This window comes from Olivibacter sp. EAT-5, from assembly GCF_044784325.1.
GTDB lineage: Bacteria > Bacteroidota > Bacteroidia > Sphingobacteriales > Sphingobacteriaceae > Olivibacter > Olivibacter oleidegradans.
The window spans coordinates 1,557,130-1,614,800 of record NZ_CP173028.1 but is presented as its reverse complement, the minus strand read 5'-3'; the positions used below and the strand labels follow the sequence as shown (position 1 = coordinate 1,614,800).

The following is a 57,671-nucleotide window of genomic DNA, read 5'->3' as shown; positions in this document are numbered from 1 at the left end:
TGAGAACCGAGTCGTTTTCGGTAGAGATTACTGCACCAAGGGAAATAAAATCACCTTCTTTGATTTTAGTTTTTCCCTCTTCTTTTACAATTTTATATTGCATGCCACCTGCACCGTCTTTGAAACTTTGGCATGACGTAGCTCCCAATCCTGTTAAAGCTGCCAAACCTAAAATAAGGGATGTTCTTTTCATTATTTGCTTTCTTTTACTGTTTTAAATTTTCTGTATAGTTCTGTACATATTGTTAATTATCCATAAGTTGTTCCTTATAAGCGGGAAGAACTGCTTTAAATTTTTCAACCACCCGCTCTAAAGGATGATCATCATGACCGCCGGCCGCATTGCGATGCCCTCCACCGTTGAAATATTTAGCACAAATTTCGTTTGCAGGAAAGGTCCCAACAGAACGTAGGGATAATTTGATTTGATAGGTACGATCAATGATAAGGGCGGCGAGCTTTATGCCACTAATGGACAGGGCGTAATTGACCAAACCCTCTGTATCGCCTGTGACGATATTAAAACGGGTTAAATCCTCTTTTGTTATGGCGAAATAGGCGGTATTGTATTCATGGAGTACCACCAAGCGATTGAGTAAACAAAAGCCTAAAAACTTCAATCTATTTTCTGAAGAGCTATTGTATACCCGCTCATGTATTTCGGCGTTCTTTGCGCCCAAAGAAATCAGGTCGGCTATCGCCAAGTGCACTTCTACGGTAGTAGATTGGAAACGAAAGGAACCTGTATCAGTCATAATACCGGTATACAAGCAAGTTGCAATTTCCGGTGTGATCGACGATCGGTCATCCAGCAGATTAACAATAAAATCATATACTAGGTAAGCCGTTGCGGCTGATTCGGGGTTCCAATGTCTGAATTGGTCAAAGCCTTCCGGATCCAAATGATGATCAATCATCACTTTTGTGGCCTGGCTTGTACTTAAAATAGGCTGCATGTCATGTGTACGCGCAAGACCGTTAAAATCCAAGCAAAAAATTAAATCAGACGCTGCGATCAGCTTATCTGCGAGTGCTTTGTTTTCTGTATAAATGATTGCCTCTTCCTGGTGGGGCATCCATGCTAAGAAGGATGGATAATCTGATGGTACAATTAGGCGCGCTTGATGTCCATGGGCTTTTAGCCACAACAACATAGCCAAAGACGATCCTAAAGCGTCTCCATCAGGCTTATAGTGAGTTGTTATAACTATACTTTTGGGTTCGGCTAATATTTGTTTCAGCGTGGTAATCGTTAACATGCAGTGTTTTAAAGATTGCAAAGCTATTAATTTTTTTCTTAGATATTCAAAAGAAAAATTCGTACTTACATATATATGGACAATATTTGAAATAAGGAAACAAAGTGGACATAAAAGCTTATTTTTGCAAAAATTAGAATTTAAATAGATGGCTACTAATAGAACTTTTACCATGATCAAACCCGATGCAGTTAACAATGGCTATATCGGGGCAATTTTAAACGACATTGTCGAAGCAGGGTTCAAGATTGTTGCAATGAAGTATACGCACTTAACAGGTGGAACTGCAGGCGCTTTTTATGCCGTACATAAAGAACGCCCTTTTTACAAAGATTTGGTGGCTTTTATGAGTTCCGGGCCCATCGTAGCAGCTATTTTGGAGAAAGAGAATGCCGTGGAAGATTTTCGGAAATTGATTGGTGCAACTGATCCAAGTAAAGCGGAGGCCGGAACCATTCGAAATAAATATGCTAAATCCATCGAGGCAAATGCGGTACATGGATCTGATTCAGATGAAAATGCAGCTATTGAGGGAAGTTTCTTTTTCTCTGCCTTGGAACAATACTAAGAAAGGTGGTAAGGTATAAGGCTTTACGGCGTAGGGTATTTCCTTAAACCTTCTGCCTTATACCTTTCTAGCTCAATTGGGCTCTATAGCGCTTAATGGTTTCTTCCAAACCTAGATAGAGCGCATCTGCTATAAGAGCATGTCCGATGCTTACTTCCAAGAGGTGCGGAATTTGGCTGCGAAAGTATTGCAGATTATGCAAATCGAGGTCATGCCCGGCATTTAGTCCTAAACCCAATTCATGTGCGAGCTTCGCTGCCTCCGCATAAGGTTGAACGGCCTCCGCGGGATTTTTGTAATAATTGGTAGCGTAAGCTTCTGTATATAATTCAATACGGTCTGTACCGGTACTCGCTGCTGCTTCTACCATTTTGGGATCCGGATCTACAAAGATCGAAACCCGTATCCCAGCGTCTTTAAAGAGTGCTGACATCTCTTTCAGGTAAGATTGATTGGCTATAGTATCCCATCCGTGATTAGAGGTTATTTGTCCCTGTTCGTCAGGAACGAGTGTTACCTGGGTTGGCTTATTGGCAAGTACCAAGTCAACAAATTTTTTCTCCCTACAATTTCCTTCAATATTAAACTCTGTTGTAATAGCGGCCTTTAGATCATAAACATCCTGATAGCGTATATGCCTTTCGTCGGGGCGAGGATGCACGGTGATTCCCTGTGCACCAAATTTTTCGCAATCCAGCGCTACTTGTAGTACATTGGGATTGTTGCCCCCACGGCTGTTCCGCAAGGTAGCTACTTTATTTATATTAACTGAAAGCTTTGTCATGATATAATAGACTATTAGACAAACATAGAGAATGTTGCTTTCAAATACAAGGCTACGAGCTAAAACGCTCTTCTACTTCTACAGCCCGGATTTGTAATCTCAATGTCACAAGCTAATTGTTATTTAGAATGATTAAAAATAAACATATATTTGTGTATTCAAAAGAACGAGAACAGTTTGAATATTTCGAAAAGTCCTGTTTAGCCATGCTTAAGGCATGGCTAAAGCAGGCACAATAAGCCAAATATATGTGTAATACGAGAATATTATGTCAATCAAACAGAGCAACGGTTAGTCAGTGTACCGAATGTGGTATGTTTTTTATTTGGCATAACAACATTCTGTTGAATTTTAAACAGCAGGAGTTTTATTTATTTTTGGCGCACATCAAAAAGTACGTATTTCAACAACGTTCGATCTGTTTCCCTGATGGAGAACATCGGTTACTGATGCACTCTGCCGCAGACGAAATTAGCCTAGCATTTACAGAAGACGAGTGGGAAGATATAAAAGAAGTATTAACGGAATCTGCCTACTTGGCAAATGTTTATGATATACTAAAAGGAGAAAAGTAAAAAAGGAGCTCAGCTCCTTTTTTACTTAATATCTATAATGATCTGGCTTATAGGGACCTTCCACCGATACACCGATATAGGCGGCCTGTTCTTCGTTAAGTTCATCCAACTCTACACCGATTTTAGCTAAATGTAGGCGGGCAACTTTTTCATCCAAATGTTTGGGCAAGGTGTAAACCTTGTTTTCATATTGAGCCGTATTCGCCCACAGTTCAATTTGTGCGAGCGTTTGATTGGTGAATGAGTTACTCATCACAAACGAAGGATGGCCCGTTGCGCAACCTAAGTTAACCAATCTGCCCTCTGCCAAGAGAATAATGTCTTTTCCGTCAATCGTATATTTATCAACCTGTGGCTTTATTTCGATCTTGGTGTGACCATAGTTCTTATTTAACCAAGCAACATCAATTTCGTTATCAAAATGTCCGATATTACATACAACTGCTTTATCCTTCATTAGCGGAAAGTGTTCTGCGCGAACAATATCTTTATTACCGGTGGTAGTAACAATAATATCCGCCTCTTTAACGGCGTTCGCGAATTTTTTTACTTCATAACCTTCCATTGCGGCCTGCAAAGCACAGATTGGATCTATTTCAGTTACAATAACCCGTACACCTGCGCTGCTCAATGATTCTGCAGATCCCTTGCCCACATCACCATAGCCAGCAACAACAGCGACTTTTCCTGCCAACATCAAGTCAGTAGCTCTCCGGATTGCGTCAACTAAAGATTCACGACATCCATATTTATTGTCGAATTTCGATTTGGTCACCGAATCATTCACATTGATAGCCGGTAAATGAAGCGTTCCCTTTTTCATGCGCTCGTATAAGCGATGTACCCCGGTAGTCGTTTCTTCCGATAAACCTCTGATACCTTTGATTAATTCCGGGTATTTATCGAATACCATATTGGTAAGATCCCCACCATCGTCCAATATCATATTGAGCGGTTTTCGCTCTTCACCAAAGAACAACGTTTGCTCAATACACCAATCGAACTCTTCGGCCGTTAAGCCTTTCCATGCATATACTGAAATACCTGCGGCAGCAATAGCGGCGGCGGCATGATCTTGTGTGGAAAAGATATTGCAGGATGACCAACTGACTTCCGCTCCTAAAGCAACTAGCGTTTCGATTAAAACAGCGGTCTGGATCGTCATGTGTAAACAACCGGCGATACGAGCGCCCGCTAAAGGTTTTGATGCTCCGTATTCTTCACGCAGAGCCATTAAACCGGGCATTTCGGCTTCTGCTAATTCGATTTCTTTACGCCCCCATGCTGCTAAGCTAATATCTTTAACCTTATAGGGCACATACGTTGTCTCTACTGATGACATAGTTTATTGATATAAATTGTTAATGATCTGACAAAACTCCTTTATGGAGCATGCATTTCTATGTTTAATATTCTGCAAAGTTACTAACTATTTAGGAGGAATTGTGTTGGCAATAGGTAATATTACATATACGCTTTGTGGCTATCAAAATAAAGGTACGCATCAAGACGACAGGAAAAGTGAGCGCAATCTGTTAAAATATCCTAAATAATTTTGGATATACGAAACTCTTCGTATATTTACCTACGAAATACTTCGTAATGATAAGGTATATATTATAGACAACGATTGCGAGCGAAAACCAGGAGGCTAATGAAAACGATAAAACCAACGGAAAGTGAATTGGAAATCTTAAAGATTCTGTGGGAGCGGGGCGATTGTACCGTTAGGCAGGTGCATGAACAATTTGCTTCCGATAAAGATGTCGGATATACCACTATTTTAAAATTTATGCAAATTATGCATACGAAAGGACTGGTGGCACGCGATGAAAGTAATAAGACTCACGTTTATCGGGCTGCGGTAAGCAGGGATGTTGCGGAACAACAGTTGGTCAATAAATTTATAAAGGATTTATTTGATGGCTCTGCAACACGTTTGGTTATGCAGGCGCTTGGAAACCATCGTGCGAGCAATTCCGAGTTAGCGAAAATACGGCAGTTGTTAAACGATTTGGAAAATAAAAAATAAAGAAAATGAACTTAGCACCCTTAATTTACGCACTTGGTTGGAGTCTGCTGCACTCGTTGTGGCAAGGCGCCTTATTAGCGGGGATGGCCTATGTGTTGGTGTCTGTTTTTTATTTATCAGCAAAGGAAAAAGTAAATCTCTTATTTACCTTTTTAGGTGTATTGCTGTTTGCTTTCATTGGAACCTTCATCAGTTACCTGCCCGGCTCTACAGCAATTGGTAAGACGCAGCTCCCGGTTTCATTAGAAGGAATCGCTGTTTCGGTGGCCAATGGAAATAGCGATAGTTTATTGATATTAGAACGCTACTTTCCGTATATGAGCCTTTTCTATATACTAGGGGTGTGTATACAATTCACGGTTTTAATGGTTGGGTACTTGGGGATTATCCAATTAAGAAGGGCAGAGAAAGGGGGTGTCCCGGAACCTTGGGAAAGGATATTTACCCGCCTCAATGAAACGATGGGTATACGGAAAAAGGTTGGTTTTTACCTTTCCGCAAAGGTAGAGATTCCAACAGTTATTGGATATTTCAAGCCCCTTATTTTATTTCCAATAGCGGCATTATCAGCTCTTGACCTTAAACAAGTAGAAACCATACTCATTCATGAGCTTAGTCATATCCGTAGAAATGATTATGTGCTTAACATGTTAAAATGTTTGGTTGAAGCAATTTTGTTCTTTAATCCTTTTGTACGAATATTATGTAGAATGCTCGAAAAGGAGAGAGAATATACCTGCGATGACGAAGTGCTTAATTACGGAGGAGATGCTATGGTATATGCTTATGCCTTGCTATCTCTTGAAAGTGCTCGCACGAAAAATTCACCGTCTCTAGCTTTAGGGGCCTTTAACAATAAAGAACATCTTCTTCAACGAATTAAAAGAATAACCATTATGAAAACTACAACATTAAATACACGCCATAAATTGAGCGCAATGGCACTTTTAATTGCAGGAGCCTTAGGCTTGGCTTGGGTCAGTCCCGCTAATGACACTGTACCGCATCCGCCTAAACCTCCTGTATTGGCAGAAGCAGATCGTCCTGCACCGCCTTTGCCCATTATTCCTCGTCGTCCTTCTGCGGAAACATTGGAGCCTCTTCCTCCCTTAGCGCCTCTTGCACCGACAGCACCCTTGGCACCCCCATCGAAACCAGATACCTTGGACGAATTAAAAGTAACTGAAAGTGTGGTAAAGTTATTCTCTTCTCCTGAGTGGAAAACCTTGCAGCGAGAGATTGAAGCTAATGGCAAAGAAATAGGGGAAGTAGTAGCGAAGCAATTTGAGACGCCCGAATGGATGACTTTTCAAAAAGAGCTGAGCCAAAATGCAGCGGAACTAGCGCAGCTGAGCACGACCGAGCTTTTTAACTCTCCAGAGTGGAAAGCAGCTATGAAAGATGTACAAGAACAAGCACAAGAGATGGGGCTTCGTGCGATAGGGGGCCACGATTCCACCTATTTTAAATCAAATGAGTGGAAGCAGAAAGAAAAGGAAATGGAAGAGAAGAGCAGGAAACTGGAAGACCTTTCTAAACAAATTGAAGAGAAAATGAATGGCCCCGAAGTAAAGGCAAAAAGAGAAGCCCTCGAAAAGAGGTCGAACGATTTAAGCAAGCGGGCTGAAGTTTTTCAAAAGCAATTTGAAACACCTGAATTTAAAGCAAAGCAGGAAGCGCTTGCAAAAAAAGCAGCTGCATTAGCACGGCGTTCTGAAGCATTCCAGGCAAAAGTAGAAGCAGAATTTAAAGCAAGGTCAGATCAGAAAAAGATAGATTCGGAGAAGTAACTACCTGCTTGTCCCCGAGTATATAATCTGACATTATGTTGAAATAGCTGTATTGCCCATCCGGTTCATATCTAGTATCTTTGCTTTATTATATAAACATAAAAAAGGAAAAGATGTATCCAGAATATTTGGTTGAGCCTATGCGCAAAGAGTTGACTGCTGTAGGCTTTGAGGAACTTAAAACGCCTGAAGAAGTTGATGCGGCGATTAATAGTGAGGGAACTGTTTTTGTTGTCGTAAATTCAGTATGTGGCTGTGCGGCAGCAAATGCTCGTCCGGCAGCTAAGGCTGCTATTCAAAACGAGAAGAAACCTGCGAAGATAGTAACCGTTTTTGCGGGCATGGAGAAAGATGCAGTAGATAAGGCAAGGAACTATATGTTACCTTATCCACCGTCCTCGCCATCAATGGCTTTATTCAAAGATGGTAAATTAGTGCATATGATTGAAAGGCATCACATTGAAGGCAGACCTGCGCAGATGATCGCAGACAACTTGGTAGCTGCTTTCAACGAGTACTGCTAAGAACCAATAATTATCTTATTTGTAGGCTCTCAAAAGAATTTGAGGGCTTTTTTTTGTTAACAGGGCGGGTCTGCGACGAAGCTACACATCCTCATTTAAAAGACGTTCAAGTTCGTCATGCGTAATATTCATATTAACATTTCCTTGTTTGGCATATGAAATCTCGCCCGTTTCTTCAGACACAATAACCGCAACCGCATCACTCATTTCGGTAACGCCAATACCGGCGCGGTGCCGCAGGCCAAATTGGAGCGGAAGGTCTTCGCTATCGGATAAAGGTAGGATACAACTGGCTGTTTTGATTCTAAAATCCACGATTACCAGGGCTCCGTCGTGTAGTGGACTGTTTTTTTGAAAAATGCTTTCTAATAAGCGTTTTGAAATTTCGGCATCTATAAATTCGCCGCTATTCTGATAGTATTCCTCATCAAAAAATTTAGAGAAAACGATCAGCGCACCGGTCCGTGATTTAGACATACTCCTACAAGCATCAATAATAGGTTTTAATCGAGCGGTATTGTCTTTTTCGATCTCTTTCTTTCCCAGGAAAAGTGACCAAAGTTTTTTATTTCGTCTAAAGCTGATGTTCTTTCCGATATGAATTAAAAATCGCCTTATTTCCTGCTGGAACACAACAATTAATGCAATGGAACCGACACTGATAAAGCCACCAAATATTTCGGTAAGCAAGCGCATTTGCGATTGCTTTACCACTAAATAGGCTAAATAGATAATGAACAGTCCGATCAGGATATTTACCGCAATGGTTCCCCTGATGAGGTTATAAATGTAATAGATGATGATAGCTACCAAAAAGATATCAATTACATCCAGTAGGCGGATGTTGAAAAAGCTAAAATCAATATTGCCCATAACATCCGCAATTTATAAATTTTTTTGCTTAGCCTGATAGCATGAGCTGATTTTGCTTGATCCTTGCTTAGCGCTGACCGTTATAGTAGTTCGCAATACGCTGTCTCAGTTGCCATTCATATTGAGCTACCACTAAACTGATATTCGCTTGATCATATTTTGTTTTTTGAAGAAGGAATTCAACTGAATTAATGTCCCCCGCTTCGAAACGAACTTCCGCCACGCGGAAGGACTCTTTGTAAGCTTCTACTTGCTCACGGATTTCCAGGTATTTTTCTTTGGCTGTCTGTAAATTGATCAACACCTGTGCTGTTTGCTGTTGTAAATTATTCTCTGTGTTCTCAAGATCAATCTCCGCGTTTCTTAATTCAAGTTTGGCCCTGGAGACATTAATTCTTCTTCTAAAGCCATCTAGAATAGGGATGCTCAAGGTCAATCCCGCGCCCTTTCCTAAATTGTCCTGAATTTGATCCATGTAGGTCCCTCTGTTTTCGTCAGCGTTTGAGTATCGACTAGTTAGGTTGGCCCCGAGGGATAATGTTGGAAAATATAAAGAACGAGTCGCTTTCAGTTGATATTCAGCGCTCTCTTTCCAGAATTGGGCCGCCTTTAAAGTTCCAAGTGAAGCAGCGGCTCTTTCATAAAGGGCCTCTTGACTTAATGACGCACTGGAAACATCAGGTAGTTGATTAATCGGTTCAAATGAAAGCGCTTGGCTATAAGGGATATTTAATAAGCGTGTCAGCACGATTACATTTGTTCTAAGCGTATTTTCACCAGTTAATACTGTAATTTGATCACCGGAAAACTGTCCCTTTACATCATAATATTCTCCCGGAGCAACTGCTCCGTCCCTATTTAGAATGGCTAAACGTTCCAGTTGTTTTTTGGTGACATCTCGTTGTTGTTTATACTGCTCCAGCGCATCTTTTGCTGTAATGACCTGCAAGTACGCGAGGATCACGTCCATCGTTAGGTTATCTTTTATCCGCTGCTCATCCATTTGGGTAGCTTTATAAGCGAAGGCCTGTTGTCGAATGGTTCTAAGCAAATTGAGGCCGTTGAATAAAACCATGTTTGTATTCAGCCGCTGATTTCCCGATGTTATATTTTCAGAAACAATCGCGTTTGTTATGGGGTCTGTTGAAAAACCTGTGTTAATATTGTGATCGAAGCTTCCACTGAGCGTAGGCAATAAGGCCGCTTTAGCTTGTTTCAAATCTAATGAAGCAGCTTGGCTGCTGTTAGCACTTTTCTGTGCCTCCGCATTGTTTTTGAGCGCCAGTGCGATACATTCTTCTAGATTGTAGTGTGTTTTAACCGAGTCTTGACCATGCGTAATTAACGGGAGTATATATAGAAAAAATAATATCGCTCTTTTAAGTGTGTTCATGCAAAATTTCTTATGCCAAAAGAATACACAGGATAAGCCAAAAACTTATCTGTTTTATTTACAAGCTGTTATTAAAAGCGGGATGATGCTTTACGTTCGGAAACGGGCATTGGGTGTCCGTTTTCGGACAGTGCTAATGGCTGGACACCCTATCGTTGTATCTCTACTGCTTGCTCAAGATCAATTTCTTTTTCCCATTTTGCAATAACGAGCGTTGCCGCCGTGTTGCCTATAATATTGGTTAGCGCTCTGGCTTCGCTCATAAAACGATCGATCCCAAAAACCAGCGCAACGGACTCGACGGGAACATGACCAACCATTGGAAGCGTTGCGGCTAGGATGATAAATCCGCTGCCCGTTACACCGGCGGCCCCTTTTGAAGTGAGTAAAAGAACCAATAAAAGGGTTAATTGTTGATTGAAGTTCATGTGCATATTAAGTGCCTGCGCAATGAAAATTGCTGCCATGGTTAAGTATATTGAGGTACCGTCTAAATTAAAGGAATAGCCTGTTGGAATAACCAAGCCCACAACGGGTTTTGAACAGCCTGCCCGCTCTAATTTCTGCATAATGCCGGGTAGCGCAGACTCAGAAGAGGAGGTCCCCAAAACAATCAATAACTCTTCTTTAATGTATTTTAAGACTTTCCAAACGCTAAAGCCGTTAAAGTAAAGGACTGCTCCGATAATCAGAAAGATAAAAATAAGACAAGTAAGATAAAAGCAGAGCATAAGCATGCCTAGCTGCGTTAAGGAGTTCAAGCCGTATTTACCAATAGTAAAACCCATTGCTCCCAAAGCGCCTATAGGTGCCGCACGCATAATGATCTTAATCACGGCAAATATTCCGTTCAGAAAGGATTGCAAAACGGTCATCACCGGTTCTGCTGCTTTTCCGATTTTCGATAAGCCAAAACCAAGCAAGATTGCGAAAAAGAGCACCTGCAGCAAATCTCCTTGGGCAAGAGCACCAATGACATTATCCGGTATGATATGCAACAAAAAATCCTTAAGACTATCCTGGTGTTTGCTTTCCGTGATATAGCTTTCTACCGAGGAAGTATCCAAGGACGCGGGATCAATGTTCATCCCAGTACCGGGTTGTAAAATGTTTACGATCGCCATCCCCAAAAGCAACGCAATGCTGGTCATTACCTCGAAATAAATAATGGCCGTTAGTCCCACTTTCCCTACCTTCTTCACGTTCTGCATGCCGGCAATGCCCAATACCACCGTACAGAAAATGAGCGGCGCAATAATCATCTTTACGAGCTTGATGAAGCCATCTCCGAGCGGTTTAAGTGATTCGCCTACTTTTGGATAATAATGACCAATTAATACACCAATAATGATCGCTATAATAACCTGAAAATACAGACTTTTCAATAATTTCCTCATAGTGATGGTTGGACCTCGGATGTTTTAGGAATACGTAATTTTTTCCGCAAGATAAACAAAAGCGAATAAAACTTTATAGATTTAGTAGCGTTTCCATAAAGAGAAAACAAGATATGAAGCGATATTTTATTGCCATTTGGCTTCTACTGAACGTACATATTGGACTCCTCCGTGCGCAAAGCTTAAAGCCTGGGTTTGATAAACAAGAGTATCTTACTTTACTAAAGATTTCTTCTTCACAAGGCGATACACTTAAACCGGGGCCCAATTATTTGGAGCCTCCTATGAATTATGAGCGCATTTATCGATCAAAAGAGGCGGGCTTAAAGAATCGATGGGACCTTTGGCTCAGTCGTGATAAACAAATAATGGCAGTTTCTATCCGAGGAACGATTAATGACCCCGTAAGCTGGTTAGAAAATTTTTATTCAGCAATGGTACCCGCGAAAGGCGTATTGCAATTGAATGATAGCACCCAATTTGATTACGTTTTTTCGAAGGATCCGAAGGCGGCAGTTCATGCCGGTTGGACCATCGGAATCGCTTCCATGGCACCTGATATCGTACATCAGATTAAGGAACAATATCAAAAAGGAACGAAACAGCTATTGATTATGGGACATAGTCAAGGTGGGGCGTTGGCCTTTTTGCTCACGTCTTACCTTCGATATCAACGGGAAGAGAAGCAATTACCTGCGGATTTACTTATCAAAACCTATTGCAGTGCGGCTCCTAAACCGGGGAATCTATACTATGCATATGATTATGATTTCATTACAAGGGGTGGTTGGGGATTCACCATCGTAAATGCATTGGATTGGGTTCCTGAAACGCCTTTCTCACTACAAACCTTGGCAGATTTTAATCGGCTAAATCCCTTTCAAAACATTGATCAGGGATTAAAAAAACAGAAGCCTTTCTACGTTCGATGGTATCTTAAGCACGCCTTTAACAAGCTCGATAAATCAAGTAAGAAATCTAGACGGAATTTTGAGAAGTACTTAGGCAAAACACTTTTTAAACAAACTCAGAAAACATTACCACAATTGAAAGAGCCCGCTTATGCGGAAACGATGAATTATATGCGAGCTGGAGTCCCTATTGTTCTCCAGCCCGACTCAACGTATTATAAGGTATATCCGGACACGGGGAAAAATGTTTTTGTGCACCATGCGTTGAAAGCCTATGCAGATTTACTGGAGCGGTATTAGCATTATTTCACAATCTGGCCATCCAAAAGCTCGATAATTCGATTGCCGTACTCGGCGTTTTTCTCTGAGTGTGTAACCTGTATGATCGTTACACCATCTTCTTCGTTCAGCTGCTTAAATAAATCCATAATTTCTTCTCCTTGCTTGGAATTTAGGTTGCCGGTTGGTTCATCGGCCAATAATAATTTAGGGGTAGTAGCGAGTGCACGGGCAATGCCAACGAGTTGCTGTTGTCCGCCTGATAATTGAGAAGGGAAGAGATCTTTCTTGCCGACGATTCCAAATCGGTCTATTAGGTCTGCCACGATTGCTTTGCGCTCGCTACCCTTTAGGTTTTTATAAATGAGCGGTGTTTCGATATTCTCATAAACAGTTAGCTCGTCAATCAAATGGTAGGCTTGAAATACAAAGCCAATATGCTCTTTGTAAAGTGCGGAGCGTTGTTTCTCCTTTAATCGTAGCACTTCTTGTCCAAGGAATTGATAGCTGCCTTCATCCGGTTCATCCAGGAGCCCCAAAACGTGTAATAAGGTAGACTTTCCTGAACCGGAAGGCCCCATAATCGATACAAACTCACCTTCACTGATAGTAAGATTGATATCTTTTAACACAAATGAACGGTTGCCGCCCACATTATACCACTTGAAAATATTGCTCAGTTGAATCATCGTTTTTTTAGATTAAAAAATAAAAATTAAAAGTAAAAAGCCAAGTTCATTGGTACATTAAAATAAACAAAACATTAAAAATCAAAAAACACCGCTGATTCTTAATCTTTATAAGATTCTCCTTTAAGCTCGACAATTTCATTCGTCTTTTAAGGTATCAGCTGGGTTAACAATAGAAACCTTGATCGCCTGATAACTAATCGTAATGGACGCTAAAAGCAGAGTCAATACGGCGCCTACAGCGAAAATATGCCAAGATAAATGAATGCGATAGGCAAAACCATCTAACCATTGACTTGTGCACCACCAAGCAAGAGGTGTAGCTACCAAAATTGCCATACCTATTAACTGAAGGAACGGTTTATTGAGTAAAAGGAAGAGCTGTCGCGTATTGGCGCCTAAAACTCTCCGTATACTTACTTCTTTTTCGCGCAGACTGATTGTAAAGGCCGACATGCTAAATAGGCCTAATAGCGCCACAATCATGACCAAAGTTGAAAACGCCGTAAAAGCTTGGCGGAGTTGTTCTTGTTTAGCGTAGAGTGCAGCATACTGCTGATCCAGAAAGTCGTAAATAAGGTACTTTCCGTCCAGTTTATTGATGGATGGCCATTGTTTTTTCAACGTTTCCATCGTTGAGCGGATGCTATGTCCGTTTACTTTCACTAAAATATCACACTTAAAGGGATGATTCGGATAACCGCACTTCGTTTGTAGCGTGTAAGCTGTTGGCTTGATAAGCTGTTCGAAACCTTGCATTTTGCTATCCTTTACGATGCCTATGATCGTGTAAGTCTGATCACAGATACTGATTTTTTCGCCGTTCGGTTGCTTTATTCCCAAGCGTCGTGCTGCCGACTCATTTACTACGATGGATTGCGTCGTATCCGACAGAAGGGATGAGGAGAAAGTTCTGCCTGATAGCAGATTCATACCCAAAGTTTCGAAATAATCAAAATCAACACCTACATGATCTAATGAATATGTTTTATCGCTGTAAGTAAATGCTTCATTGCTTGGTGCCGGCCCACCGGGGTAGTTTGTTACCACAGTGACTTCCTCGATACCCGGAATGGCTTTCATTTGGTTTCTAATAGAGGCGAATTGAGCAGGTTTGTTGAAAAGGGTAAGATTTTTAATATGTACGACTTGATCGACACTAAACCCTTTATCACTTTTTTCCATATAGTTCATTTGCTTATTAATGACGAGCATCGCACTGATAAAAATAAAAGCGATAATAAATTGAAACATGAGCAAGGCACTTCTTAAGCTAAAAGCCCGTTGTCCATTATGGAATTGACCCTTAATGATGTTAATAGGATGATAACCGGATAAGATGTAGGCAGGATATATACCTGATAGTAGCGTAGCTAGAAGAACGGCCGTGCCCAGTTGACCAATTACGCTCATATTGAAATCGAAAGAAGAAAAATCGTACCTAAAAAAAGTAATCATGGTGTTCCAGCTGATACTGATCAAAAGGCAGGCAATAACAGCAGCTATGAGACATTGTGCAAATACTTCCAACAGAAACTGAAGAGCCAAACGTTTTCGGGTTACACCAAAGACTTTCTTCATACCGATTTCTTTAAATCTTCTCTGTGCTTGTACCAACATTAAATTGGCAAAGTTCATGCAGGCCAATAGTAAGATCACTGAAGAAAGAACACCCAGCGCCCAGACGATCTTGTATCCTGTATCGGAACCGATCCTTGGACGCAGATGCAAATTTTTTAGGGGATCAAGGTAAATGTTGGCTTCAGCGCGTATTGATCCTTTAATTTCTCTTTGTTTAGCTATTGTATTATGGTAGATGGTATTGATTTTAGCGGTGAGCTCCTCTATCCTGGTTCCTGGCCTTACAAGTATATAGGTTTGATAAACATTATTATCACCATCTCCTTTCCCTTGTGCGATGTCCTCTTTAAAAGCAATGTAATCGTATTCAAAATTTGACAAAAGGCGAGGTTTGCTAATGCCATGTATGTTCTCTGTAAAACCGCTCTGCTCGTTCATTAAGGATACGATCTTGGGCGCCTTGAAAGCTGCTTGCTTTTCATTAGGGAAAAGCTTTTTACCTACCTCGGCCGACAATAATCCGATTGATTTTTCCGGAGAATTAGTGATAGATAAACCTTCAAGCTGAATAGCGAAAATATCCGCTATTGTTCGATCGGCGCCCAACCAGTTCTTGATATAAAACATATCATTCTCCGAAATAAAGGGAATTTCAAAAGGAGCTCTAGCGACGCGGCCGGCGCTTTCTATTTCAGGAACTGCAGCTTTCAGTGCAGGCGCAAGTGCTGCAGGTGTAAGATCAGATAGGTTATCTTTGTTGATTAAACCGATAAGATAGATGTTATCGTAGTTGGGGTTCCACCTATCGTAGCTGTTTTCTCGATGGATGTAGGCATAGGCTAAAATGAAGCCGGCGAAGCCAATTGCCAGTCCTAAAATGTTAAGCAAGGTAAACAGCTTGGATTTCCAAGCCGTTCTCCACGCTATTTTTAGGTTATTGGTGTTCATATTTTATTTATCAAGTATGGGATCAAGCCTGCCTGCCGGTAGGCAGGTATCAAGATATTTTAAGAGCCTGCTTATAAATATGAATCTTATGTCTTGATACCCATGTCTTATGTCTTTTTTCTAAAAAGGCTAAGAGTAGGTTACTACCTACCCAGAGCCATCATTTATAACCAATCGTACCAAAATAGGCATAAATAAAACCAAAAACTATAAGTTTCTGATTTTTAGTCTGTTGGTTTGATTCTGATTTTGATAGCTGTTCGATAGTGCACAACCGGTGTTCGGAAACGGACAGTGTTTTTTTGTCGTAATGGTTATTTGTTGTTAGTTATTCGTTATTCGGCCCAATAACAGATAACGAGTAACTAATAACTAAATTTATTCATTCCTCAAACTATCAACCGGATTTTCTAAAGACGTTTTTATTGTTTGAAAAATGATGGTAAATAAAGCAATCAAGAGGATAGCTAAACTTGTATAGACAAAGGTCCACCCGGAAATTGTTATTCTTAACGAAAAGTTTTCCAGCCATTTATTCATCAGCCACCAAGCTATCGGACCCGCTATCAAAGTAGCAATGAGTACCAATTTAACAAATTCAATCGATAATAATTGCAAAAGAGAGCGAATGCTTGCACCGAGCACTTTTCGAATGCCAACTTCCTTTTTTCGTTGTTCAGACATAAAAGCTACCAAACCAAAAATTCCTAAACAGCTAATTAGAAGAGTAAGCAAAGTTAAAACAGAGGCAATTTTACCTACTCGTTCTTCAAAAGAAAACTTTTGTGCAAAGTCGTCCTTTACAAAAGTAAATTCAAAATCCTGATTAGGCATATGTTGATTAAAAACGGCTTTGATTTTTTTTAACGCGTCCTGCGCGTCAATCCCAGGTTTTAATCTAGCTAACAGAAAGTTTGCTGCGGGTTGCATAAAATAGATTGTCTGATGCACGGGGTCATACGGCGACTGTGTCACGAGGTCTTTTACTACCCCAATAATTTTGTAAGTAGCATCATTAAACGTACCGTCTTTCCATCTAACGGTTTTTCCGATGGGATTTTTAATCCCCATATAGCGTACTGCTTTTTCGTTTAACACAATAGAGGAGGAGTCACCTAAAAAATCTTTAGAAAAATCGCGACCCATTATCATTTTCCATCCAATCGTTTTTCCGTATTCGGGCGAGATGGCAACTAGCGAGAAATTATCTTTGAACGTTGGATTTTTACCTTCCCAAAAAAAACCGGAAGCATTCGACCAACTGTCTGTAGCAGGACTGGTAGTTTGCGCCACATCAGACAAAACGCCAGTTTGTAACAACTCATTGCGAAAGGCCTCATTACGACCGTTAAAACGGTTCATTCGAAAACTTATTAAGTCCTGTTGGTTGTATCCAACGTTGCGGTTTTTGCTGTATTGAATTTGCTGAAATATAATAATCGTACCCATGCTTAACACGGTAGCAATCGTAAATTGAATAACAACCAATATACGACGCGGTGTAATCGGATTTTTATTGGTGTTAAAAAGACCTCTCAGGGTCCCTATAGTATTAAACGAAGAAAGTAACAGCGCGGGATAGGTACCCGCCAATAATCCAATGAGTAAAACGAAACCGATACTTATTAACTGAAAATTAAGATCTGTATAGGGGATATATAATGATTTTTGTGCCAAGTCATTAAAGAGAGGTAAGGAGAAGTAAGTAAATAGCAAGGCCAGTACATAAGAAAGAAGTGTTGTTAAGATCGACTCGCAAAAGAATTGAAGCATTAATTGTTTTCGACTCGAGCCAATGGCCTTACGGATTCCCACCTCTTTCGCTCTTTTTTGCGCTTTTGCGGTGCTTAGGTTAATGAAATTAACAACCGCAAGTAATAAGACAAAAACGCCAACGATGGAAAAAAGCCAAACAAATTTTATAAGTCCACCGGCATTTTTACCTTCACTCCAATCGCCGTATAGATGCCATTTTTCCATAGGATGGAGAAATAGGGAAGGTTCATAAGCGAAAAGGGACACGTTATTTTTTAAAATATTTTTTTGAAGATTTTCTATTTTCTTCGACGTGTTAGCCATAGACACTTGAGGATTGAGTTCAACAAAAATTTCAAACCAATTGAACTCCCAACTTTTTTCAAGTTTACTATAGTTTTTGTCAATGGTGGTTAATAACTGCCACGGGATTAAATATTTTACTTCTTTGAAGGTTGAATTGTCTGGCAAGTCCTTATAAACGCCCGTTACTGATACCAGCATATGTTCATCAACCTTCAGTGCTTTTCCAATAGGATCGGTTTTACCAAAAATAGCTTGAGACATTTCTTGTGAAAGCATAATACTATTTGGTTTAATGAGTCCATCTTTTTCACCACTTAGCATTTGTAACGGAAGAATATTAGTACCTTCTTTTTCAATAAATTTACCGGTGGCACGTAACATTTTATCCTGATAGTGTAAGAGGTGATCCCCCGTTTGCCTTGCTAATACAACTGATTTAAATATGTCTCTATAATCGTTTCTTAACACCTCCGCTAGCGGGGCAGCTACTGTTTTAGATGTTTCCAAACTTCCGTTTTGCCGCGTATTGATCATTACTTGTGCAATGTTTTGAAAGTTAGGGTGCTGTCGATCAAAAGTTAACTCATCTTGTACCCAAAGGCTGATTAACAAGCTTACACCTAGGCCGATAGATAACCCAACGATGTTAATTATAGTATGCAGCCTATTTTTTATAAGGTTGCGCCAAGCAATTTTGATGTAGTTCTTCAGCATCATAGTTATTTGTTGTTAGTTGTTTGTTCTTGGTAAGGCATCGCGAATAACCAACAACCAAGAACTAATAACTAAATTTATTCATTCCTCAAACTATCAACTGGATTAGCCCTTGCTGCTTTAATGGCCTGAAAGCTGACAGTCAGTAAGGCAATAAATATTACACCGATGCCTGCTAAAGGAAAGTACCACCATTGGATTTCTATCCGATAGGCAAAATTAGCTAACCACCTGCTCATGGCCCACCAAGCGATAGGAGAAGCTATTACGCAACCCAAAATAACCAATAGGATAGGCTCTTTACTTAACAGTCTGAGTATAGAAGGGACGCTAGCTCCCAATACTTTTCGGACACCGATTTCTTTAATCCGTGCCTGAGCGGTGTGTGTTGAAAGGCCCAATAAACCTAGGCAGGAGATGAAAATGGCAATGGAGGCAAAGGCTTTAAACAGCATGCTTGCACGTATGTCAGTATTATACTTCGCCTCAAACTGTTTGTCTAAAAATCGATAAGAAAAAGGGGAGCCTTCTCCGTATTTCTGATAAAGAGCTTTTACCTTAGCTATTGCTTGACTGGCGTTGCGTGCATTCGTACGGACATATAAAATATTACCGGCAAATTGCCTAGTGAGTATCAATGGAGATATTTTTTCTTTAAGCGATTTAAAATGAAAATCTTTCACTATACCTTGAATATAACCTTTTTTACCATGGTAGACAATACTTTGTCCTGTGTAAGGTGGTTTAAGCCCCATTTCTTTCACAGCGGATTCATTGAGAATATACAGGTTACTGTCTGTAGGTGTGCCCGTAAAATTCCGACCTTCCAATAGTTTTATGCCCATTGTTGGAATAAACTGGTTGTCTATCACGGACTGCCCAATCATCATCTTATTATCCACAGCCTTACCCTGCCATTCAATATCGCTGGTTGCATCATTCATCTCCGAAAGATCGTAGATACCGGATAGCGCGACGTTGAGAATACTTGCTTCCTGCTTTATGTCATTTTTTATGGCATCAATGTGCTCAACAATCCCCCAAGTTAATGGAACGGTAAACACATAACTCTTATCGTACCCTAAATCCTGGCGTTGGATATATTGGATTTGTTTACCAATAACCAAGGTAGCAACAATGAGGATAATCGATGTCGTAAATTGGAAGGTTACTAAGGATTTCCGAAGAAATGCCTTGTTAAACTTTTTAGACAAAGCACCTTTAAGTGATTTGATGGGGTTGAGTGACGATAAGAGTAATGCGGGATAAATAGTAGAAGCGATAAAGGTGCCGCTTGAGGCCAAGATTAAGGTTAGCCAAAGTTGATAATTGTTTAAGGTGAAGGATAAGGGTTTGCCGCTTATATTGTAATAAAAAGATTTAAGCAAGAATAATAGCAGCGTTGCCGTGAGTATTACAATTAAAAATAAGGGAAGAGTTTCGAAGATAAATTGCCAGAAAAGCTGTCTCTTTTCTGCTCCGATTACTTTGCGAACGCTAATTTCTTTAAGGCGATTTAAGACGCGAGCGGTAGCAAGATTAATGTAGTTTACCGCTGCAATCAGTAAGATGAGGATCGCCACAAGCCTAAATATGTCAACCATTTTTGCGGCCGAATCGTTTCCGGCAATAGAGACTAAGTGTATTTTTGCCAATGATTGTAGCTTAAAATCGACTTCCACTTCGCCGTTTCGGGCTTTCGAATAGCTTGAACTAAACATTGCTGCTACTTTTTCTGCATGAGCGCCATTACGAAGCTTTACGAATGTGATATAGTTAAAATTGCCCAGATCGGTCTCAATAGTTTTCCAGTCACCATTACCTCCATCTTGAGTAAACTTCGTTGCTTTGAATTCCATTGGGAATAAAGCATCAAAACGTATGGAGGAATTGACCGGGAAATCGGCTAAAATACCACTAACGGTAAAGAGCTCACCTCTAAAGCGCAGTGGTTTTCCAAGCACGTCGGTCGACCCGAAGAACTTTTTAGCCGTTGATTCCGTTATGATCGCAGATTGAATTTCGGGAAATGGTTTCATGGTATCGCCTGCTAACAAGTGAAAGCTAAAAACCGAGAAAAAAGTGCTGTCTACAAAGGCGGTGGTGTGGCCATCCATGATTTTGCTGCGATCACTTGTTGACAGGATTTGGTCAACATCGGTCGCTATGCGAACAAGGTGTTTTACTTCAGGAATGTTCCGCGCGAATACGGCCAGCGGTGCGGGCACTCCCTCCCAGGAGGACTTTTTTCCATTGACGTCGAAAGTCGAATTTAACCGATAGATCGATTGATAATCTTGATGGAATCTATCATAACTCTTCTCGTCCTGCACCCAGATCAAAAGAAGGATCGCCGTGGCCAAACCTATAGCGAGCCCTCCAATGTTAATGAGACTATAGAATTTGTTTGAAGCTAGATTACGCCAAGCAATTTTGATGTAGTTCTTCAGCATCATAGTTATTTGTTGTTAGTTGTTTGTTCTTGGTAAGGCATCGCGAATAACCAACAACCAAGAACTAATAACTAAATTTATTCATTCCTCAAACTATCAACCGGATTAGCGCTTGCTGCTTTAATGGCCTGTACGCTCATCGTAAAAAATGCCACACAAATGGCTACCAAACCAGCTAATGCAAATATCCACCATTGAATTTCTATCCGATAGGCAAAGCTCTGTAGCCATTTATTCATGGCCCACCAAGCGATGGGTGAAGCAATTAAGATCGATAATACCACTAGTTTTAAGAAGTCTTTCGAAAGTAAAGCGACAATCCCTGCAATAGAAGCACCCAGTACTTTGCGGATACCGATTTCCTTTGTGCGCTGATAGGCCGTTAAAGTGATCAAACCCAACAGACCTAAGCAACTTATTAGAATAGCGACGACTGTTGCTAGGTTGATAATTTTCGACATTTGTCGTTCTTGCGTATATAAGTCTTCAATGCTTTTATCGTAGAAGGTATATTCAAAAGTCTCTTCCGGATAAAACTTTTTCCAGCGTTTTTCTATTTCAGCGATGCTTTCTTGCCAGCTTTCCGGATTACGTTCCCTTAATTTTATATTGTATGTTGCATTTATTTGCTTATCAATGAGCAAAATAATAGGATCAATAGAACTGTAAAATGTCTTATTGTGAAAATCCTTTACGACGCCTACAATAGGAGCTTGTTTGCCATCTTGGGGACCGATGAATTTCCCGATCGCGTCTTTTGGCGATTTAATGCCCAATACCCTTAACATAGTTTCATTAATTAGATACTCATTTACGGTATCAAGCGGCAAGAGATTGCGACCGGTCAATAACTGCATATTGTAAAGTGCAAGATAGGCGGTATCGATATTCTTTAGATAAGGTTGGAATTCCTTTTTTGCACCACCATTATCAGGTATATAATCGTAGTTATTGCTTATTGTATTATTGCTTAGAGGAGGGGCTGCTAAGGAAACGGCTTCTACTCCTTTCAGCTTTTTCAACTCATTTAACAAGGTATATTTGGTGCCTTTGTCGTTACTCACTTTTCGCCAGGGAACATTCACCAATAAGATGGCATCTTTGTTAAATCCTAAATCTTTATGTAGTGTATATCGAAGCTGCTGGCCTACTATAACCGCGCACACAATAAATAACATGGCAATTACAAACTGGAAAATGATAAGCGCTTTTCGGAGTGATAGTCGAACACTTCCAATAGTAATAAGGCTTTGATTCCTAAGAATTTGAATGGGATTGACACGTGTAATCAGCCAGCCAGGATACAGGCCCGCACATAGGGTGGTGAGCAATAAGAATAACCAGAACAGAGCGAAAATCCGGAAGTAGTTAATGTAAGCGTGCATCTGTTCAGGAAATAGTTCTTTGAAGGATAGCAGAAACAAGTAAGTGAGAAAACAAGAAAGGATCGCTGCTAACAGGCAAGTAATAAAAGTCTCGCCTAAAAATTGATAGATTAACCGTCTACCTGAACTACCCATTGTTTTGCGAACAGCGATTTCTTTCCCCCGCTTAGGTAATTGTGCCGTGCTCAGATTAATAAAATTGATAATAGCTAAAATTAACAAAAAGATTGCTACGCCAATGAGGCCTAATAGAACAGGTTTGTTAGCTTTATGGACATTATTTTCTCCGTATTCGGTGGTAAAGTGCATAGTGGCGACAGGAATCAGGCGTTGATCCCGTTTAAATCGCCATTTTTCAAATAAGTCTTTTGTGTTCTTTACAGAAAGCGCATTAATTTGCTGCTGCGTTTTGGCAACAACACTTTTTTCGTCAAGTTGTATATATAATTTATCATTGGAATTGGTGGAGCCCCAATCGCTCTGTGAAAAATAATCCTTAGGTAAGGGAAAAAACTCCTTGCCGTAAAAACTAGTAGCAAATGTTAAATCATCAACAATCCCGCTAACCTGCTTTTGAATTGTATCGTTATAGATTAGTGTTTTGCCAATGATATCGTTAAAACCTATACGAGGGAAATACTTTTCAGCCCGGCTTTTTGTTAAAACAACGGTGTTGGGATTATTGAGTGCCTCATCTTTAGCTCCAGCTAGCCACTCGTAGGGAAGCATGTTAAAGTATTTAGCTACTGTCATTACTTGACGATCTGGCGATTTAAACGTATTCTCTTTACCATCTGCCTGCGGTACGGTTACTTGTTCCATAAACTGTTCTGCAACAGGTACGACGAACTTAATGCCGGGAATCTCCGTTTCTATCGCCCGGCCAAGAGGTTTGGGCACGCCAACATTGTGTCCTTCCTGTCCGTCAAATTCCATGTGGCTTACCACATTGAAAATTTGATTGTGATTTGGAATTGCCTGTTCGAAGCCGAATTCAAAACTGACCAATTGATAAATAATAAAACAAGCACTGATACCGATACTTAAACCTAAAATATTTAAGCTGGTGAACAATTTATTGTGCCACAGCTGACGGAAAATTGTTTTTAACATTGTAGTTATTTGTAGTTAGTTGTTTGTTCTTGGTAAGGCATTGCGAATAACCAAGAACTAGTAACGAAATTTATTCTGTTCTTAAACTTTTAACCGGATTGGCCAATGCCGATTTAATGGCACGAAAGCTAATGGTAAGCATGGCAATTGATATTGCTAGAATACCCGCAACAACAAAAATCCACCATTCAATATCGATCCGATAGGCAAAATCTTCCAGCCATTTATTCATGCCTAACCAGGCAATGGGAACAGCAATTAGGATGGCGATAAGTACAAGCTTCAGAAAATCTTTAGACAGTAGTTGAACTAAGCTCTGAACGCTTGCTCCGAGTACCTTTCTGATACCGATTTCCTTGATCCGCTGCTCCGCGACAAAAGTGGCCAATCCCAAAAGTCCCATGCAGGAAATTAAAATAGCCAGTACGGCAAGGATGCCTACAATTTCGCTGGTTGTTTGATCCGTTTTGTAAAGCTCCGTGAAATGATCATCTAAAAATTGGTATTCAAAATCACTATCGGGACTTATGCGTTTCCATACGGATTGAATATAGGCCAGCGCTTCCGAAGCCCTTTCACCGTTGATCTTAATAGAAAGCTCGTTGTAACCAAAGTCTTTTCGGTTGTAAAGACATAGCGTTTCGATTTTATGATGGAGCGAATTGAAATTAAAATCCTTCGCAATTCCAATGATTGTACTCCCGGAGTCTAAACCATTAAATCCGAAACGCTTGCCAATTAAAGAAGCAAAGGATTGATTAGATTCTTCTTTTAAAAGTTCTTTGGCCAGTGTTTCATTGATAATATAGGTTCGGGCATCGTCACCCGGTCTATCCGGTGAAAAATTACGGCCAGCAAGAAGTGGAATCTGATAGACCGTCAGAAAATCAGGGTCTACCACAATTTGAGACGTTACCAGCTCTTTTGCTCCTCGATCTCCGTGAAATTTAACGCTTGTTTGATGCAAGTTGTTGCCTAACTTTTGTTGATTGGCCGTAACGCCTTTAATCAAACTGCTCGTTAAAAGTTCCTGTTTTAAGCTTTCATACACGCGGTAGGCGTTGTTATCCAATGTCACAGTAACCATTTGGTCTCGCGTAAAACCGACATCTTTTTTTTGCATAAAACGGAGTTGCTTAATGGCCAGTAAGGTTGCTGTAATTAATACAATAGCACAGGTAAATTGTGCGACAACTAGAATATTACGAAAGAATGCCTTGTTTTTACCACCGGTAACCGTGCCTTTTAGTACAACAGTTGGTTTAAATGCCGAGAGGTAAGCAGCAGGATATAGACCTGCTAAAAGTCCTAAACATAATGTGCCTAATAATAAATAGAGGATTAGCGACGGATCATGAAGCAAAGGGAAAGCAATGGCTCGGAGACTTATATGGTTTACATATAGGAGCATTAATTTTACCATCCCACAGGCTAAAATCACTGCGATGAAGCAGAGAAGAACGGATTCACCGATAAATTGAAGATAAAGTTGCCCTCTTTTAGCGCCGGTACTCTTTCTTACGCCGATTTCCTTCGCCCGTGCTGTTGAGCGGGCAGTGGCTAGGTTTACAAAATTGATAGAAGCGATCACCAGAACCACTAGTGCAATAGCGAAGAAGATAAGAGTATATTTACTATTGAATTTTTGATAATTGATATAATCATGCGTGATCTCGGTTGAGCCGGCATGCACCTCTCGAAGCGGCTGCAGGAATAACTCATAGCCCTTTGCTTGTTGTTCCTCCATGTGTCTCTTAAGGAAAGCTGGAAACCTTTTCTCAAGGCTTTCTATGTCGGCATTAGGTGCGATTTCCAGATAGGTCGTTAGCCAATTGCCTCCCCAGTTCTGCATTTGTTGAGGGCCAACATACGTGTTCATGGAGAATAGGGCATCAAAATGAATATGTGAATTTTCAGGAATATCTACTAAAACGCCTGTAACAGTGAAATTGGTAGTGTCCCTACCGTATGTGGTTATGGTCTTTCCGAGCGCTTCTTCCTTACCAAAGATCTTCGCTGCGGTTTTTTGTGTTAACACCAAGCTGTTCGGCTTTTCAAATACGGTACTTCTGTTGCCTTTTAACAGTTCGAAATCAAATAGTTGAAGAAAGGTTGAGTCGACTAAGAAGGTGGAAGGCATTATATGTCGTACTCCGTTTACTAAAAAGGAGGCTTTACCCCATTGATTGACACGCGTAAAGTTCACTATTTCGGCAAATTCTTGCTGAAGACTAGGTCCCATTGGATACATAGAGAGGGCTACCTTTTGGGGAGCCACCATGCCCTCGGGCTTTTGTACTTCATTTAGGCGATAAATGTTCTTCTTATGGATCGCATCAAAATTTCGTTCGTAGTTCACGAAGAGAATAATCACAATACAAACAGCCATACCAATGGCCAGGCCCAAAATATTGAGCAGCGAATAAAACTTGTTTTTCCATAAGTTGCGCCAAGCCGTTTTGAAATAGTTTTTCAACATAGTGTTAGTTTTTTAAGGTGTTTCAGCTATTCGCCCGAGGGCTCATGGTTTCAGCATCGTGTCTGTCTTTTATAGTGCTTCAGCTATCCACCATAGGTGGATGGTTTTAACATAATAGTTATTTGTTGTTAGTTATTTCGTTATTAGCCCAATAACCAATAACAGGGAACGAATAACTAAATCATTCATTCCCTAAGCCATTTGCAATGGTTTATCATCGTGGTATCAACTTGTAATCCGATTATCCAAAATGCTTCCATAAAATATAATTGTTTGCATATAAGTGTTTTATGTTGTTCTTTTTTAGCCTGCGGTGTCCGAAATCGGACAGATTGATGTTCGATTTCGGACATCTAGGGGTAGCATAGAGCATAAGAAGTCATTCTTTACAATTGTGTAACAAAGAGGCATACAAAATGAGATACAACCAACAATGCCCGGCAAGCAAATCGTTAATTTGCAGCATGTTATTAGTGAAGATGGGATAAAATAATGAAAGCTGCAGTAATAGAAAAAAAGGGTACTAATCCGAGATTTAAGATAAAGGAACTTCCTCGGCCGATTATTAAGAGCGGACAAGTGCTGGTTCGGAATTATGCTTCATCCGTTAATCCGATAGATGTAATGGCGCGCAATGGGAGGGCTTTGCTCGCTAGTGCCGGTTTTAGTAACCAAGTAATCGGCAGTGATTTTTGTGGTAAAGTATTACAATCAAAAAGTCGACTGTTTAAGGAAGGGGATGAGGTGTTTGGAATGATTTCCGCAATAAAAGGTGGCGCCTATGCGGAAGAGCTGACAGTTGATGCGGATCAAATAGCATTAAAGCCGAAGAATCTTGATTACGTGGAAGCAGCCGTGATACCCTTGGTGGGACTGACTGCATATCAAGGATTATTTAAGGTAGGTAGAATACAAGAAAAGGAGAATATTTTGATTACCGGTTGCACAGGAGGCGTTGGCTCGGTGGCCGTTCAATTGGCACGAACTTTAGACTGTCACATTAGCGGTTTATGTAGCGAGAAACATCGAGCATATGCTCATAGCGTGGGTTGCGATGTGGTGATCGACTATCAAAATCAGCAGATTCCTTCAGGTGCCCGGTTTGATCTTATATTTGATGCGGCCGGCATGTACACGTATAGCGACTTGAAACATCATTTAAACGAACAGGGCCTATTCGTGACCACAAGAGGCGAAACCAATAATATAAAGGGTTTGGTCAAAACGGCGGTTGATGTTGTATTTGAACCTTATATGAAGTTTGTGTTTGTCAAGCCCAATGCTGACGATCTCAACGTATTAAAGGAAATGATTGAGCAGGGGAAACTAAAATTGCATATTGAAAAAACCTTTTTGCTAAATCAATTAACCGAAGCACAAAGAATGATGAAAAATGGTGGTTTCGTCGGAAAAATAGGAGTCGATATTGGTGAATAATAAATAGTTGAGAGGATCTTGTTGAGTTTTTGTGGGCATTGCACTAATACCTAATATGGATATTTATTTAACCATTCCCAAAAATTGTCGCGATGAATTACTTGTGTTATCTCAGGCTTGTAGTTATCTACAAAGGCTTTTGGGAAATTCACTTTGGTTTTTGGATTCCATTTAAACTCAAAAGCATATAATTTGCCGTCAATTTCTTCTATATAATCTACTTCAGCTTGTTGTTTGTTCCGCCAGAAGTAGGTAGATCCGTAAAAACCATTATAGGCTAGCAGTTTTTTTCTTTCGGAAAGTAAGAAGTTTTCCCATAATGAGCCAATATCCTGTCGGGCTTCCAGTGAACTATAGTTACCTATCAAGCTATTTCTGACACCATTATCGTAGAAAAAAATTTTCTTTTTGGTGTTGATTTCGTTTCGTAGATTTCTGCTAAAAGTTCCCAAACGATAAACTACGAAGACTTGTTCCAATAGATATATATATTGGTCTACCGTTTTTACGTCTGCATCAACTATTCTTGATAACTCATTTAATGATACCTCCGAACCGACTTGCCAAGCAAGCGCTTTTAATATTTTTTCTAATAGCATGGGCTTTTTAACGCCCGTAAGCGCCAGAATATCCTTATAGAGATAGCTGTTTGTTAAATTAGTCAATAAAGGCTTTGCTTCTTGTGGAGAAGTTATGATCTCAGGATAGGAGCCATAAATTAGATAGAGTGACAGTTTTTGAATACTTTGTAAAAGACCTTCGTGTGTCACCAATTCGGAAAAGCTAATGGGATAAAGAAAATATTCCCATTTCCTACCGGTTAATGGCTCTTGCGTAATGTTCGCGATATTTAGAGCTGATGAACCTGTTAATATAAGTTGAAGGCCTAAATTTTCGTCAACCAATTGTTTACAGATAATCCCAATATCCGGAATCATTTGGGCCTCATCAAGTACAACGATTTTCTTGTCACCAAAACTTTGCTTTAATAAAGCAATCTGATCTGTTTGCCAAATGTTTCGGGTTATTATATCATCACCATTAAAATAAATGGCTTTTTCCGGGAGTTCAGATACGACCTGTTTAACTAAGGTCGTTTTTCCTACCTGCCTCGGACCGAATAGAATAAGAACTTTCTTATGATCTATTCGCTGTAGTAGTCGGTCTTTTAATTCTCTTTGTATCATTAACTATACAAATATATAACTTTTATGGATTTGATTCCATAAAAAGCATAACTTTTATGGATTTGATTCTGCAAAAAGCATAACTTTTATGGATTACCAAACTTGGTAAACTGTTTGCAATATGTTGAGTATCATAATTCAATAAAAGCGATTCTCTTAAGAGTGGTTTGGATTAACCAGGCGAGGCTTGAAATCACTTTGTCTTAAATTACCCTCAAATTGTCAGAATTACCTATAATTTGATGCGAATTTCTTCCGTATTTTTACCAATATGTTAGTAAGGAACATGTTCTAACATAAAGAGCCAGTTATGAAAGGTCTAAATAAATGATTCTATGGAGAAGACACAACATCCACCCACTATTTGGCAAGAGCTAGGCAACGCCATTCGAGGTACCGAAGCTGATTATACGCAGATAAGTTTAAAACGAGCCATTTTATTACTAGCTGTTCCCATGATTTTAGAGCTCATGATGGAGTCGATTTTTGCTGTTGTAGATATTTATTTTGTAGGCAAATTAGGTCCCTCAGCAGTGGCTACTGTGGGACTTACTGAAACGTATCTGTTTCTATTATATTCCATTGCAATGGGACTTTCCACGGCAGTAACAGCAATTATAGCACGTAGAATTGGTGAACGGAAAAAAGAAGAAGTGGGATTGTCTGCTGTTCAAGCAATATTCATTGCAATCTTAGCGTCTCTGCCTTTTGCATTAGCCGGTATCTTTTTTTCTAAAGAGCTGCTTGCCCTTATGGGAGCAGATGATTGGGCCATACAGCATGGCTATGGTTATACCCAGTGGATGCTAGGTGGAAATGCAGTAGTGATGTTGCTTTTTGTAATGAATGCGATATTTCGAGGTGCGGGGGATGCGGCAGTCGCTATGCGTGTACTGTGGGTGGCTAATGGCATTAATATTCTCTTAGATCCGCTACTTATATTCGGCTGGGGGCCAATTCCTGCTTTTGGTATTGAAGGTGCGGCTATTGCAACCAATTTGGGTAGAGGGGTAGGTGTGGCGATGCAGCTATGGGTACTGCTTAAAGGAGGAAAGCATATTCGTGTGCGTATCGATCAACTAATTTGGGATATGAAAACGATGTTTACCATATTGCGCACTTCTTTGGGAGGTATCGGTCAGATGTTGATTGCCATGACTTCCTGGATTTTCTTGATGCGCATTTTAGCAGAAGTTGGAAGCGAGGCGGTAGCGGGCTCAACTATTGCCATGCGCATCATGATGTTCTGTATGATGCCTGCTTGGGGCCTGTCGAATGCTGCTGCCACTTTAGTGGGCCAGAATTTAGGAGCCGAGAGACCAGATCGGGCCGAGTCTGCCGTGTGGAAGATTGGCCGTTATAATATGGTGTTCATGCTTATCATTTCATTGGTGTTTTTCTTCTTTAATAGAGCATTGGTAGGCGTCTTTAGCATGGATGACCGGGTTATTTCTATAGGGAGTGAATGGCTGCGTATTATCTCTTACTCTTTTTTTATTTATGGTTGGTGGATGGTGTCTGTACAGGCTTTTAACGGTGCCGGCGACACAAAAACACCAACAATGATAAACTTCGTATTCTTTTGGCTTATTCAGATTCCGCTTGCCTATTTTCTGGCTATTTCGCTTAATCTTTCTCATACAGGCGTATTCTGGGGAATATTTGCATCGGAAACAGCAGTAGGTATTTTTACCCTTTGGCTTTTTTCGCGAGGCCGATGGAAAACGGTTAAGGTTTAGATTGCAGTACGAAGTATCAAGAGGCCAGCCTTCCGCAGGCAAGTAGGTATCAGGATATTTCAACGTTAAGGATTCTATGGTGCTGAAATATCCTGATATTTGTATTGTTTCGTTCTCAAGCGTTATCATTTTACAAGGTAAGTACCCTATCTGGTTAGGATGGGTTGCGTTCCTATTCAGACCGTAAAGACTTCACCGGATTTGCCATCGCGGCTTTAATAGCTTGGTAACTCACGGTAAAAAAGGCAATAACCAGTCCTAAGAAAGTGGCTGCTACAAATATCCACCAGTGAATTTCCATATGATAAGCAAAATTGGCTAACCATTGATCCATAGCAAACCAGGCGAGGGGCGATGATATAAGCCCCGCGATTAATACTAATTTCATGAAATCGGTGGATAGTAGTTTGATAATATTGTTAACGGATGCGCCAAGTACTTTACGTACCCCAATTTCTTTCGTACGCTGTTGAGCAGTATAGGTTGCAAGACCCAATAATCCTAAACAGGCGATAAAGATTGCCATGCTAGAGAAAATGGAAAATACGTTTCTGAAATGGGTGTCAGCTTCATATTGCCGATTAAAGCTCTCATCAAGGAAGCTATATAAATATGGGCGTTGTGGCGCCAATTTTGTCCATATCTCGCCTAATTTACTAATAGTTGCCGGTAAATTATCCGACTGTATTTGCAAACTCAGAAATCGGCTTGCCGTAGGAGCTAAGCGTAAGGTTAGGGGTTCAACACGTTTATGAAGAGAAAGATAATTAAAATCTTTTGTTACACCGATTACCGTTCCGTCCCGTCCCCATTGCGAAAAGCGCTTCCCGATAATATCTTTCGGGTTGCTATAACCATAAAGCCTTGCCGTAGCTTCATTAATGACTAAAGAATGTAACGTGTCTGCCGGGAAATCACGCGAGTAAGGCCTGCCGGCGACCATTTCAATGCCGAAATGGGGAATGAAATCAATATCCACTTCAAAGATGGCCGGAACTTCCATAACGGAATTACCATTTGCCGTCTCGATGCTCGTACCGGCATTCGGGAAATAGCTGCCAGGGACGCTACGGGATGCAGATACGGATACGACCTCTTTTTCGCGCAAAAAAGCCTGCTTAATGGACTCCAATTGCTGGAGTACCTGTTCATCATAATTGAAGTCTATGACCAACATATGGTTTTTTTTAAACCCGAGATTTTTATTTTGCAAGTGATCTAACTGTGATACGACGATAACAGTTCCGGCGATTAGGGCAATTGACAAGCTAAATTGGAAAATAACCAAACCTTTCCTTAAAAGGACTCCTTTTGGAGAAGTACGGAAAACACCTCGAAGGATGGTAATGGGCTTGAAACCGGATAAGACTAACGCAGGGTAGCTTCCTGCTAAAAAGCCGGTAATGAACAGGGTAAGGAGGAAAAGTAAAAATGTTTGCCAACTAAAGACAAAATCCGCGTTGATCTGCTTCCCGGTAACAGCGGCGACAAACGGGAAAAGCAGTAAAACCAATAAAAGCGCTAAAACAGCTGATATGAAAATCATAAGGAACGATTCAGTCAGAAACTGCCAAATCAATTCTTTTCTTGTGCTTCCTACTACTTTACGTACGCCAACCTCTTTAGCCCGCTCGAGCGAGCGTGCCGTTGCCAAATTCATAAAGTTGATGCACGCTATACATAAAATAAAAATACCTATTACCCCAAAAATGTATAAATTGGCCAAACTACCGGTAGCGCCGGGCTGGCGATCGGCACTTGAGTGCAAATAAGCATTTAACATCGGTTCAAAGGCAATACTGTACCGACCATCATCATTAGCATGGTGCCGATTTAGAAAGGCAGGAATGTCTGCCGTTAACTGCTCAAGATTTGCTTTTTCCGAAAGTAGGAAATAAGTATAGAAATCCACATAACCCCACTCATCAAAAACCTCTGCCCAAGATTGCCTAAAGGAGCTCATAGACATGAGCGCGTCAAAAGTGAAGTGTGAATTAGGGGGTATGTCTTCTAAAATACCGGTTACTGTATAGACACCCGGGGCGGCTCTCCCACCGGTATTACCTCCCTCAATGGTTTTGCCAATTGGATTTTCGTCACCAAAATATTTTTTGGCCGTGCTCTTAGTAAGCACGGCGGAATAAGGGGCGACAAGTGCTGTTTTTGGATTACCGGCAAGCAATTTCCAACTGAAGACACTAAAGGTGTTGGAATCAGCAAAAAAGACATTGTCTTCTTGAAAGGCTTTGTCACCATAGCGAAGCAATACAGGGGATCTGCCGGAAAATTGGACAACCTCTTCTACTCCCGGAAAATCAGCTTCTAGCGCTTTTCCCACCGGTGCATTCCCCCAAATTTGATAAGTATAATCCCCTTTTTGCCCCGCTTTCGTTGTTCCGCTGGTTCCGATCTCTTTATAACCGTGAACAACGCGATAAATCCGATCCTTTTTTACGTGGTATTCATCATATGACAATTCATTCCGGATGTAAAGCCCAATGAGAAGACAGCTGGCAAGGCCGATAGCCATTCCGGCTATATTAAGCGCCGTGTATCCCTTGTTTTTTAAGAGGGTTCGCCAAGCGATTTTCATGTAATTTTTTTTCATATTAAGTATCTTTTGAGTTGTAAGTTTTAAGTCTCACGTTTTACGTATAAGTCGCTGCAAAAATTCTAATGGTCTTCGATGTGGCTTATTATTTAGCTCCTTTATTTAGTTTCGAGTTACTTATGACCTAAAACTTGCTACTCAGAATACTATTCGCTTCGCAATGAATCAACCGGGTTAGCTATTGCAGCTTTAATAGCTTGATAGCTTACCGTTAATAAGGCGATTGTAACTGCGCCTAGTCCGGCGAAGGCAAACATCCACCATTGCACGGTTATTTTAAATGCAAAGTTCTCTAACCATTTGTTCATTGCCCACCAGGCAATTGGTGTGGCAATCATTAACGCGATCAATACAAGTTTGATAAAGTCTTTAGAGAGCAGGCTGGTTATTCCGCCAACGGTAGCTCCCAGCACTTTGCGAATGCCAATTTCCTTGGTGCGTTGAAAAGCGGTAAAGGCTGCTAGGCCGTATAGTCCAAGGCAGCTGATTAACAAAGTTATAGCGGTAGCCACATTCACCAGTCGGGATGTACTATGCTCCTGCCGGTATAGCGATTTTATCGTGTCATCATAGAATTGATAAGAAAAGGGCACTGTCGGGTAAACTTGCTTCCATTCTTGTTCAATAAGGGCAATCGCCTTTTTCCAGGAGGAAACCTTAGGTGAAGATAGTTTGATATTAAAAGTTGTTAATCCAGGCTTCTGCGCTGTAAAACCGAGTAAATCAATTGTGCTCTTCAAGTTAAACTGATGAAAATCTTTAATAACTCCAACAATAGTCCGCGGCGTGTTACCTTGATATAAAGTTTGCCCAATGGCCTCTTCGGCACGAGAGAAGCCAAAGGCTTTGAGCGCGGTTTCATTTAGAAGCAATTCGCGCACGGTATCCGTTAACTGGACGTTCCTTCCCGCAAGTAACGGTATTTGATAAAGATCAAGGTAATTATTGTCTATATTTTTAAACATCACTTGCTTTTGTATTGTGCCGTTTTTTCCGCGATAATCCATTAACCAAGCCGTCATTCGGTCAATCATCGGTAAGTCGCCCAAAGAAACCGCTGCGATCTCGGGATGTTGAGCCAGTCGTTGCTTTAAAACAAATTGAGCGCCTTGAAAAAGCGAGTCCTGCTGTAGCTTATAGGGGATTTCGACCGTTAAGATGGCTTCATGTTCAAAACCTAAATCTTTGTCCAAAGTATATTTCAGTTGTTGTCCGATAATAATGGAGCAAATCACAAATACCTGCGCAATTACAAACTGGAACACAATCAGTCCCTTACGGAGATTCAACTGATAGCCCCTAATCGATTGCTTTGTTTCGCCTTTTAATACGCGGACCGCCTGTACACGGATAGCGAGCCAGCTAGGATAGAGTCCTGCGAGAACCGTAATAATACTGATCAATGCAATGGAAAAGGCAATCATACCGGGATAATTGGTGAAATTGTCCATACCCTCGGGGATGTATTCCGCAAAAACGCGTAGGGATAAAAATGTTAGAAATAGTGACAAGGCGACTGCTAGTAGACAGACAACAAAAGTTTCCAATAAGTAAGAACGGATAATGATTCCTGACGTACTTCCTAACGTTTTCCGAACACTTATTTCTTTTGCCCGTTGAGGTATTTGTGCGGTAGTCAGGTTAATATAATTGATACAGGCTAGGGCAAGTAGAAAGAACGCAATGCCTACCAAGCCGAATAATACGGATTTATTGGCGGTACGGGTGTCAGATTGGGTGGCAAAATGTTTGTCCTTCAGCTGAAGCAGCTTAAAATGTGATTTAAAGTTGCGTTGTTTAAAAACCTCGCTGTTGATCTTTTCGTTTAGTGCATTCAATTGATCAAGAACAGTCTTAGTGCTAACCCCTTTCTTAAGCTTAACAAACAATAGCTCATTGGAAGATAAGCTGCTCCAATCGGTACTGGTAAGACTTTCTTGGTCTATAGGAAAAAACTCTTGTGCAGGAAAACTATTGAGATAGCCTAAATCTGCGAGAACACCGGACACCGTTTTTTGTATGGTATCATTATAGGTGATGGTTTGTCCAATAATTTCTGAAGGGCGTTTACCGGGGAAATAGTATTGTGCTCGCGAAGCAGTTAATATAACTTGCTCTGGTGTTTTCAGAGCCTGCTGGGCATTTCCCGCTAGCCATTGATAGCCTATCATTTTAAAATAGCCTGGTAATGTGGCTATCCGTTCAGAGAGGTTTTCTACCAACGGACTTTTGGCAGTTTGGGCCGTTTCGTAATGCTGATAATAAACAGGAGAAACCTCATCCAGTCCGGAAATTTCCCGGAGCATTGCTGGCAATACACCTTTAGGAACAACAGCCATCTCACGATCCCGTCCATCTGGTGTTTTGAAGCTCGATGTCAGTTGAAAAATGCGTTCACGATCGGGTTCAAATTTATCATAACTAAATTCAAAGCTAACCATTCGAAAGATGATCCAGGACGCGCTAATGCCGATGGCCAATCCCAAAATATTTAAACCTGTAAATAGTCGATTCCGCCATAAATAGCGAAAGGTCGCTTTAAGGTGATGATTAATCATTTGGTCTTACTGTATAAGATTTCAATATGTATTGTGTCGATTACGTTGTTGCTGGGTACTATTTTTCAATGACGAACGTACCTTAACCAACTGTTTGTGCACAATTAGGCGGCCACAATAAAAAAGCAGTGCTTTCGCAGCTTGAACGAGGTTTACGATAAAGTGATGTACGGAAATGAACAAAGAGTGTTCGTTTCCGTACAAAAGCACATTTGAAGCAACCGTTTATTCTTTCCGATACATATTGCAAAACCTACCATTTCGCCCACGATGTCTGGCAAACTGCTATCACTAAAATTGATTTCGCTGGTAAAACGATCCATTTCAATAGCGGGATAGATTATTTCACGAATAGAACGATTTATTTCGATGGCACTATGGCGTATTTCGATTGCGGAGTACTGTATAATGCCAGCGAAGTGCTGCGTTCTGCTATTTCATTGATGTGTTTTATTGTTAAAGTCTGCCGTTTTGCTGGCAAAACAAGTCGTTTCATTGCCAAATTACTCCATTTTGAAAGCGTTTCTCGCTAATTGGGTATTGAAACGGCATATTTTACTAACTGTTTTCTTTGCGCTTACGATAATTTTTGCGGTCTAGAGGGGTGTTTGCGACATCTGAAAAGCGACAAAAGCGTCATTTTACGCCAAAAACGACAAAAGCGTCAAATTGCGACATGCTCTATTTTTTTCTTGCGGAATTTTGTTTTGTGCTTCAGGAGAAGGAGTACACTATTTTTTTAAATATAAAATATAAGGAGTAAAAATGGAAACAAGGATTGTCAATTATGTACCGCCTTAGTGGAGCGATGTATTGCGGTGATATATCACCAAGGACTAGCTAAATAAAAAAGAGAATGGACAACAATTTAAATAGAAAAATGATGAGAAATTTACGAGTAAACAGCAGTTTTAAAAGCAAAAGAGATGCTGAAATTTTACAAAATGCCTTAACAATTTTACAGGCGATGACTAGCAACACCAACTTTCCGGAACCATCACCAAGTTTAACGGAGGTGCAAGATGCGGTGACGGACTACCAGGAAAAATTGGCAAAAGCTAGTCAGAAGGGAAGCCCTCTTGATGTGAGTATCAAAAATGAGAGTAAGGAAGGATTGGGTAGCGTATTAAAGCGACTAGCTTTTTATGTCAATTCAGTTGCCGAAGGAAATATGCCAATGCTCCTTAGCTCAGGTTTTTCCCTGTCTGCGCAACCTATTGCTGGCTTGATACCTCCGATACCTACACGCTTGCGCCTAACAGATGGCCCCTTAAGCGGTCAAATACGCTTTGACTTTGACAAGATTGCGGGGCGTGTCATTTACGAGTACAGCAACGCCAAGGAACGGGATGAGTCGGGGATGTTTGTATGGAGTGATCGTAAGACCACTACATCCACACGCAACATCTTGAGCGGACTGCAGCCAGGGACCACATATTATGTCAGGGTTCGTGCTGTAAACAGCAACGGACCTGGTGATTGGTGTGAACCGGTATCATTGATGGCGAGATAGCTGTTTTCCCCGCGGTTTCTAAGCTGCGGGGAATTTTATCTATCCCAAATCGTATCTTTGCATCCTTAAAAAGTAGATAAAATGGCAATAAATGAAACCTTAATGGCCAGAAGTGGTGGACGATGTGAATTAAGTGGCAAAGAGGGCGAATTGATAGTTTATAGCGTCGCTCCCGATAGCTATTCGAATAATGAGCTTGTAATAGCCAAAACATTAGGGGATCAGCTGGAAGGTAAAGAAGCTTTTTCTCCCGAAGATTGGCGTTTCTTGCCGGATGTCATGTGGAGTGAAATATCAGCGGTACAAGTGTTAGCTTGGCGGGTACTTAATCGTCTAAAAGGAGAAAGTTGGGCTGCGGACGCACTTGACATTCTTTATTTAGAACCAGAGACGCTTTCGTGGGCACAAGCTGGGGTTTTTGAAGAAGGAGAGACTGCTAAACCCGTACATAAAGATGCAAATGGCAATATGCTTCAAAATGGCGATTCGGTAGTATTGACAAAAACATTGGACGTAAAAGGAAGTTCGCTCTCTGCCAAATTAGGGACTGTAGTGAAAAATATTCGTTTAGTGGAAGATAATCCCGAACAGATAGAAGGAAAAGTAGAAGGGCAGCTGATTGTAATCTTGACTAAGTATTTACGGAAACAATAAGAATAAATTTTGCGGTGCAGTCCCGCAAAATTTATAATCAAAGATAAGGGATTTGTGCAAGGCTGCAGCTAGGTTTAGGAAAGGCTACAGCACATTGCTAGGTTGTACGGCATGGTCGTTTTTTGCCGTTTCAACCGATTCTTTATTTATAGCAGCCACCTCGATTCGCTTTTGTAATTGAGCGAAAGTGGTTTCACAACAACTTTTGGCAATAGTTTGAAAACGCCTATAACAAGCCATAGCAATTTCGAGTTCCCTATCACTTGGTGCGGCTTCCTTTTTATAGCGAACTGCGTGTAAACTATTGGCGAGCGATTTAAAGGCTTGTTTGGTATCCTCCCCACCAAAAGCGAAACAGTCGGCAAGTTGCGGGGATATGAGCTTCGTTATCTGTAGTAGAAACGGAAGCGTACTTTGATCTACATGATAACCAAGGCAGGTATAGATTAAACCAATGCAAAGTTGCTCCATACTTTGCGATACAAGAAACATGGCGATGTGTGTATCTTGTCGTTGATGGATGGCAAGTTCTGCGCAGGTTAGAAAAGTATCGGCTTTATATTTCCGATAGTTCCAAACGGCCTTTGCTTTCTCTAAGGTGGTAATCCAATCATTTTCTGAAACATTGAATAGCGCTTTATCGGGATTAACATACAGGGGTGTTCCTTGGGTAAGCGTTTGTATAAAGAAGCGATTTTTCTTTTCGAGTGCCTGACTTACTCGGGAAGAGGTGCATAAAATTACAGTAATCCGGATATCCGTGTGGACAATATGATGGCTCTTAGAAGTACTACTGTTTGCACTTATGCCCAACAGATAACAATGTGTTGTTTGCGGAGTGGAGAGGATATCTGATTGATAAATTGCTACTTTTGTTGATTCACTTGCTTCCAAACCAATAAGTACCAATTGTTGCAAGGCTTCTTTTTTAATGAGATTCGTGCAAATAGTAGTTAAAGCCTTTGCTTGTTGTTCATTCAACTGGTTGCGTAATTGATCGGGAAGTGATAGCGTGATAGTGGGTGGGGCGTTGATTGTTGTTGCCTGTATAATGGGTTCGACCGATGCTTGCCGGATCATCGCATCGAGTTCGATCATGCAAGTATGGTAATAGTCGTTGCACCAATCTAAAACGGGAATCAGTTTGAATACCAACTGCTCGATTTCCTCTTTTTCCACTTCAAACTGTCGTTCATAACGCACGGCCGTATAAGATTGATCGATCAATTTGAGTAAACGATAATAATGGGGTTCTTCTTTGTCAAAAAGGGTCGCCAGTTCAGGGATGTACCGGGTAATTAACTTAAGATGCTCCTGTAAACTATGACTGGGGCGATCACGCTTAAAAACAGCCTTTTCAATACCCCGAAAGGTTAATTCTGTAGCTTGGTGCAACATAAACAGAGCTTGTTCAAAGTTGTTTTTGCTACGATAGAATTCCATACCTTCTAAGAAATCACGCTGTTTAATCGCTGCTTTTTCAAAATGTTCCCGTGCCTTTGTACGAATACTTTCCAGTTCTATTTGTGTAAGACGAGGAAGAGGTTTTTTGCCGAAACTAAGTTTCAAATGCTGCTTGCGGCATGCCAAGGTGGAGTAGAGTGTTCCGTTTTTGATTGCTGTTTTCAGTTCGCCATAAGGTATCAACGTATAACTATGCAAGGGTGTTTCCGCTAGACAGAGTTCAGCCATTGGTTCTAAGGTTTTGGCAGGAACCTGGCACTTGGAGTCAATTACAATGAGTAGGTGCTGTTTCTCTTCCCCTAAAAAAGTATAGGGGAATTCGTAAATACAGTCAACAGGAATCTTTTCAGCCAGTTTTTCCAGAATGGGTTTAATATCATTCATAATCAAGGGATTTATTGTGACAACATCTAATTGCTGTGTATAAGCTCATTTTTGTAAAGAATTTCTTTACAAGTTTAAAGAAATAATTTCAATATTCAAATAAAATGTAAAGAAATTCTATATAAATAGAATATTTGTCGGTACAACATAAACTAAAATCTTACAAAATGACTTCGTTAGGAGAATATTTAGCCAAGAAATCTGTCAATAAATCGCTTGTTGCAAGGCGTACGGGATTAAGTAAACCAAGGATTAGTGAACTGTCGCTTAACCCTACAGCAAAATTAAGGGCTGATGAATTAGTATTGATTGCCAAAGCGATTGATGTTGATCCCTGCGAGTTATTAATAAAGCTCTATGGGCATTTGAAATTAAAAACAGAATGAGATAAACACATTGTCGCTTACCTGTTCGGTAAAAAGCATCGTAACTTTTGCATGCAATCCAGAAATATTATGATTATTTTGGAAAATGACCCACAGCAGGAAATTGATTTAATAGAAGACGATTATGGCAAACTCCATGCATTTGAATTTAAATGGTCCGGCAAAAGAAAGGTACGTTTTCCTCAAACATTCACTGCAAACTATCCAGAAGCCTCTCGGCAAATTGTTAGTCCAGAGAATATGGATGAATGGCTGCTCTATATGTGAATAAGAGTCTTATGCCTTTATCGGTCTTCGTTGCTCATTCTGAGTAGGATCATACAAATAACCAATAACAATTAACCAATAACCAAAATCATTCATTTCGCAGGGAGTCAACGGGATTGGCCAAAGCGGCTTTTATTGCCTGCGACGCCACCGTGCTTATTGCAATGATAAAAGCAACGCATCCACCGAGGGCAAACATCCACCACTGAAGATCAATGCGATAGGCGAAATCAGCCAGCCATTTTTTTATAACCCACCAAGAAATTGGGGCAGCTATAACAAAAGCGATACCGACAATACGTATGAAGTTGAATGATAGCATATACACGATATCTTTTATCGAGGCTCCGAACACTTTGCGAACACCGACTTCCTTCGTGCGATGTAAAATCATGAGTGCAACCATACCTAATAATCCAAGCGAACTGATGGTTATTGCGATGGCAGAAGCGATCCATATCAATCGTTGTTGCTGTATTTCCTTTGTATACAAGGCTTCAATCTGATCGTCTAGAAAGGTAAAATCGAAAAGAGCATTAGGGAATAGGGTTCGCCATTCTTTCTGTAAATCGGCGATTAATCCTGTTATGTTTTTCTGTGAGAACTTCACGGCTAAAGACGAATACATAGCAGGCTTACTACCTATTACTGTTGGGTTAATCGGTTCAGTGAGGTAGTTGGTATTATAGTTTTTAACAACGCCTACGATGATCCCCGCGGCATCGTCATGCATTCCCCCAGCTAAAAGTGGTTTGCCTAAAACTTCTTGTGGATTATCGTAACCTAACATAGAAACCATTAGTTCATTGACTAAATATTCATGAGAAGGAGTGTTCGCCTGGAGGTTACGTCCCGCCACTAACTGTAGGCCAAAAGTGTGGCAATAAGCAGTATCCGCATAAGCATAGCGCACTGCCCAGCTTTCCCAGTCGGCTCGATTATCAAACAAGACGGTACCGCCCCACCGTTGATCGTTTGCCGGACCTTGAAAACAAAAACTGTGATGTACAACTCTCGGATCAGCAGTAAGAAGCTTGTTCAAAACATTCGTTTTGTTTTTCGCTTCCTTAGGAAGAGAGACCATCATAACGGATTCACGATTAAAGCCGATATCGGTATTACGGAGATAATTAACCTGCAATACGATTACGACCGTTATCATGATCATTATCTGTGCAATCGCGCTTTGAAGAATTACCAAAGATTGCCGACCTAACCCATTTTGTAATGAGAACCTGTTTTTTAGAGCGTCGTGAAGCTGAAGTCGCCCCATTATGTAGGCCGGATATACACCTGCGCCCAAGGTTACGATCAGCCAAAGGCATCCCGAAAAAAGCCAAAGCCTGGTCCAGGAAACGACCTGGATCGGCTCGCTGCTCAGTAGATATTCATTTGCTAAAGGCAACAACCATTTCAGACCGGTTAGTCCGATAAGTAAGGCCACGGATGAAATTAATACCGATTCGGTCATAAATTGCACGAACAGCTGCCACTTGCTGCTACCAAGAACTTTGCGCGTGCCTACTTCCATACTTCTACGTGCTTGTTGCGCAATGGTAAGGTTGACATAGTTGATTCCTGCTATCAACATAATGCAGCTTCCGATGATCGTTAATATCGTTAACAACCTGTGGCTAGCCGTTCCGCCATATCGATTATCAAAGTGGCTATCATATAACGGCAGTAATTTATACACGAAGGCGTCTACTATACTTGGGTCTAAGTTCTTTTTGGCCAACTGCATAAGCTTCTTTTCCACAATGTTCTTTTGAGCGGCATCATGTAAGGTTAAGTAGACGTTGTTGTTTGAGCTAAAATAGGCCCAGTAGGTGAAGAAGTTATCCATTAAGTCGGGCTGTAAGGTTTTAATGGACGCAAATGAAAGATACATGTCTGCATTAACACTCGTATTGCCGCGCGAATCATCAATAACACCGACAACGGTGAAGGGATGTTTGCTTTCTATAAGAATGGTTTGACCCAGCGGATCAATATCGCCGAAATATTTTTTAGCCATTTGATTGGTGAGTACGGCGGTATTGGGCGCATCGAGGGCTTTTGGCGTTCCTGCTAGCCAGTGGAAATCGAAAATGTCAAACCATGCGGAGTTAGTTAGTGCTATTTTTCTGTCGGTCTTGTAAAGTTGATCATTGATCTTTAATGTGAACTCTTGGTTCCCTAGTTCAAAAGCAGCTTTTTCTACTTCCGGTATTTCTGCTAATAGCGCTTGGTAAATGGCGTAAGACCCGCCCTGGTTATATTCCGTTGTTTCCAGGTGCAACTCATGCACAAACCTAAATGTGCGGCCGCCATCTGGGTGAAAGTGGTCAAAACTCCGATGAAAATCGATATACAAATACAAGAATAAACAGGTGCTAACTCCTAAACTTAAACCCAGCAGGTGAAGCAGCGAGTATTTTCTGTATTTCTTAATATTTCGCCAGGCGATTTTAATGTAGGTTTGAAACATAATCGTTATTCGTTGTTAGTTCTTCGTTTTCCGGTTTAAAACAATAACCAAAATCATTCATTCCTTAAAGAATCTACTGGGTTGGCCGTAGCTGCTCTAATAGTTTGGAAACTGATGGTTATCAAAGCTACAAATAAGGAGACGATACCGGCTATAACAAAAAGCCACCAAGAAACCTCCACTCGATAAGCAAAATCGTCCAACCATTTATTTGTCACCCACCAAGCAATGGGCGAGGCAACCACAGAGGCTAATAAAACTAACTTAACAAAGTCTTTAGAAAGCATTGCTGCAATACCTGTGATACTGGCACCCAGCACTTTCCGAATTCCAATTTCTTTAACTCTTTGTTCCACCGTATGTAAAACTAAGCCGAATACCCCCAATGACGAGATAAACAGCATGAGCCCACTGAAAAAAGTAAAAAGCAGTTGCTGTTTGTGCTCCTTTTCATAGTGTTTATTAACAATTTCGTCCATCCAGTTAGCACTCAGTAACTTATCTTGAAAAGCTGCCTTCCAGATTTTATGAAGGCCATTTAACACCTGTTCCTCCTTTCCCGGCATGACACGAATAAGCATGCCGCCATAATCAACTCCTTGCTCCGCTGAAATAAAAGTAGGCATTAAGGCATGGTGTAAAGATTCAAAATAAAAATCTTTTACTATACCAACTGCAGTGTAGCTCGTAGCGGGAATTGGCGTGTTTTCTTTTTCGATTCCAAAATCTTTTGCCGTCGATTCGGAAATCAAAACCGGTGATCGCAGTGGTTGATTAGATTTTTCAGTTTTCTCCATATCTGTTTCATCTTCCAATCTGGACTGTACATCAGTACCAAATCCCTCGTTAAAAATTCGTCCTTTTTTTAAAGAGAGTCCAATTGTCTCAGCAAAATCAATATCTCCCCAAATCATATTGACTTTAACCTGCTCTTCTTTTCGTTTAGGGTGATCGAAGCTCATCCATCCTGAAGCCATACCACTTTGTGGTTGCCAACTGGTAATTGCTGCGTTCGATACGCCGGGTAATTGCGCTAACTGTGTTTTTATAGTCTCACTTTTCCCCTGCCATGAAACCGGATCGATGTATAACAAATTTTCTTTTTTAAATCCTAAATCTCTGCGGTTAATGAACTCAAGCTGCGCATGAACAACCAGTAAAGTGATCAATGTAATAATAGCGATAGAAAATTGAACAATTACCAGCGTTTTTCGAAAGAAGGTGGACGAGGTTAACGATGAGGTAAAAATGCGACCACGTAAGCTGTTGGCCGGGTTAAATCCCGACAAAAAGATTGCTGGATAAAATCCTGTTATAATGCTTAATATCAGCGTAAATACTAGAATAGATAGGAAAAGGGGCCAATAGTCAAAAATGGTCAATGTAAGCTGGTGGCCTAAAAATTTTTCCAAGACAGGAATTGTTAACGCATAAAGAAATAACGAAAGTGCAGTTGCTATCGCGAAGAAGAATAACGCCTCTGTTAGGAATTGCCCGATTAGTTGCCTCCTGTCTGCACCTAAAATTTTTCTTATTCCACTTTCCTTTAGACGAGTTATAGCACGAGCTGTACTTAGATTGATAAAATTGATGCAAGCTATTAATAGAAGAAAAAATCCAACGGCTCCAAAAATATAAACCGATCGCATGTTTGATCTGATTTGTTGACGCGCATTATAATCTGAATGCAAGTATAGATCTTTCATTGGCTGAAAGATGAACTTTACCTTTCCTCTTTCTATATTCAGGTGTCGACGATACCAATCATTTACTTTTGCCTCGAAGTGCTTGATGTTGGTTCCTGGTTTTAATAAATAATAAATGGTATGTATGGTTGCTCCTTGGTTCTTCTCGATCCTTTCAGTTTTAGGTATTTCAAGGATAATGGCCTCGGCTCGTAAATGTGTATTTTGTGGTAAATCTTTAATAATCGCTGTAACAAAATAGGAAGTTGACTTTTCCTTCCATGAGGGCACATCATAAACATATTTACCGACCGCATCTTCGTCCTTGAACAACCGTTTTGCAAGGCTTTCTGTTAGAATGATATTCTTTTCTCCGACGATGTGGTGGGTAAGCTGGCCATTTATCTTGACAAAATCGAACATTTTTAGTGCGCTCGAATCAGCAGTCATCACATTGACATTATGCCTACTGGATTCATCCATACCCACTTTAAAATGTAGTTCCGATAGGCGTACCGCTGAAAAGGCTTCCACTTCAGGAAAGCGTTCTTTGAGTTCAGTGCCTAAACCAATGGGGTATACGCTCCTTTAAGATAAATACCGTTACCCATTTTATTTTCGGAATATACACGATAAAGATCGTCTGTCCTTTTCCAAAAGCGGTCGTATGACAGATCATCAAGTGCCACCGTTAATACTAAAAAACATGCAGAAAGTCCTAAGGTTAACCCAAGAATATTAATAAAACTAAACGTTTTATTCTTATAGAAGCTACGTATAGCCGTTTTTAAGTGAGTTTTAAAAAACATACAAGACTTAAGTTTTCAAGACTACGCGGCCCGATAACCAATCACGAATAACCAATAACCAAATAGCCGGTTTATCACTAATAATTAGCACAGGAATTACGCCAAAACAACAACTTTCTGATAACGTGATAGTTGTGGTGGTTTATAGTAAGGAAGTGTTCGGAAACGAACACTAGCTGTTCAGATCTGAACGGTAATTTGGCCTATTTTGGTGACAATTTTTGAGAACACACGGTTTTGATTTTGGAGACAGATCATATCTAGAGATGCGCTTAACTAAAGCGGATAAGAATGTGTTTTGAGTTTGCCTTAAAAACATCATAAAATTATTTTTAAGAATAAAAATATGCTTTTTAATAATATTTTATATATTTGCATTATTGCATTCATTCAATCTAAATCAAAAATAAATTGACCAATGAAAAGACAAGTAAACCTAAATCTTCCAGACGATTTTATTTTAACAAGTGAGCTGCTTAATATTTCACTGGAAAAGGCTCTTGAAACCATTGTCAGAAATGTCAAGATCTATGATTTTCTGAGCTCCCGCATACATGCTAAAAGATCGTCGGCTAAAGAAATCTTCAGACGTTTTTTGCATATGAAGGGTATTAATGGAGAACGTATTTTGCGCGAAACGGCCCATGCCAATTCCTATATACCTTGTATTCAATCACTCGTTAATATTGAATCTGGCGTTAAAGCTTTAGAATACAAAGCAACCGTAAAAGCTTGGTTTCAGGAAATCCATCAGGGCAGTAGCGTAGATACGATTGAAAAACCAATAATAACCGGCGAAAAGTTTTGTATAAAGACGACGGAAGATTTCGAAGTATTGTGTAAGCTTTTTCAAGTGGAAGCGGATATGTTTTTGCAATATTATATTGATCGTATCTCATTACCAAAGAAGTGTAGTGGGCACCCAGAAGATCCAAAAGGGGTACTGATGGAATTTTTTCAGGAATACACACCATCAGAGGACAGTGCTAAGCTGAAAAGGTATTTAGAAAAAAATATACAGGGTACTTATCATTACATAATGATCACAATAGTTAAAGCAGATAATGAGCAGCCTGAATGTGAAGCATTGCTAAGGGTTGAGATTGCAAAATGGAGGGATGAATATATGATGCTCAGAAGAAAATGGAAGAAACAAGGTAAACCTTTAAATATTACTAGCTATGGAAATTAATTTACGGTTTACAACAGAATTCGAAACAGCCTGTGATTTGTTGTATTGGAAGCCGGAAGAAGTATTACAGGCATTTATTGACCAGGTTTCGCAAGCAAAATTTTATAGTAAGCGAAAAAAAGGAAGAGAAGATTATGCTACAGCTTTTATACTTGAAATGAGTCGATTAAATGGAAAGCGCTTGCTGCCAGCTAAGAAGATTCAAGAGAAGTATTTCGAAAAATGGCGAACTAAAATCAAACAAATGGATGAGGAGCCTAACGATGCGAAAAGGTATAAACTTTATTCAGCTTTTTTTGCTGAATGGAGAAAGGAAATGATCATGAATATGTCTGATCAGGATTTTGTGATCGATGTGATAAAACGAAAGAAGGAACTGGGAATAGATCAGATGGGATGAAACAACATTAACTAACAATAAGAAAACTAAAATTCTAATATTATGTCTTTCGCTAACCCTACACCTTATGACTACCTTCCACGACGTTTACATATGGAAGAAATCGGAAATCCTTATCTCATTGTTCACCGGTTTTTTACTTGGGAGAACCTACCTGAGTGGCGTAATCATTTGGATAAATGGTTGCGTGCTGCACTTATGCCTGGTTTTCAGTTGAACCGATACGAGTTGGTGGAACTATTTGTTCGTTATGAATTTATAGAAATACTGATAGAGGCTGTTTCACTAATAAAAGGTCTAATGAATAGCTTTCATTTACCCGGTTCGAAATTGTATCATTGTATGGACGTGGATAAAGAGAAATTAATCCCTGATGAATTAAACACCGCTATCGGCTATTTTAATAATAACTATCATCCAAACATCTTTGAGGAACAGGCGTACTACCCGGTGCATTTAGATAATGATGAAAAAGCGCAACCGCATCAGGTGATCAAGCGTTTTTTCGAATATCAAAACTTACCGCAGTACCGTGATGCACTATATTGGTGGTATGTTGTGGCTATTGATCATACGTCAGCCGGAGAGAGTAGAGGAGAGGAATATATTATCAAAATACATGCAATGTTCCAAAAGCTTATCGAGGCTGTTCATTTAATTCATATTCGTAGGCCAGCAAATAATGACAACTTGTTTTAGTAAATTGCTATCATCTAAACCTTAATAACATGACCAAGAATAAAAAGATTAATGTCCAAGGAATCAATGTAGTAATGTATGAAGATGGTAAAGAAGATTTTATCAGCCTAACAGACATCGCTAGGCATCGGGATAGCGTACGCAGTGATTACATTTTGCAAAACTGGTTGAGAAACAGAGGCACTATTGAGTTCATTGGTCTTTGGGAGCAATTTCATAACCCAAATTTTAATTCCATCGAATTCGATGGAATTAAAATTTCGGCAGGCTCCAATAGTTTTTCTTTAACGCCTATAGGTGGATTGAGGAAACGAACGCAATCGGAATTGTTTCCAAAACGGGGAGATATGGAGGAACAGAAGAAAGTAACTGTAATAACCTTGAGTGGAATCTGCAACGTACTATTTCTAAAATAAATTACCGAATTCATACCGATGCCATCAAAGAAAACCTTATCCCGAAAGAAATTGATAGGTTGCAATCAAACTATATCTATGCAAATGAAGGTGATTTGCTCAATGTAGCGCTTTTTGGTATGACGGCTAAAGATTGGCGAGAACAGCATCCTGACACCAAGGGAAACATACGAGACGAAGCGACTATTGAACAACTAGTGGTATTGAGTAATATGGAAAGCATCAACGCTTTACTAATCCGACAGAATCTATCGCCAAAAGAACGCTTGGTGCAATTAAATAAGGTAGCTATTGCACAAATGAAGTCGTTATTGGCGAATAACGTGCAAGGAAAGTTGACTAATAAAACGAATAACCAATAACCCAATCATTCACTTCTCAACGACTCCACTGGATTCGCTTTCGCTGCTCGTAACGACTGAAAACCAACTGTCAAAATTGCTATTAGCAGTGCGGCAACTCCCCCTAAAGGAAAGACCCAAACGGGCATATCCATACGATAAACAAAATCTTCCAACCATAAATTCATAATCCACCAAGCAATAGGGGCTGCAATTAGAAAGGCAATGATAACAGGTTTCACGAATTCGCGGATCACTTTACCGGTGATATTGGCTACCGAAGCACCCAATACCTTCCGTATGCCGATTTCCTTTACTTTTTGATGAATAATAATAAGTGCTAGACCAAATAAGCCCATGCATGAAAGCAAAATGGCGATTCCTGCCGAGACTGAAAAAAGCGTAGCTAGGCGCTTTTCTTTCTTATACCAGCGATCGATATTTTCATCAATATAACTCCCTTTAAATTCAGCATCCGGTTCCAAGCTGGCATAAATTTTCTTTAGCATATCCATAGTAGCAACCGGGTTTTTCGTATTGACTTTTACGAAAATGTAATCTAGCGAAGCGTTGCCTTCAATAGCGATTGTGAGTGGCTCCGTTGGGTTGTGCATAGAATATAGGTGAAAATCCGGAATGATGCCTATGATATGCCAGCCATTGCGACCCGCCGAATCGGTGTTAATATGGCGCCCCAGTAATTGTCCGCTACCGAGTTGCTTGGCCATACTTTCCGTGATGATAACGGCTTCTGATGTGTCTGCTGAAAAAGCAACAGAGAAATCCCTCCCTTCCAATGGTTTAATGGATAGTGTTTTCAAAAAATCGTAATCAGCTGAAATGTAAGTCGTTTTTATATTCTTTCCTTCATGGCTAAAACCGACCTGCGATTTAGAAGTGCTCCCATCTTTGCCAACGCCCAAATTAACGTCTGCACCCGTTACACTTAATACTGACGGGTTAGCAGCGAGACGTGTGCGCAGTTTGGCACTAATATCCCGCCCGCGTGTAACGTCCTTAACGGGTATGCTAACAATGGAAGCGGTATTGTAACCAAGACTAGCCGTGCGAAGATGCTGAAACTGTAAATAACATATGGCCGTCGCACAGATCAGTACAATAGCGGTGATAAACTGGAGCGTAATCAGAATGTTCCTGCCGATTCCCGATTTAATAATGCTGAATTTGCCTTTAAAGATATCTGTAGTTTTAAGCTTGTTCAAGATGAAAAAGGGGTATCCGGATGATAAAAAGGAGATGAGTATCCATATAGCACATACACTAACCGCCATTTGCGGATTGTAAAGAATGGCATGGTCGAGTTTAAAGAAATTATAAAGCGTCAGTATTTTAATAAGCGTAGCTACACCTAACAAACCTATAAATAAGGAGAAGCCGATCTGTATAAAATTCTCCCAAAACAATTGTCCCCATACCTGCCGGGCGGCGGCTCCTAGACATTTCCTGACACCTAATTCCTTACTGCGAGTGAATGATAGGCTGATTTGAATATTGATAAAGTTGAAGCAGGCGATAAATAAAATAACAATACTTACCAACAAAAGAATATAAAGATAGGTCTTGCTGACGGTGTCGCCTGAGCCTATTTCCGTATTAAAGTGAAGGTTGTTTAAGGATAATAATCGCATACCTAAATAGTCACCGTTGGCATCCGCTTTGAATCCATCTCTTTTTAAAGATACTCCATCTGGATGCAAATACTTTTGCACAAACAAACGCAGTTGCTTTTCCACCTGTGCTTGACTTACATGTGGCGCGAGGCGCACGTATACATTGTGATGCTGCTCATACCATTCTTCCTTGGTTCTGGCCCAATTGGGGTCTAGTTCTGTACGTGCCAAGATGGGGAGCTTAAAGGTTGAATTTTGCGGAGCGTCTTCCATTACAGCAGATACGATAAGACGCCTCCAATCGCCTCCTATTTTAATCTCGACTGGTTTTCCTATGGGGTCTTGTTCTCCAAACAAATTAGTTGCAGTCGTTTGATTCAGCACGATAGCATCGATGTTATCCAACGGTGAGCGAGTTTGACCTTGTATAATACGGAATGAAAAGATATCGAAAAAGTCAGGATCAACTAGATTTATTCCCTGTTCGAGTGATTTGGCTCCATTACGAATTTCTCTACCACTGTTTTTAATTCGAGTTACTTTGTCGATCCCAATATTTTCCTTCTTCAGGTAGGTAGCTACGGGATAACCCATGGTAGCGCCAAGTTCCGTACCCTTTACCAAATTATGAAATTCATAAAGCTTAAATACGCGATCTTTATACCGATGAAACTTATCAAAAGAAAATTCGTGATAAACTGCAGCCAATAATAGCATGCTACAGATAAAGGCGATGGCCATTCCCAATATATTAATAAAGGTGTGCGCCCTATGCTTTAGCATATTGCGCCAGGCAATTTTTAGATAGTTTCTTATCATTTCGTTGTCCGTTACTCGTTGTTTGATCTGACGCGTATTGGCAGATTTCGGCATCTTGATTGACAGGTCTACCAATAACTAGCAACCAAGAACCGATAATTAAATTTATTCGCTTCTCAACGCATTAACCGGCTTATTAAGCGCTGTTTTAATGGTTTGCAAAGCAATTATGAATAATGTAATTCCACCTAAAACCAGCATGGGCATAATAAAAGTACTTGCTTCCAACGCTGTCCTTACGTAATAATTTGTTAACCATTTTTTCATTATCCAATAGCTAGTCGGTACCGCTATGCATGCCGCTAATAGAAACAGTGGATATACATCGTGGATGAACAGATAAATAATTTGTCTAACAGAGGCTCCTAAAACCTTTCGTATGCCTATTTCCTTCACCCTTTTTTGTAGATTGTGTGATATGAGCCCTACAATGCCTAATAGAACGATGATCATTGCAAGTATCGTCGCTACTGTTCCTGCATGTTTCAACTGCATTTCCGTCCTATACTGTTGTGCTAGTTTAGCATCCATAAACGTGTAATCAAACGGGGCGGTTGGTAATATTTGCTTCCAAGCAGTGGTTAAATGATTTAATGAAACGCCGACATTTCCTGGTTTTAAGCGAATACTGAAATAGCGGTAAACATTACTGTTTTTTATGTTAAACCATAGCATTGGTCCGATGGGAAAGTGCATAGAGGTCCCATAAAAATTTTTTGTTACACCCGAGATGATAGCAGAACTTGCATCCGTAAAATAAATGGCTTGATTAACGGCATCGACAGGACTGGTATAACCAAGTGCCTTTGATAAAGCTTCATTGATTACTACACGGTCCGTAGGTTCGGACGCTTCGTTAGGGCTATAAAAATTGCCCGCAAGTAGCGGTATTTTATAGGTTTCGGCAAAATGCCGATCGGAAAAAACTAAACCGGTACTGATGGGATCGCTGCCTGTCGCGCTTTTCAGAACGTTTGTATTGCCCGAAGACATCACCCCGGGGATATCATAAGAGATGGAAATATTTTCAACCTCGGGGAGTTTAGCGAGTTCTTGCCTTAATACTTCGGTATGTCGTAAGCCTTCTGCAGTCCAATCGCGCGGCACCTGTACCGTTAATAGATATTCTTTATCATAACCTAGGTTTTTGCTAAAGAACAAACTAACCTGTTGGGCAATAATAGCCGATGATGTCAGTGCAATCAGCGCAATAGCAAATTGAACACTGATTAACCCCCGAAGAAGAAAGGACCCATCTTTGCTTTGTGCCAGCTTACCGCGTGCTGACTGGACGGTAGGAAGCGAGGATAAACGAAGCGCCGGATAGGCTCCGGCAAATAGTCCTATGATTAAACAACCAAGGATAGCGAATATCCAAAACGACCCGGGTAAGTTGAAAAGTGAGGGAATGGATTTTCCCAATACGTTGGATATTACCTTCGACAAGAAAGGATAAAGGCATATTGATAGTAACATAGATATAACCACAGCCAATAAGGCTTCAGCAATAAATTGGGCCTGTAATTGTTTCTTGGTACCTCCAACCACTTTTCTGATACCAATTTCTTTTAATCGACCGGCAGATGTATTGATGCTGATGTCTACAAAATTAATGACGGCCAATAGCAAGATCGCAAAAGCAACGATCGAGATGGTGTACAGCAAATGCTTAATCGATCCATCACCTTTTTCCAGATGATAGGTCTTTAAAGGTGCCAGCGAGGCTTTATAATCTTTTACGATCGCTTTAGGAGCATGTGCTTGAATGAGATCTCGTATAGGTCTCTCCAAAGAACTTGGGGAGACATTTGGTTGTAGCTCTAAATAGGAAGCTATATAAAGGCTTTGCCAATCGTCAATAGGTCGGCCAAAAAAGCTGGTTGATTGTATTGGTAGTATTAAATCTGTCGCGGGGCCTGTCAAGTTTAAAACAGCATTTTCTCCTTTGTGTTCCAACACGCCACCGATCGTAAAAAGCTGTTCTTGATTGTTAAAGTTCCGGACGGTAAGTTGTTTACCTAGCGCCTCCTCGTTCCCAAACAGATGCTTAGCAAAAGGAGCAGATAATATGACCTGATTTGGTGTTTTTAATGCATGGTTTACATTGCCGCTAATCAACTTGAAACCGAACATTTCAAATAAACTTGAATCAGCTACAATAGCGTTACTTTGAACAGGTTGACCGTCATAGGCAATAATAGCCGTGATGCCATCAAAGCGGAAATAGTTCTTTACTAAATGGGGATAATTCTCCTTAAGAGCCCGCGGGAGCATACCAATGGCAGAATATTCATTAAGATTACTTTTTAAGAGATATTGCTGATCAATATGTTTAATGTCTTGATTGACCCGAAGTTCCTGCCATATAAATGCACCGATAAGCAATGCAAAGGACAAGCCGCACGCTAAGCCCAGTATATTGATCGCTGTATTGAATTTGTGTTTTCGTAAGTTTCTCCACGCAATTTTGATATAATTTTTAAACATATTGTCAATTTTTCGGCGATGTATCGGCTATTCATTGAATTGCTTAAAAACTTTGCCAAATCGAATGGGCATTATAAGGTCTTGATTTTTAGTGCATTTTGCTAGTGTAAGTGATGTAGCTGTTCGATATCGGACAGCAGAGTGTGCGATACCGTACAGTGGATTAGGTTGCGTTAAAGGGAATTTGTCTAGGCGTCTACTTTCTTGATCATTTCAATATGATCAATCCCATCTTCATCATAGACTTCTCCATCCACAACAAATCCAAGTGATTCGTAAAAGGGTATGGCATATACTTGGGCTCCAATGCGGATGGGACCTTCGCCAAATAGCTCATAACACGCTTGAATAGCCCGTTTCATCAGCTCTTTCCCCAAGCCTGTACCCCTTGCCGCTTTGCTGGTAATAATACGGCCAATCGACATTTCGGGATAGGATATACCAGGAGGAACTAGGCGTGCATAGGCTGCCAAGGTTTCGTCCTGATAGATTAATAAATGATGGCACAACTGGTCTTTATTATCGGCATCCAAATAGGCACAATTTTGTTCTACGACAAACACCTCACTTCTTAATCTTAAAAGCGCATATAATTCATAAGGATTAAATGCGTCGAAAAGTCTTATGTACTGCCTGAGGGAGCTAATATCAAGTTTCATAATAGGACAAAGATACGGGCTTTTTTTGTTTAAGTATCAAGCCTGCCTGCCGTAGTCAGGTATCAAGATATTCTTAAACTCCTATTTGTAGAGTTACGTCTTATATCTCGCTAACGGCATCTTTTTAGTCTACTAACCAATAACGAGCCACTAATAACCAATAGTAAAGATTTTAGGAGCCTCTTCTGATTAAATCATGTATTCAATCTAATAAATTCCTGAGGAGAAAGAACGGGTAGAGAAGGGAGGCTGTTTTTCTGAAAATGTTGATCGCGACTAATGACAAAATCAAGTTTATGATGCAGAGCCGTATAATATAATAAAGCATCTTCCACGTCAGTCATAGATGAATGGATCGCCGCCAAAACCTGTTCATGAGGAATTTCGATACTGTCTAAAAAGCTTAATAACGAACCGAGAATTTCTTTTGCTTTAACGGGACCATATGATTTGGTGATCCAGTAAGCACATATTTGTATGACAGAAGGGGATATGTATCCTTTTATCTTCCCTTGTTCCGCCCAGACTATAATGGTTTTTCCTTCTTCATAGGCTTTTCTTTGGAGAACAAAATCTAGTAGAATGTTGACATCCAACAATACTTTAAAAGCCATATTTATTCGCGTTATCCTCAAAATAATCTTTTGCCAAATCCGCTTGATCTTGGATTTCAGGTTTTGGCAAACTTTCAATAAGCTGAACGATTCCTTTTTCAGACGGCTTTTTCACAATGAATGTTCTAAAATAACTTTCTACAAGCTCGGAAACACTACTGTGTTTTTGGGTGGCATATGCTTTTACCTGTGCCAATAGCTGTTCATCAATAGTTAAATTTAGTTTTGCTTTCATGTGCTATTCTTAATTTAATACAAAAATACGCATAAATTTATAATATGCGCATCCGTTGCGAGCAAGATGTTTTATTTCATTACGAGATGGGCTAAACCGTTAATCATATCTTTCCCGCAGATAAATAAGATTTTCCTCAATCCAAAATTCCTTTAGTGACAGCAAGGAAGTGGTGGAATTCTTGATTTGGTGAATTGGCAGTTTCATCGGGTTGTATTGCACGCTTGCTTTTATATACGATTGATTTTTTGTAAATTTGTTTATTATGATCCGTACAATAATAAAACCGACGAAACGTAGTTTAACCATCCAGTTGCCAGAAAGTCTGGTAGGCAAAGTGGTTGAGGTTTTAGCTTTTGAGGTGGAAGAACCGATAAGGACAAAAAAAAGAATAACTAACAAAAGCAGTGTAGAGCAATTAAAGAAGGAGTTTGCGGAGTTTTCGTTCAATAGCGGTGGTTATAAATTTGACCGTGATGAAGCCAACAACTATGAGTAAAATTGCTATTGATACCAATATTCTTTTATACAGTATCGACCTATTTGATCCAGTCAAACGGGAAAAATCAATCGAACTCATTGCTCAGTTTCCTTATATCTCTTCCCAACTAATTAGTGAATTCTCCAATGTATGCTTGCGAAAGTTGAAATTTCCCAAGGAAAAAGTTAGTACAATAGTGACTTCAATGGTCAGTAAATGCGGGTTTATTCCGATAACTCGCCAGATCATCCTGCGTGCGATGGAAATCATGGAGAAATACAGACTCCAGTTTTTCGATGCCATTGTCATCACCGCTGCCCTTGAAGAAGGATGCAGAATTTTTTATACTGAAGACATGCATCATAATCTATTGGTAGAAAAAACGCTACGAGTTATTAATCCTTTTATTTAATTAAAACACGTCTCTTGGATTTTACTATTGTGCATTTTAATATTCAGGCTATCAATATGTGATGATCAAAAGCTCGGATTGTGAGAAATAATAATTGGCTTTTGTCGGGGTTGGGCCTACCGTTTTTCGAGCACTCAAGATGCACTACTATATTATAGCAACCCTTTTTCTTCTAGCGATACCTTTATCTCCTTGTGCTTATTCCAGAACTTAGTTTTGATGGTATGCATTACCGTCTTGAATTCAGGCAGATTTCTAAAAGGTTTAACTAAAGGATCTCTTTCTAGTAAAAGTATCCAATATTGATAATTATCTACCTTGCTAAATAGCTTCAAGTGATCGAGGGTTTTCTTGCTGTCTTTCAGATAAGCGTAGTACATAGCTAGGTGTACATGCTTATAAATAGATTGGTCATTGTCTGCAAACTCTTTAAAACTGGTTATGAATTTATTCGACTCCTCGTTAAAGCCCAATTTAGCTAGAACGATTCCAATAGTAAGATCTACGTGTTTAAAAATGTCCAATCGTTGAGCTTCACGCAGTTTAATAAATTGCTTGTAATACCGATAAGCGGCTTGATAGTCGCCAATGTAACAGTAAACATTTCCTATTTCCTGCAAAATATGGAGTTGTGTACTATCTCTATCCCATTCTTTCAGCAACAACTGTTTCGTTTGTTCGGTACTACTATCTTTGGCAAAAAGGATGGCTGCCTTCACCCAGATAGCATAGGAATTTTCGGGATTGTAACTTATCGACTTATTAATGTAATGAAGTGATTCTTCGACAAATCCGGTTTGTATCAGTGCATTGCTGAGGTGTAAATAGTTAATACTTGTGGTCGTAGAATCTTGTAATCCCGCATTCAACTTAACCCCTAGAAGCGCATACTCGAGGTACTTGGCGGTATTGGGAATAGAATAGTTATAAAAATCTGATAAAAAGTGGATAGCCAAAATGGAATTAGGATTGTATTCCAAGGCTTTTTCAAGATAGGGAACGGCAGCCTCATAATCTTTTTGATGTGCATAAAATAAAGCTTTGGCAATAAGGCTCTCGGGCAAAAGAGGGTCGCATAAAAGTGCTTTATCTGCGTAAAAACCCATTTCAGCGGTATAAATTTTTCTTTCTTGAAAAAGATCCAGATAATAATAGGCAATGGCAGAAACGGCATAAGCAAGGGCAAATTGAGGATCTTCTTTAATAGCCCTTTTGAAATAGCTGATGCCTTGCTCTAAATTGGTACGGCCACCTTTATGTAATAAATCGCTGCCTTTCAAAAAAAGGTCGTATGCCACCAAATTCTCGGTTGGATTTTTTTCAATCCTCGATCGTTCTTCACGAGTAATGGTCGCTTGAACTTCTTTGGCAATGTCTTTGGCAATCTCCTGCTGCAATTGAAAAATATCTTTAACCTCTCTGCGGTATTGACGAGACCATAAGTGTCGATCATTTGGAGCTTCAATCAACTGCACATTTAACAAAATTTGGTTACCGATCTTTTGACCGCTCCCCTCTACAAAATAATTTACATTTAGTTCTTTTGCCATCTCAGGGATGGATTTGAATATATTTCTGTACTTTTCGGACGATGTCCTACTCGTTACTTTCAAATCTTTTATTTTTTGAAGGTTATTGAGCGTAGATTCCATGAGACCATTGATTAAATAGACATTAGTGGAATCATTGCTGTCATTTTTGAAAGGTAATACGGCAATCGATTTTTCAAGTGAGCTCTTAGCAGATGAATCTTTCATACCATACCTGAGTAAAGCGATGGCTAATACAACGGTTAACCCGGCAGATAGTAAGATAAAAATGAAGCGTCGATTACGGTTTTTGGAAATAGCAGGAGGAGGAATATTTTCCGTTGCTTCTCTTTGACTATTAGCCGCTCCGGGAGGGAAGCCATAATATTCGCGAAAGCACTTGATAAAATAGGACGTGCTGCTAAAACCGACACGGTCTGCTACTTCAGAAACGTTTAAGGAAGACTCCCGTAGCAGATTCATCGCATGCTCTAAACGCACCTGCCTGATTAGTTGACTTACTGACAAATTGCTGAGCTTTCTCACTTTACGGAGTAGGTTTGAACGGCTCATATTCAGCTCTTCAGCGAGTTCGGAAACGCCAAACTGCTCATTGGAGAGATTTTTCTCCACGATGGTAGCAATTTGACGGATAAACTCATTAGCAACGGGCTGATAATCAGGCATTGGTTTACATCTTATCTTTTCTATATCAAATATACTTATTTGAACGATTATGCATCATAATTTATATCGATTCATCATAATTTATATTGTCATCTCT

46 protein-coding genes (1 of these 46 running past the window's edge) are annotated in these 57,671 nt (G+C 40.2%); 20 read left to right on the top strand and 26 right to left on the bottom strand.

Going from position 1 to position 57,671, the window contains the following annotated elements; genetic code table 11:
• On the bottom strand, nt 1-193 hold the 5' end (the start) of the coding sequence (locus tag ACH11B_RS06490; RefSeq protein WP_130854675.1) for an FKBP-type peptidyl-prolyl cis-trans isomerase. Its footprint begins 782 nt before the window's first position; only the first 193 of its 975 coding nucleotides appear in the window; its start codon is at nt 191-193; its stop codon lies beyond the left edge, outside the window.
• Nucleotides 194-245: 52 nt separating this feature from the next.
• Nucleotides 246-1,259, bottom strand: a complete 1,014-nt coding sequence (locus ACH11B_RS06485) for a bifunctional oligoribonuclease/PAP phosphatase NrnA (RefSeq protein WP_130854676.1) — start codon at nt 1,257-1,259, stop codon at nt 246-248.
• Nucleotides 1,260-1,407: 148 nt separating this feature from the next.
• On the opposite strand from ACH11B_RS06485, the gene ACH11B_RS06480 reads away from it, so the two are divergent.
• Nucleotides 1,408-1,827 carry a nucleoside-diphosphate kinase gene (locus tag ACH11B_RS06480; RefSeq protein ID WP_013664534.1) on the top strand — a complete coding sequence of 140 codons (420 nt, stop codon included), beginning with the start codon at nt 1,408-1,410 and terminating at the stop codon, nt 1,825-1,827.
• A gap of 67 nt (nt 1,828-1,894) precedes the next feature.
• Here the strand turns inward: ACH11B_RS06480 and ACH11B_RS06475 are convergent, their stop codons facing one another.
• Nucleotides 1,895-2,611 (bottom strand): pyridoxine 5'-phosphate synthase, encoded by a 717-nt coding sequence (locus ACH11B_RS06475; protein ID WP_013664533.1) that lies wholly within the window; start codon nt 2,609-2,611, stop codon nt 1,895-1,897.
• A 248-nt stretch (nt 2,612-2,859) separates the two neighbouring features.
• Between ACH11B_RS06475 and ACH11B_RS06470 the strand changes: the two genes are divergently transcribed.
• Entirely contained in the window at nt 2,860-3,186 is a 327-nt protein-coding gene (locus ACH11B_RS06470) for a DUF6686 family protein (protein WP_130854677.1), read from the top strand.
• Nucleotides 3,187-3,211: 25 nt separating this feature from the next.
• Here ACH11B_RS06470 and ahcY read toward each other — a convergent pair whose 3' ends face one another.
• Nucleotides 3,212-4,528, bottom strand: a complete 1,317-nt coding sequence (gene ahcY / locus ACH11B_RS06465) for an adenosylhomocysteinase (protein WP_130854678.1) — start codon at nt 4,526-4,528, stop codon at nt 3,212-3,214.
• A 312-nt stretch (nt 4,529-4,840) separates the two neighbouring features.
• Here ahcY and ACH11B_RS06460 point away from each other — a divergent pair, with 312 nt between their 5' ends.
• From ACH11B_RS06460 to ACH11B_RS06450, 3 genes are all read left to right on the top strand, one after another.
• Nucleotides 4,841-5,218, top strand: a complete 378-nt coding sequence (locus ACH11B_RS06460; RefSeq protein ID WP_013664529.1) for a BlaI/MecI/CopY family transcriptional regulator — start codon at nt 4,841-4,843, stop codon at nt 5,216-5,218.
• Nucleotides 5,219-5,223: 5 nt separating this feature from the next.
• Nucleotides 5,224-7,008 (top strand): M56 family metallopeptidase, encoded by a 1,785-nt coding sequence (locus ACH11B_RS06455; protein WP_130854679.1) that lies wholly within the window; start codon nt 5,224-5,226, stop codon nt 7,006-7,008.
• Between the two features lie 113 nt (nt 7,009-7,121).
• Nucleotides 7,122-7,532 (top strand): BrxA/BrxB family bacilliredoxin, encoded by a 411-nt coding sequence (locus ACH11B_RS06450; protein ID WP_013664527.1) that lies wholly within the window; start codon nt 7,122-7,124, stop codon nt 7,530-7,532.
• Between the two features lie 81 nt (nt 7,533-7,613).
• Here the strand turns inward: ACH11B_RS06450 and cdaA are convergent, their stop codons facing one another.
• The 3 genes from cdaA to ACH11B_RS06435 form a co-directional block, all read right to left on the bottom strand.
• Nucleotides 7,614-8,405: a diadenylate cyclase CdaA gene (gene cdaA, locus ACH11B_RS06445; protein WP_165446905.1), complete on the bottom strand. Its 792-nt coding sequence runs from the start codon at nt 8,403-8,405 to the stop codon at nt 7,614-7,616.
• A gap of 67 nt (nt 8,406-8,472) precedes the next feature.
• Nucleotides 8,473-9,798, bottom strand: a complete 1,326-nt coding sequence (locus ACH11B_RS06440) for a TolC family protein (RefSeq protein WP_130854680.1) — start codon at nt 9,796-9,798, stop codon at nt 8,473-8,475.
• A 149-nt stretch (nt 9,799-9,947) separates the two neighbouring features.
• A complete protein-coding gene (locus ACH11B_RS06435; protein WP_013664524.1) occupies nt 9,948-11,195 on the bottom strand; it encodes a dicarboxylate/amino acid:cation symporter in 1,248 nt (415 codons plus the stop codon).
• A gap of 113 nt (nt 11,196-11,308) precedes the next feature.
• Here ACH11B_RS06435 and ACH11B_RS06430 point away from each other — a divergent pair, with 113 nt between their 5' ends.
• Complete coding sequence (locus ACH11B_RS06430) at nt 11,309-12,406, top strand: lipase family protein (protein ID WP_130854681.1); 1,098 nt, start codon at nt 11,309-11,311, stop codon at nt 12,404-12,406.
• Between the two features lie 2 nt (nt 12,407-12,408).
• On the opposite strand, the gene ACH11B_RS06425 is transcribed toward ACH11B_RS06430, so the two are convergent.
• From ACH11B_RS06425 to ACH11B_RS06400, 6 genes are all read right to left on the bottom strand, one after another.
• Nucleotides 12,409-13,074, bottom strand: coding sequence for an ABC transporter ATP-binding protein (locus ACH11B_RS06425; RefSeq protein ID WP_013664523.1), 666 nt, complete (start codon nt 13,072-13,074; stop codon nt 12,409-12,411).
• A gap of 138 nt (nt 13,075-13,212) precedes the next feature.
• A complete protein-coding gene (locus tag ACH11B_RS06420) occupies nt 13,213-15,603 on the bottom strand; it encodes an ABC transporter permease (RefSeq protein WP_130854682.1) in 2,391 nt (796 codons plus the stop codon).
• Between the two features lie 378 nt (nt 15,604-15,981).
• A complete protein-coding gene (locus ACH11B_RS06415; RefSeq protein WP_377610156.1) occupies nt 15,982-18,381 on the bottom strand; it encodes an ABC transporter permease in 2,400 nt (799 codons plus the stop codon).
• A gap of 74 nt (nt 18,382-18,455) precedes the next feature.
• The gene (locus tag ACH11B_RS06410; RefSeq protein ID WP_377610154.1) at nt 18,456-20,834 is read right to left on the bottom strand and encodes an ABC transporter permease; all 2,379 of its coding nucleotides are present in this window, start codon (nt 20,832-20,834) and stop codon (nt 18,456-18,458) included.
• Nucleotides 20,835-20,908: 74 nt separating this feature from the next.
• Nucleotides 20,909-23,329 (bottom strand): ABC transporter permease, encoded by a 2,421-nt coding sequence (locus ACH11B_RS06405; RefSeq protein ID WP_377610152.1) that lies wholly within the window; start codon nt 23,327-23,329, stop codon nt 20,909-20,911.
• Nucleotides 23,330-23,399: 70 nt separating this feature from the next.
• Nucleotides 23,400-25,808: an ABC transporter permease gene (locus ACH11B_RS06400; protein ID WP_377610150.1), complete on the bottom strand. Its 2,409-nt coding sequence runs from the start codon at nt 25,806-25,808 to the stop codon at nt 23,400-23,402.
• Nucleotides 25,809-26,300: 492 nt separating this feature from the next.
• Between ACH11B_RS06400 and ACH11B_RS06395 the strand changes: the two genes are divergently transcribed.
• The gene (locus ACH11B_RS06395) at nt 26,301-27,245 is read left to right on the top strand and encodes an NAD(P)-dependent alcohol dehydrogenase (RefSeq protein ID WP_377610148.1); all 945 of its coding nucleotides are present in this window, start codon (nt 26,301-26,303) and stop codon (nt 27,243-27,245) included.
• A 50-nt stretch (nt 27,246-27,295) separates the two neighbouring features.
• Here the strand turns inward: ACH11B_RS06395 and ACH11B_RS06390 are convergent, their stop codons facing one another.
• On the bottom strand, nt 27,296-28,432 hold the full coding sequence (locus ACH11B_RS06390; RefSeq protein WP_377610146.1) for an ATP-binding protein: 1,137 nt from the start codon (nt 28,430-28,432) through the stop codon (nt 27,296-27,298).
• Between the two features lie 335 nt (nt 28,433-28,767).
• Between ACH11B_RS06390 and ACH11B_RS06385 the strand changes: the two genes are divergently transcribed.
• A complete protein-coding gene (locus ACH11B_RS06385) occupies nt 28,768-30,171 on the top strand; it encodes an MATE family efflux transporter (protein ID WP_377610144.1) in 1,404 nt (467 codons plus the stop codon).
• Nucleotides 30,172-30,343: 172 nt separating this feature from the next.
• On the opposite strand, the gene ACH11B_RS06380 is transcribed toward ACH11B_RS06385, so the two are convergent.
• A complete protein-coding gene (locus tag ACH11B_RS06380; protein ID WP_377610142.1) occupies nt 30,344-32,779 on the bottom strand; it encodes an ABC transporter permease in 2,436 nt (811 codons plus the stop codon).
• A gap of 149 nt (nt 32,780-32,928) precedes the next feature.
• On the bottom strand, nt 32,929-35,340 hold the full coding sequence (locus ACH11B_RS06375) for an ABC transporter permease (protein ID WP_377610140.1): 2,412 nt from the start codon (nt 35,338-35,340) through the stop codon (nt 32,929-32,931).
• A gap of 856 nt (nt 35,341-36,196) precedes the next feature.
• On the opposite strand from ACH11B_RS06375, the gene ACH11B_RS06370 reads away from it, so the two are divergent.
• Entirely contained in the window at nt 36,197-36,853 is a 657-nt protein-coding gene (locus tag ACH11B_RS06370) for a fibronectin type III domain-containing protein (RefSeq protein ID WP_377610137.1), read from the top strand.
• An 81-nt stretch (nt 36,854-36,934) separates the two neighbouring features.
• Nucleotides 36,935-37,507 carry a PhnA domain-containing protein gene (locus tag ACH11B_RS06365; RefSeq protein ID WP_377610134.1) on the top strand — a complete coding sequence of 191 codons (573 nt, stop codon included), beginning with the start codon at nt 36,935-36,937 and terminating at the stop codon, nt 37,505-37,507.
• An 84-nt stretch (nt 37,508-37,591) separates the two neighbouring features.
• On the opposite strand, the gene ACH11B_RS06360 is transcribed toward ACH11B_RS06365, so the two are convergent.
• On the bottom strand, nt 37,592-39,346 hold the full coding sequence (locus ACH11B_RS06360) for a HEPN domain-containing protein (RefSeq protein WP_377610166.1): 1,755 nt from the start codon (nt 39,344-39,346) through the stop codon (nt 37,592-37,594).
• On the opposite strand from ACH11B_RS06360, the gene ACH11B_RS06355 reads away from it, so the two are divergent.
• From ACH11B_RS06355 to ACH11B_RS06345, 3 genes are all read left to right on the top strand, one after another.
• Nucleotides 39,312-39,398, top strand: a complete 87-nt coding sequence (locus ACH11B_RS06355; RefSeq protein ID WP_377610164.1) for a hypothetical protein — start codon at nt 39,312-39,314, stop codon at nt 39,396-39,398. The two genes, ACH11B_RS06360 and ACH11B_RS06355, sit on opposite strands and share 35 nt — an antisense overlap.
• Before the next feature lie 124 nt (nt 39,399-39,522).
• Nucleotides 39,523-39,741, top strand: coding sequence for a helix-turn-helix transcriptional regulator (locus ACH11B_RS06350; RefSeq protein ID WP_013664512.1), 219 nt, complete (start codon nt 39,523-39,525; stop codon nt 39,739-39,741).
• Nucleotides 39,742-39,792: 51 nt separating this feature from the next.
• Complete coding sequence (locus ACH11B_RS06345) at nt 39,793-40,008, top strand: hypothetical protein (protein WP_377610131.1); 216 nt, start codon at nt 39,793-39,795, stop codon at nt 40,006-40,008.
• A gap of 88 nt (nt 40,009-40,096) precedes the next feature.
• Here the strand turns inward: ACH11B_RS06345 and ACH11B_RS06340 are convergent, their stop codons facing one another.
• From ACH11B_RS06340 to ACH11B_RS06330, 3 genes are read right to left on the bottom strand one after another with little or no spacing between them, the layout of a single operon-like run.
• Entirely contained in the window at nt 40,097-42,478 is a 2,382-nt protein-coding gene (locus ACH11B_RS06340) for an ABC transporter permease (protein ID WP_377610128.1), read from the bottom strand.
• A 53-nt stretch (nt 42,479-42,531) separates the two neighbouring features.
• Complete coding sequence (locus ACH11B_RS06335; protein ID WP_377610162.1) at nt 42,532-44,736, bottom strand: FtsX-like permease family protein; 2,205 nt, start codon at nt 44,734-44,736, stop codon at nt 42,532-42,534.
• Nucleotides 44,727-44,972 (bottom strand): hypothetical protein, encoded by a 246-nt coding sequence (locus ACH11B_RS06330; protein WP_377610126.1) that lies wholly within the window; start codon nt 44,970-44,972, stop codon nt 44,727-44,729. The genes ACH11B_RS06335 and ACH11B_RS06330 overlap by 10 nt, the downstream gene beginning before the upstream one ends.
• Nucleotides 44,973-45,390: 418 nt before the next feature.
• Here ACH11B_RS06330 and ACH11B_RS06325 point away from each other — a divergent pair, with 418 nt between their 5' ends.
• The 5 genes from ACH11B_RS06325 to ACH11B_RS06305 are packed head-to-tail and all read left to right on the top strand — an operon-like array spanning nt 45,391 to nt 48,041.
• Nucleotides 45,391-46,164: a hypothetical protein gene (locus ACH11B_RS06325; RefSeq protein WP_377610123.1), complete on the top strand. Its 774-nt coding sequence runs from the start codon at nt 45,391-45,393 to the stop codon at nt 46,162-46,164.
• Nucleotides 46,154-46,564: a hypothetical protein gene (locus tag ACH11B_RS06320; RefSeq protein ID WP_377610121.1), complete on the top strand. Its 411-nt coding sequence runs from the start codon at nt 46,154-46,156 to the stop codon at nt 46,562-46,564. The genes ACH11B_RS06325 and ACH11B_RS06320 overlap by 11 nt, the downstream gene beginning before the upstream one ends.
• Before the next feature lie 42 nt (nt 46,565-46,606).
• Nucleotides 46,607-47,263, top strand: coding sequence for a hypothetical protein (locus ACH11B_RS06315; RefSeq protein WP_377610119.1), 657 nt, complete (start codon nt 46,607-46,609; stop codon nt 47,261-47,263).
• A gap of 29 nt (nt 47,264-47,292) precedes the next feature.
• A complete protein-coding gene (locus tag ACH11B_RS06310; RefSeq protein ID WP_377610117.1) occupies nt 47,293-47,679 on the top strand; it encodes a KilA-N domain-containing protein in 387 nt (128 codons plus the stop codon).
• Nucleotides 47,680-47,738: 59 nt separating this feature from the next.
• Nucleotides 47,739-48,041, top strand: coding sequence for a hypothetical protein (locus ACH11B_RS06305; RefSeq protein ID WP_377610115.1), 303 nt, complete (start codon nt 47,739-47,741; stop codon nt 48,039-48,041).
• 5 nt (nt 48,042-48,046) lie between these two features.
• On the opposite strand, the gene ACH11B_RS06300 is transcribed toward ACH11B_RS06305, so the two are convergent.
• The 5 genes from ACH11B_RS06300 to ACH11B_RS06280 form a co-directional block, all read right to left on the bottom strand.
• Nucleotides 48,047-50,470, bottom strand: coding sequence for an ABC transporter permease (locus tag ACH11B_RS06300; protein ID WP_377610113.1), 2,424 nt, complete (start codon nt 50,468-50,470; stop codon nt 48,047-48,049).
• A gap of 105 nt (nt 50,471-50,575) precedes the next feature.
• Complete coding sequence (locus ACH11B_RS06295; protein WP_377610111.1) at nt 50,576-52,957, bottom strand: ABC transporter permease; 2,382 nt, start codon at nt 52,955-52,957, stop codon at nt 50,576-50,578.
• Between the two features lie 188 nt (nt 52,958-53,145).
• The gene (locus ACH11B_RS06290) at nt 53,146-53,616 is read right to left on the bottom strand and encodes a GNAT family N-acetyltransferase (protein ID WP_377610109.1); all 471 of its coding nucleotides are present in this window, start codon (nt 53,614-53,616) and stop codon (nt 53,146-53,148) included.
• Between the two features lie 194 nt (nt 53,617-53,810).
• A complete protein-coding gene (locus ACH11B_RS06285) occupies nt 53,811-54,230 on the bottom strand; it encodes a type II toxin-antitoxin system VapC family toxin (protein ID WP_377610108.1) in 420 nt (139 codons plus the stop codon).
• Nucleotides 54,220-54,465, bottom strand: a complete 246-nt coding sequence (locus tag ACH11B_RS06280) for a DUF6364 family protein (protein ID WP_377610106.1) — start codon at nt 54,463-54,465, stop codon at nt 54,220-54,222. Before ACH11B_RS06280 ends, ACH11B_RS06285 begins: the two co-directional genes overlap by 11 nt.
• Nucleotides 54,466-54,730: 265 nt before the next feature.
• On the opposite strand from ACH11B_RS06280, the gene ACH11B_RS06275 reads away from it, so the two are divergent.
• Together ACH11B_RS06275 and ACH11B_RS06270 are read left to right on the top strand one after the other, a co-directional pair.
• A complete protein-coding gene (locus ACH11B_RS06275; protein WP_377610104.1) occupies nt 54,731-54,964 on the top strand; it encodes a hypothetical protein in 234 nt (77 codons plus the stop codon).
• On the top strand, nt 54,942-55,358 hold the full coding sequence (locus ACH11B_RS06270; protein WP_377610102.1) for a PIN domain-containing protein: 417 nt from the start codon (nt 54,942-54,944) through the stop codon (nt 55,356-55,358). The genes ACH11B_RS06275 and ACH11B_RS06270 overlap by 23 nt, the downstream gene beginning before the upstream one ends.
• A 152-nt stretch (nt 55,359-55,510) precedes the next feature.
• Here the strand turns inward: ACH11B_RS06270 and ACH11B_RS06265 are convergent, their stop codons facing one another.
• On the bottom strand, nt 55,511-57,574 hold the full coding sequence (locus tag ACH11B_RS06265; RefSeq protein ID WP_377610100.1) for a helix-turn-helix domain-containing protein: 2,064 nt from the start codon (nt 57,572-57,574) through the stop codon (nt 55,511-55,513).
• Nucleotides 57,575-57,671 lie beyond the last annotated feature (97 nt).

What these genes read in the sequence shown, in the direction of transcription:
- ACH11B_RS06315 (WP_377610119.1), top strand. Translation starts at nt 46,607, where the DNA reads ATGTCTTTCGCTAACCCTACACCTTATGACTACCTTCCACGACGTTTA.
- ACH11B_RS06395 (WP_377610148.1), top strand. Translation starts at nt 26,301, where the DNA reads ATGAAAGCTGCAGTAATAGAAAAAAAGGGTACTAATCCGAGATTTAAG.
- ACH11B_RS06380 (WP_377610142.1), bottom strand. Translation starts at nt 32,779, where the DNA reads ATGAAAAAAAATTACATGAAAATCGCTTGGCGAACCCTCTTAAAAAAC.
- ACH11B_RS06275 (WP_377610104.1), top strand. Translation starts at nt 54,731, where the DNA reads ATGATCCGTACAATAATAAAACCGACGAAACGTAGTTTAACCATCCAG.
- ACH11B_RS06475 (WP_013664533.1), bottom strand. Translation starts at nt 2,611, where the DNA reads ATGACAAAGCTTTCAGTTAATATAAATAAAGTAGCTACCTTGCGGAAC.
- cdaA (WP_165446905.1), bottom strand. Translation starts at nt 8,405, where the DNA reads ATGGGCAATATTGATTTTAGCTTTTTCAACATCCGCCTACTGGATGTA.
- ACH11B_RS06325 (WP_377610123.1), top strand. Translation starts at nt 45,391, where the DNA reads ATGAAAAGACAAGTAAACCTAAATCTTCCAGACGATTTTATTTTAACA.
- ACH11B_RS06345 (WP_377610131.1), top strand. Translation starts at nt 39,793, where the DNA reads ATGCAATCCAGAAATATTATGATTATTTTGGAAAATGACCCACAGCAG.
- ACH11B_RS06415 (WP_377610156.1), bottom strand. Translation starts at nt 18,381, where the DNA reads ATGATGCTGAAGAACTACATCAAAATTGCTTGGCGCAACCTTATAAAA.
- ACH11B_RS06300 (WP_377610113.1), bottom strand. Translation starts at nt 50,470, where the DNA reads ATGATAAGAAACTATCTAAAAATTGCCTGGCGCAATATGCTAAAGCAT.
- ACH11B_RS06270 (WP_377610102.1), top strand. Translation starts at nt 54,942, where the DNA reads ATGAAGCCAACAACTATGAGTAAAATTGCTATTGATACCAATATTCTT.
- ACH11B_RS06480 (WP_013664534.1), top strand. Translation starts at nt 1,408, where the DNA reads ATGGCTACTAATAGAACTTTTACCATGATCAAACCCGATGCAGTTAAC.
- ACH11B_RS06425 (WP_013664523.1), bottom strand. Translation starts at nt 13,074, where the DNA reads ATGATTCAACTGAGCAATATTTTCAAGTGGTATAATGTGGGCGGCAAC.
- ACH11B_RS06290 (WP_377610109.1), bottom strand. Translation starts at nt 53,616, where the DNA reads ATGAAACTTGATATTAGCTCCCTCAGGCAGTACATAAGACTTTTCGAC.
- ACH11B_RS06340 (WP_377610128.1), bottom strand. Translation starts at nt 42,478, where the DNA reads ATGTTTCAAACCTACATTAAAATCGCCTGGCGAAATATTAAGAAATAC.
- ACH11B_RS06385 (WP_377610144.1), top strand. Translation starts at nt 28,768, where the DNA reads ATGGAGAAGACACAACATCCACCCACTATTTGGCAAGAGCTAGGCAAC.
- ACH11B_RS06295 (WP_377610111.1), bottom strand. Translation starts at nt 52,957, where the DNA reads ATGTTTAAAAATTATATCAAAATTGCGTGGAGAAACTTACGAAAACAC.
- ACH11B_RS06485 (WP_130854676.1), bottom strand. Translation starts at nt 1,259, where the DNA reads ATGTTAACGATTACCACGCTGAAACAAATATTAGCCGAACCCAAAAGT.
- ACH11B_RS06285 (WP_377610108.1), bottom strand. Translation starts at nt 54,230, where the DNA reads ATGGCTTTTAAAGTATTGTTGGATGTCAACATTCTACTAGATTTTGTT.
- ACH11B_RS06310 (WP_377610117.1), top strand. Translation starts at nt 47,293, where the DNA reads ATGACCAAGAATAAAAAGATTAATGTCCAAGGAATCAATGTAGTAATG.
- ACH11B_RS06435 (WP_013664524.1), bottom strand. Translation starts at nt 11,195, where the DNA reads ATGAGGAAATTATTGAAAAGTCTGTATTTTCAGGTTATTATAGCGATC.
- ACH11B_RS06375 (WP_377610140.1), bottom strand. Translation starts at nt 35,340, where the DNA reads ATGATTAATCATCACCTTAAAGCGACCTTTCGCTATTTATGGCGGAAT.
- ACH11B_RS06370 (WP_377610137.1), top strand. Translation starts at nt 36,197, where the DNA reads ATGGACAACAATTTAAATAGAAAAATGATGAGAAATTTACGAGTAAAC.
- ACH11B_RS06455 (WP_130854679.1), top strand. Translation starts at nt 5,224, where the DNA reads ATGAACTTAGCACCCTTAATTTACGCACTTGGTTGGAGTCTGCTGCAC.
- ACH11B_RS06420 (WP_130854682.1), bottom strand. Translation starts at nt 15,603, where the DNA reads ATGAACACCAATAACCTAAAAATAGCGTGGAGAACGGCTTGGAAATCC.
- ACH11B_RS06450 (WP_013664527.1), top strand. Translation starts at nt 7,122, where the DNA reads ATGTATCCAGAATATTTGGTTGAGCCTATGCGCAAAGAGTTGACTGCT.
- ACH11B_RS06265 (WP_377610100.1), bottom strand. Translation starts at nt 57,574, where the DNA reads ATGCCTGATTATCAGCCCGTTGCTAATGAGTTTATCCGTCAAATTGCT.
- ahcY (WP_130854678.1), bottom strand. Translation starts at nt 4,528, where the DNA reads ATGTCATCAGTAGAGACAACGTATGTGCCCTATAAGGTTAAAGATATT.
- ACH11B_RS06405 (WP_377610152.1), bottom strand. Translation starts at nt 23,329, where the DNA reads ATGTTAAAAACAATTTTCCGTCAGCTGTGGCACAATAAATTGTTCACC.
- ACH11B_RS06470 (WP_130854677.1), top strand. Translation starts at nt 2,860, where the DNA reads ATGTGTAATACGAGAATATTATGTCAATCAAACAGAGCAACGGTTAGT.
- ACH11B_RS06280 (WP_377610106.1), bottom strand. Translation starts at nt 54,465, where the DNA reads ATGAAAGCAAAACTAAATTTAACTATTGATGAACAGCTATTGGCACAG.
- ACH11B_RS06350 (WP_013664512.1), top strand. Translation starts at nt 39,523, where the DNA reads ATGACTTCGTTAGGAGAATATTTAGCCAAGAAATCTGTCAATAAATCG.
- ACH11B_RS06400 (WP_377610150.1), bottom strand. Translation starts at nt 25,808, where the DNA reads ATGTTGAAAAACTATTTCAAAACGGCTTGGCGCAACTTATGGAAAAAC.
- ACH11B_RS06390 (WP_377610146.1), bottom strand. Translation starts at nt 28,432, where the DNA reads ATGATACAAAGAGAATTAAAAGACCGACTACTACAGCGAATAGATCAT.
- ACH11B_RS06460 (WP_013664529.1), top strand. Translation starts at nt 4,841, where the DNA reads ATGAAAACGATAAAACCAACGGAAAGTGAATTGGAAATCTTAAAGATT.
- ACH11B_RS06320 (WP_377610121.1), top strand. Translation starts at nt 46,154, where the DNA reads ATGGAAATTAATTTACGGTTTACAACAGAATTCGAAACAGCCTGTGAT.
- ACH11B_RS06330 (WP_377610126.1), bottom strand. Translation starts at nt 44,972, where the DNA reads ATGTTTTTTAAAACTCACTTAAAAACGGCTATACGTAGCTTCTATAAG.
- ACH11B_RS06410 (WP_377610154.1), bottom strand. Translation starts at nt 20,834, where the DNA reads ATGATGCTGAAGAACTACATCAAAATTGCTTGGCGTAATCTAGCTTCA.
- ACH11B_RS06440 (WP_130854680.1), bottom strand. Translation starts at nt 9,798, where the DNA reads ATGAACACACTTAAAAGAGCGATATTATTTTTTCTATATATACTCCCG.
- ACH11B_RS06365 (WP_377610134.1), top strand. Translation starts at nt 36,935, where the DNA reads ATGGCAATAAATGAAACCTTAATGGCCAGAAGTGGTGGACGATGTGAA.
- ACH11B_RS06430 (WP_130854681.1), top strand. Translation starts at nt 11,309, where the DNA reads ATGAAGCGATATTTTATTGCCATTTGGCTTCTACTGAACGTACATATT.